At 69.8% G+C, this 57,001-nt stretch carries 49 protein-coding genes, 1 pseudogene and 1 riboswitch (2 of these 51 running past the window's edge); of the genes and pseudogenes, 20 read left to right on the forward strand and 30 right to left on the reverse strand.

From position 1 onward, the window contains the following. Positions 1-562, reverse strand: the 5' portion of a protein-coding gene (locus tag ACFUJY_RS02700; protein WP_383293382.1) for an MATE family efflux transporter. The gene continues 776 nt to the left of window position 1, outside the view; the window shows 562 of its 1,338 coding nt (coding positions 1-562); it begins with the start codon at positions 560-562; the stop codon falls past the left edge of the window. A 459-nt stretch (positions 563-1,021) separates the two neighbouring features. Between ACFUJY_RS02700 and dnaB the strand changes: the two genes are divergently transcribed. Both dnaB and ACFUJY_RS02710 read left to right on the forward strand, forming a co-directional pair. Then, positions 1,022-2,500: a replicative DNA helicase gene (gene dnaB / locus ACFUJY_RS02705; protein WP_383293386.1), complete on the forward strand. Its 1,479-nt coding sequence runs from the start codon at positions 1,022-1,024 to the stop codon at positions 2,498-2,500. Between the two features lie 57 nt (positions 2,501-2,557). Then, positions 2,558-3,940, forward strand: coding sequence for a serine hydrolase domain-containing protein (locus tag ACFUJY_RS02710; protein ID WP_383293389.1), 1,383 nt, complete (start codon positions 2,558-2,560; stop codon positions 3,938-3,940). 63 nt (positions 3,941-4,003) lie between these two features. On the opposite strand, the gene ACFUJY_RS02715 is transcribed toward ACFUJY_RS02710, so the two are convergent. The 8 genes from ACFUJY_RS02715 to ACFUJY_RS02750 all read right to left on the reverse strand — a co-directional run bounded on the left by ACFUJY_RS02715 (position 4,004) and on the right by ACFUJY_RS02750 (position 10,499). Then, positions 4,004-5,167 (reverse strand): winged helix DNA-binding domain-containing protein, encoded by a 1,164-nt coding sequence (locus ACFUJY_RS02715; RefSeq protein WP_383293392.1) that lies wholly within the window; start codon positions 5,165-5,167, stop codon positions 4,004-4,006. 38 nt (positions 5,168-5,205) lie between these two features. Then, positions 5,206-5,658 carry a GNAT family N-acetyltransferase gene (locus ACFUJY_RS02720; protein WP_383293395.1) on the reverse strand — a complete coding sequence of 151 codons (453 nt, stop codon included), beginning with the start codon at positions 5,656-5,658 and terminating at the stop codon, positions 5,206-5,208. 34 nt (positions 5,659-5,692) lie between these two features. Then, the gene (locus ACFUJY_RS02725; protein ID WP_383293398.1) at positions 5,693-6,154 is read right to left on the reverse strand and encodes a MarR family winged helix-turn-helix transcriptional regulator; all 462 of its coding nucleotides are present in this window, start codon (positions 6,152-6,154) and stop codon (positions 5,693-5,695) included. Positions 6,155-6,229: 75 nt separating this feature from the next. Beyond that, positions 6,230-7,114 carry a GNAT family N-acetyltransferase gene (locus ACFUJY_RS02730; RefSeq protein ID WP_383293400.1) on the reverse strand — a complete coding sequence of 295 codons (885 nt, stop codon included), beginning with the start codon at positions 7,112-7,114 and terminating at the stop codon, positions 6,230-6,232. 129 nt (positions 7,115-7,243) lie between these two features. Further along, entirely contained in the window at positions 7,244-7,723 is a 480-nt protein-coding gene (locus ACFUJY_RS02735) for an NUDIX domain-containing protein (RefSeq protein WP_383293402.1), read from the reverse strand. Positions 7,724-7,786: 63 nt separating this feature from the next. Further along, positions 7,787-8,683: a LysR family transcriptional regulator gene (locus ACFUJY_RS02740; RefSeq protein ID WP_383293405.1), complete on the reverse strand. Its 897-nt coding sequence runs from the start codon at positions 8,681-8,683 to the stop codon at positions 7,787-7,789. Between the two features lie 221 nt (positions 8,684-8,904). Continuing rightward, entirely contained in the window at positions 8,905-10,035 is a 1,131-nt protein-coding gene (locus ACFUJY_RS02745; protein ID WP_383293408.1) for a cystathionine gamma-lyase, read from the reverse strand. Positions 10,036-10,121: 86 nt separating this feature from the next. After that, complete coding sequence (locus tag ACFUJY_RS02750; protein WP_143617536.1) at positions 10,122-10,499, reverse strand: phage holin family protein; 378 nt, start codon at positions 10,497-10,499, stop codon at positions 10,122-10,124. A 68-nt stretch (positions 10,500-10,567) separates the two neighbouring features. Here ACFUJY_RS02750 and ACFUJY_RS02755 point away from each other — a divergent pair, with 68 nt between their 5' ends. From ACFUJY_RS02755 to ACFUJY_RS02770, 4 genes are all read left to right on the forward strand, one after another. Next, entirely contained in the window at positions 10,568-10,885 is a 318-nt protein-coding gene (locus tag ACFUJY_RS02755; RefSeq protein WP_143617534.1) for a cupin domain-containing protein, read from the forward strand. A gap of 129 nt (positions 10,886-11,014) precedes the next feature. Then, the gene (locus ACFUJY_RS02760; protein ID WP_026171356.1) at positions 11,015-11,230 is read left to right on the forward strand and encodes a DUF5326 family protein; all 216 of its coding nucleotides are present in this window, start codon (positions 11,015-11,017) and stop codon (positions 11,228-11,230) included. 243 nt (positions 11,231-11,473) lie between these two features. Next, positions 11,474-12,244 (forward strand): IclR family transcriptional regulator, encoded by a 771-nt coding sequence (locus ACFUJY_RS02765; protein WP_383293413.1) that lies wholly within the window; start codon positions 11,474-11,476, stop codon positions 12,242-12,244. Between the two features lie 101 nt (positions 12,245-12,345). Next, positions 12,346-12,783, forward strand: coding sequence for an SsgA family sporulation/cell division regulator (locus ACFUJY_RS02770; RefSeq protein ID WP_018101854.1), 438 nt, complete (start codon positions 12,346-12,348; stop codon positions 12,781-12,783). A 79-nt stretch (positions 12,784-12,862) separates the two neighbouring features. On the opposite strand, the gene ACFUJY_RS02775 is transcribed toward ACFUJY_RS02770, so the two are convergent. Then, complete coding sequence (locus ACFUJY_RS02775; RefSeq protein WP_383293417.1) at positions 12,863-14,191, reverse strand: YibE/F family protein; 1,329 nt, start codon at positions 14,189-14,191, stop codon at positions 12,863-12,865. A gap of 71 nt (positions 14,192-14,262) precedes the next feature. Further along, positions 14,263-14,396, forward strand: a riboswitch (TPP riboswitch). On the opposite strand from ACFUJY_RS02775, the gene thiC reads away from it, so the two are divergent. Further along, entirely contained in the window at positions 14,389-16,182 is a 1,794-nt protein-coding gene (thiC, locus tag ACFUJY_RS02780) for a phosphomethylpyrimidine synthase ThiC (protein WP_383293420.1), read from the forward strand. Its footprint overlaps the riboswitch before it by 8 nt. Before the next feature lie 54 nt (positions 16,183-16,236). Here thiC and ACFUJY_RS02785 read toward each other — a convergent pair whose 3' ends face one another. From ACFUJY_RS02785 to ACFUJY_RS02795, 3 genes are all read right to left on the reverse strand, one after another. After that, the gene (locus ACFUJY_RS02785) at positions 16,237-17,049 is read right to left on the reverse strand and encodes a hypothetical protein (RefSeq protein ID WP_383293423.1); all 813 of its coding nucleotides are present in this window, start codon (positions 17,047-17,049) and stop codon (positions 16,237-16,239) included. 182 nt (positions 17,050-17,231) lie between these two features. After that, positions 17,232-18,290 carry a metallophosphoesterase gene (locus ACFUJY_RS02790; RefSeq protein WP_383293426.1) on the reverse strand — a complete coding sequence of 353 codons (1,059 nt, stop codon included), beginning with the start codon at positions 18,288-18,290 and terminating at the stop codon, positions 17,232-17,234. A gap of 175 nt (positions 18,291-18,465) precedes the next feature. Then, entirely contained in the window at positions 18,466-19,578 is a 1,113-nt protein-coding gene (locus ACFUJY_RS02795) for a LacI family DNA-binding transcriptional regulator (protein ID WP_164399310.1), read from the reverse strand. A gap of 371 nt (positions 19,579-19,949) precedes the next feature. On the opposite strand from ACFUJY_RS02795, the gene hisC reads away from it, so the two are divergent. The 5 genes from hisC (at position 19,950) to ACFUJY_RS02820 (ending at position 29,136) form a co-directional block, all read left to right on the forward strand. After that, positions 19,950-21,029 (forward strand): histidinol-phosphate transaminase, encoded by a 1,080-nt coding sequence (gene hisC / locus ACFUJY_RS02800; RefSeq protein ID WP_383293430.1) that lies wholly within the window; start codon positions 19,950-19,952, stop codon positions 21,027-21,029. Between the two features lie 239 nt (positions 21,030-21,268). Next, positions 21,269-22,777, forward strand: a complete 1,509-nt coding sequence (locus ACFUJY_RS02805; protein WP_383293433.1) for a cytochrome ubiquinol oxidase subunit I — start codon at positions 21,269-21,271, stop codon at positions 22,775-22,777. Between the two features lie 16 nt (positions 22,778-22,793). Then, positions 22,794-23,795, forward strand: a complete 1,002-nt coding sequence (gene cydB, locus ACFUJY_RS02810; RefSeq protein ID WP_383293435.1) for a cytochrome d ubiquinol oxidase subunit II — start codon at positions 22,794-22,796, stop codon at positions 23,793-23,795. Positions 23,796-23,840: 45 nt separating this feature from the next. Continuing rightward, positions 23,841-27,368: a thiol reductant ABC exporter subunit CydD gene (gene cydD / locus ACFUJY_RS02815; protein WP_383293438.1), complete on the forward strand. Its 3,528-nt coding sequence runs from the start codon at positions 23,841-23,843 to the stop codon at positions 27,366-27,368. A gap of 91 nt (positions 27,369-27,459) precedes the next feature. Further along, positions 27,460-29,136, forward strand: coding sequence for a GAF domain-containing sensor histidine kinase (locus tag ACFUJY_RS02820; RefSeq protein WP_383293441.1), 1,677 nt, complete (start codon positions 27,460-27,462; stop codon positions 29,134-29,136). Positions 29,137-29,265: 129 nt separating this feature from the next. Here the strand turns inward: ACFUJY_RS02820 and ACFUJY_RS02825 are convergent, their stop codons facing one another. Beyond that, positions 29,266-30,132: a Cof-type HAD-IIB family hydrolase gene (locus ACFUJY_RS02825; protein ID WP_383293443.1), complete on the reverse strand. Its 867-nt coding sequence runs from the start codon at positions 30,130-30,132 to the stop codon at positions 29,266-29,268. A gap of 142 nt (positions 30,133-30,274) precedes the next feature. Between ACFUJY_RS02825 and ACFUJY_RS02830 the strand changes: the two genes are divergently transcribed. The 3 genes and pseudogenes from ACFUJY_RS02830 to ACFUJY_RS02840 all read left to right on the forward strand — a co-directional run bounded on the left by ACFUJY_RS02830 (position 30,275) and on the right by ACFUJY_RS02840 (position 34,718). Next, a complete protein-coding gene (locus ACFUJY_RS02830) occupies positions 30,275-31,141 on the forward strand; it encodes a DUF72 domain-containing protein (RefSeq protein WP_383293446.1) in 867 nt (288 codons plus the stop codon). Between the two features lie 9 nt (positions 31,142-31,150). Further along, positions 31,151-31,393, forward strand: a pseudogene (locus tag ACFUJY_RS02835) (LLM class flavin-dependent oxidoreductase); the annotation flags it as partial. A 334-nt stretch (positions 31,394-31,727) separates the two neighbouring features. Next, positions 31,728-34,718: a hypothetical protein gene (locus ACFUJY_RS02840; protein ID WP_383293449.1), complete on the forward strand. Its 2,991-nt coding sequence runs from the start codon at positions 31,728-31,730 to the stop codon at positions 34,716-34,718. Positions 34,719-35,076: 358 nt separating this feature from the next. On the opposite strand, the gene ACFUJY_RS02845 is transcribed toward ACFUJY_RS02840, so the two are convergent. The 3 genes from ACFUJY_RS02845 to ACFUJY_RS02855 form a co-directional block, all read right to left on the reverse strand. Next, positions 35,077-35,979, reverse strand: a complete 903-nt coding sequence (locus tag ACFUJY_RS02845) for an LLM class flavin-dependent oxidoreductase (protein ID WP_383293452.1) — start codon at positions 35,977-35,979, stop codon at positions 35,077-35,079. Positions 35,980-36,091: 112 nt separating this feature from the next. Then, the gene (locus tag ACFUJY_RS02850; protein ID WP_383293455.1) at positions 36,092-36,553 is read right to left on the reverse strand and encodes an NUDIX domain-containing protein; all 462 of its coding nucleotides are present in this window, start codon (positions 36,551-36,553) and stop codon (positions 36,092-36,094) included. A 111-nt stretch (positions 36,554-36,664) separates the two neighbouring features. Next, positions 36,665-37,582, reverse strand: coding sequence for an FkbM family methyltransferase (locus tag ACFUJY_RS02855; protein ID WP_383293458.1), 918 nt, complete (start codon positions 37,580-37,582; stop codon positions 36,665-36,667). A gap of 101 nt (positions 37,583-37,683) precedes the next feature. Between ACFUJY_RS02855 and ACFUJY_RS02860 the strand changes: the two genes are divergently transcribed. Then, entirely contained in the window at positions 37,684-38,184 is a 501-nt protein-coding gene (locus tag ACFUJY_RS02860; protein WP_383293461.1) for an AAA family ATPase, read from the forward strand. On the opposite strand, the gene ACFUJY_RS02865 is transcribed toward ACFUJY_RS02860, so the two are convergent. Genes ACFUJY_RS02865 through ACFUJY_RS02880 form a run of 4 tightly spaced genes read right to left on the reverse strand, consistent with a single transcriptional unit; the run spans position 38,142 to position 42,122 of the window. Beyond that, positions 38,142-39,038 (reverse strand): glycosyltransferase family 2 protein, encoded by an 897-nt coding sequence (locus ACFUJY_RS02865; RefSeq protein ID WP_383293463.1) that lies wholly within the window; start codon positions 39,036-39,038, stop codon positions 38,142-38,144. The two genes, ACFUJY_RS02860 and ACFUJY_RS02865, sit on opposite strands and share 43 nt — an antisense overlap. Continuing rightward, a complete protein-coding gene (locus tag ACFUJY_RS02870) occupies positions 39,035-40,270 on the reverse strand; it encodes a glycosyltransferase (protein ID WP_383293465.1) in 1,236 nt (411 codons plus the stop codon). Before ACFUJY_RS02870 ends, ACFUJY_RS02865 begins: the two co-directional genes overlap by 4 nt. Next, a complete protein-coding gene (locus tag ACFUJY_RS02875) occupies positions 40,267-40,971 on the reverse strand; it encodes a hypothetical protein (protein WP_383293468.1) in 705 nt (234 codons plus the stop codon). The genes ACFUJY_RS02870 and ACFUJY_RS02875 overlap by 4 nt, the downstream gene beginning before the upstream one ends. Continuing rightward, positions 40,968-42,122, reverse strand: a complete 1,155-nt coding sequence (locus ACFUJY_RS02880; protein ID WP_383293471.1) for a glycosyltransferase family 1 protein — start codon at positions 42,120-42,122, stop codon at positions 40,968-40,970. The genes ACFUJY_RS02875 and ACFUJY_RS02880 overlap by 4 nt, the downstream gene beginning before the upstream one ends. 143 nt (positions 42,123-42,265) lie before the next feature. Between ACFUJY_RS02880 and ACFUJY_RS02885 the strand changes: the two genes are divergently transcribed. After that, positions 42,266-43,237, forward strand: a complete 972-nt coding sequence (locus ACFUJY_RS02885; protein ID WP_383293473.1) for a multiprotein-bridging factor 1 family protein — start codon at positions 42,266-42,268, stop codon at positions 43,235-43,237. 5 nt (positions 43,238-43,242) lie between these two features. Further along, positions 43,243-43,803 carry a peptide deformylase gene (locus ACFUJY_RS02890; RefSeq protein ID WP_383293476.1) on the forward strand — a complete coding sequence of 187 codons (561 nt, stop codon included), beginning with the start codon at positions 43,243-43,245 and terminating at the stop codon, positions 43,801-43,803. Between the two features lie 238 nt (positions 43,804-44,041). Here the strand turns inward: ACFUJY_RS02890 and ACFUJY_RS02895 are convergent, their stop codons facing one another. The 6 genes from ACFUJY_RS02895 to ACFUJY_RS02920 all read right to left on the reverse strand — a co-directional run bounded on the left by ACFUJY_RS02895 (position 44,042) and on the right by ACFUJY_RS02920 (position 51,597). Then, a complete protein-coding gene (locus tag ACFUJY_RS02895) occupies positions 44,042-44,425 on the reverse strand; it encodes a hypothetical protein (protein ID WP_383293479.1) in 384 nt (127 codons plus the stop codon). 86 nt (positions 44,426-44,511) lie between these two features. After that, the gene (locus ACFUJY_RS02900) at positions 44,512-46,224 is read right to left on the reverse strand and encodes a relaxase/mobilization nuclease domain-containing protein (protein WP_383293482.1); all 1,713 of its coding nucleotides are present in this window, start codon (positions 46,222-46,224) and stop codon (positions 44,512-44,514) included. Then, positions 46,221-46,781 carry a MobC family plasmid mobilization relaxosome protein gene (locus ACFUJY_RS02905; protein WP_383293488.1) on the reverse strand — a complete coding sequence of 187 codons (561 nt, stop codon included), beginning with the start codon at positions 46,779-46,781 and terminating at the stop codon, positions 46,221-46,223. Before ACFUJY_RS02905 ends, ACFUJY_RS02900 begins: the two co-directional genes overlap by 4 nt. Positions 46,782-47,048: 267 nt before the next feature. Continuing rightward, positions 47,049-47,786, reverse strand: a complete 738-nt coding sequence (locus tag ACFUJY_RS02910) for a DUF2637 domain-containing protein (RefSeq protein ID WP_383293490.1) — start codon at positions 47,784-47,786, stop codon at positions 47,049-47,051. Between the two features lie 280 nt (positions 47,787-48,066). Continuing rightward, positions 48,067-49,608, reverse strand: coding sequence for a DnaB-like helicase N-terminal domain-containing protein (locus ACFUJY_RS02915; protein ID WP_383293493.1), 1,542 nt, complete (start codon positions 49,606-49,608; stop codon positions 48,067-48,069). Between the two features lie 555 nt (positions 49,609-50,163). Next, on the reverse strand, positions 50,164-51,597 hold the full coding sequence (locus ACFUJY_RS02920; RefSeq protein ID WP_383293495.1) for a recombinase family protein: 1,434 nt from the start codon (positions 51,595-51,597) through the stop codon (positions 50,164-50,166). 23 nt (positions 51,598-51,620) lie between these two features. Between ACFUJY_RS02920 and ACFUJY_RS02925 the strand changes: the two genes are divergently transcribed. Further along, positions 51,621-52,361, forward strand: coding sequence for an LLM class flavin-dependent oxidoreductase (locus tag ACFUJY_RS02925; protein ID WP_383293498.1), 741 nt, complete (start codon positions 51,621-51,623; stop codon positions 52,359-52,361). Positions 52,362-52,398: 37 nt separating this feature from the next. Here the strand turns inward: ACFUJY_RS02925 and ACFUJY_RS02930 are convergent, their stop codons facing one another. The 3 genes from ACFUJY_RS02930 to ACFUJY_RS02940 form a co-directional block, all read right to left on the reverse strand. After that, positions 52,399-52,941 carry an RNA 2'-phosphotransferase gene (locus ACFUJY_RS02930; RefSeq protein ID WP_383293500.1) on the reverse strand — a complete coding sequence of 181 codons (543 nt, stop codon included), beginning with the start codon at positions 52,939-52,941 and terminating at the stop codon, positions 52,399-52,401. Positions 52,942-53,110: 169 nt separating this feature from the next. After that, a complete protein-coding gene (locus tag ACFUJY_RS02935; RefSeq protein WP_383293897.1) occupies positions 53,111-54,040 on the reverse strand; it encodes a MerR family transcriptional regulator in 930 nt (309 codons plus the stop codon). A 44-nt stretch (positions 54,041-54,084) separates the two neighbouring features. After that, positions 54,085-55,857 (reverse strand): SDR family oxidoreductase, encoded by a 1,773-nt coding sequence (locus tag ACFUJY_RS02940; protein ID WP_383293900.1) that lies wholly within the window; start codon positions 55,855-55,857, stop codon positions 54,085-54,087. Positions 55,858-56,226: 369 nt separating this feature from the next. Here ACFUJY_RS02940 and ACFUJY_RS02945 point away from each other — a divergent pair, with 369 nt between their 5' ends. Beyond that, a protein-coding gene (locus tag ACFUJY_RS02945; RefSeq protein ID WP_383293503.1) for an ABC transporter ATP-binding protein crosses the window boundary here: on the forward strand, positions 56,227-57,001 show its 5' portion. The gene runs 194 nt beyond the window's last position; 775 of the gene's 969 nt are visible here — the first part of the coding sequence; its start codon is at positions 56,227-56,229; its stop codon lies beyond the right edge, outside the window.

Consider the following 57,001-nt stretch of genomic DNA (forward strand, 5'->3'; position numbering starts at 1 on the left):
AGACGAGGCCGGCGTTGAGGGCCGCGTTGGCGGCGAAACCACCGATGGCGACGTAGAGCGGGGTGCGGGTGTCCTGGAGGCCCCGGAGCACGCCGGTCGCGGCCAGCACCACCAGCATCGCGGGGATGCCGAGGCTGGAGATCCGGAGATAGGTGATGGCGTGGGGCGCCGCTGTGGAGGAGGCGCCGAACACCTCGGTGAGCCAGGGGGCAAGGGGGAGTGTCAGGGCGATGACGGCGACTCCGAGCAGGAGGGCCAGCCAGATGCCGTCCATGCCCTGCCGGATCGCGGAGGCGAGGTCGCCGGCGCCCACCCGGCGGGCGACCGCTGCGGTGGTGGCGTACGCGAGGAAGACGAAGATGCTCACCGCGGTCGTCAGAAGGGCGGCGGCGACGGCCAGTCCGGCCAGATGGGGGGTGCCGAGATGGCCGACGATCGCGCTGTCGACCATCACGAACAGCGGCTCGGCCACGAGCGCGCCGAAGGCCGGGACGGCGAGCGCGATGATCTCGCGGTCGTGCCGTCGGCGGCGGGAAGACGGGGTTCCCGGTGGCTGGATCATGGCAGCCAATCTAATCTTCCACAGGTAACAGATGCAATCCGTGAGAGGTCCTTACATTTGCTTGCCTGTGGGTAACTCTTGTGTCGGACACGCGGTGATCTCGCTCCCGCCGTCCAACTTTTTCTCCCCCACAGCCGGTGGACGGGAAAAGGGCAGGTCAGGGCGGTATTTGCAGGGGTCCTATGAGTTTGTCCACAGTGCTGTCCCCCGGTCCGTGCACAGGTTCCGGGGGGTTCTCCACAGCATCTGGTCGCTCGTCCACAGGGCCTGTGGATAACCAGATTGGCTGACGGTGCGGAGCCGCCTACCGTAGTCCGGCGCCCCCACTCTGTTTCGGCTCTGCGACACCGCAGAACTCGACACACCGGAACCGGAGTCGGGGGTCTTGTTTGTCGGTGCCGTGCCGTAAGAAAGAGGAGCACGGCTAGGTCCGCGGAGCGGACGGGAGGAGGTGGCCGGATGAGCATTCCCGAACCCTTGGACGACCCCTGGGCGGACACCGGCCCCGGTGACCGGCTGCCCGTATCCCGTCAGCGCAGGGGTGAGGACCGGGACCGGGGCGACCGCCACGACCGCGGGCGCGAGTCGCACGACTGGGAAGGCGGTTCCGCGGGTTTCGAGCGGGTCCCGCCCCAGGATCTGGACGCGGAGCAGTCCGTGCTCGGTGGCATGCTCCTGTCCAAGGACGCCATCGCCGACGTCGTGGAGATCATCAAGGGCCACGACTTCTACCGCCCCGCGCACGAGACCGTCTACCAGGCGATCCTCGACCTCTACGCCAAGGGCGAGCCCGCCGACCCGATCACGGTGGCCGCCGAGCTGGTCAAGCGCGGCGAGATCACCAAGGTGGGCGGCGCCCCGTATCTGCACACCCTGGTCCAGTCGGTCCCGACGGCTGCCAACGCCTCGTACTACGCGGAGATCGTCCACGAACGCGCGGTTCTGCGACGGCTCGTGGAAGCCGGTACGAAGATCACGCAGATGGGATACGCCGCCGACGGTGATGTCGACGACATCGTGAACTCGGCGCAGGCGGAGATCTACGCGGTCACCGAGCAGCGGACCAGTGAGGACTACCTGCCGCTGGGCGACATCATGGAAGGCGCCCTGGACGAGATCGAGGCGATCGGCTCCCGCAGTGGCGAGATGACGGGTGTGCCCACCGGATTCACCGACCTCGACGCCCTGACCAACGGTCTGCACCCGGGTCAGATGGTCGTCATCGCCGCCCGTCCCGCCATGGGTAAGTCGACCCTCGCGCTGGACTTCGCCCGCGCCTGCTCGATCAAGAGCAACATGCCCAGCGTGATCTTCTCCCTGGAAATGGGACGGAACGAGATCGCGATGCGTCTGCTGTCCGCCGAAGCACGGGTGGCCCTGCACCACATGCGTTCCGGCACGATGACCGACGAGGACTGGACGCGGCTGGCCCGGCGGATGCCGGACGTCTCCGCCGCCCCGCTCTACATCGACGACTCCCCCAACCTCTCCATGATGGAGATCCGGGCGAAGTGCCGTCGCCTCAAGCAGCGCAACGACCTCAAACTGGTGGTCATCGACTATCTCCAGCTGATGCAGTCCGGCGGTTCGAAGCGCGCCGAGAGTCGCCAGCAGGAGGTCTCCGACATGTCGCGAAACCTCAAGCTGCTGGCCAAGGAGCTGCAGCTGCCGGTCATCGCGCTCTCCCAGCTGAACCGTGGCCCCGAGCAGCGCACGGACAAGAAGCCGATGGTCTCGGACCTCCGTGAGTCCGGCTCCATCGAGCAGGACGCCGACATGGTGATCCTGCTGCACCGGGAGGACGCATACGAGAAGGAGTCGCCGCGCGCTGGCGAGGCGGACCTGATCGTGGCCAAGCACCGAAACGGCCCCACGGCGACGATCACCGTCGCCTTCCAGGGCCACTACTCCCGCTTCGTGGACATGGCGCAGACCTGACCGGCACCGGGCGGAAATCGAGTCGCCGTACGCCGGATCGGGCGGTAGTTGTTGACGATGACTTCTCCAGCTGAACAGTTGCTTCCCGGCACCCGACGGGCCTTGCTGCACCGCGTCGCCACGGCTCAGGCCGAAGGACGTACCCCCTCTCTGGTCGCCGCCGTGCAACGGCAGGGGCAGATGGCCTGGGAGGGCGCACGCAGCTGCGTCGACGGCCATGCCCCTGACTCCGACACGCAGTTCAGGATCGGTTCGCTCACCAAGACCTTCACCGCCGTCCTCGTGATGAGGCTGCGTGACGAAGGGCTGCTCGACCTGGCGGATCCGCTGGAGAAGCACCTGCCCGGCACCGGCGCGGGTGACGTGACCCTTCATCAGCTGCTCGGCCACAGCGCGGGGCTCGGCGCCGAGACGACCGCGCCCTGGTGGGAGCGGACCCCCGGCAGCCTGCGGCCCACGCTCGCGGACGTGCTCGATGAGCAGGTCGCGATGCACCCGCCCGGCACCCGGCACCACTATTCCAACCCGGGCTACACGCTGCTGGGTTCGCTGGTCGAGGCTGTGCGCGGGGCGTCCTGGGAGGAGGTGCTGCGCCGAGAGGTACTGGAACCCCTCGGTATGCACCGGACCGGCTCGCTGCCACAGGCTCCGCACGCCGGTGGCTGGGCGGTGCATACCTGGGCGGACGCCCTGCTTCCCGAACCGGCGGAGGACCTGGGCCTCATGGCGCCCGCCGGACAGCTCTGGTCCACGACAGCGGATCTGCTCCGCTTCGCGGCGTTCCTCGCCGGGGGCGACGACCGGGTGCTCCGCGCAGCGTCGGTGGAGGAGATGAAGCAGCCGTCGGCCGCTCCGGCGCCCGGTGAGTGGGTCGATCACTACGGCCTGGGACTGCAGCTGGTCCGGCGCAAGGGCCGTACCTTCATCGGCCACACGGGCTCGCTCCCTGGTTTCCTGGCTGCCCTCTGGGTCAGTACCGAGGACGACGTGGCTGCCGTGGTGCTCGTCAACGCGACGTCCGGGGTCGCCATCGGTGAGGTCGCCGCCGATCTCGTGGACATCGTTGCCGAGGCCGAGCCGCGCATCCCTGAACCATGGCGTCCGCTGCCCGAGGTGGACGCGGAACTCCTCGCCCTGACCGGGCCGTGGTACTGGGCCACGCGCCCCAACATCCTGACGCTGACCGCCGATCGCGGGCTGGAGCTGCGGCCGGTGAACGGCCAGGGCCGGGGCGCCCGCTTCGCCGCGCGCCCCGACGGCACCTGGGTCGGCCTGGACGGTTACTACGCGGGGGAGACGCTGAGGATCGTGCGGAACGCGGACGGTGGTGTGAGCCACCTCGATCTGGGGTCCTTCGTCTTCACGCGTGAGCCGTACGCCCCCGCGGCACCGGTGCCGGGTGGCGTGGACGAGGAGGGATGGCGCGGCCTGGGGGCATGAACGCAGCCGGACCCGCCCGGAACAGGTACTGCCCGTTTCACGTGAAACGGGCAGCACAGCCGCTCAGGCCGTCAACTCCCTCTCCAGCGGGGTCCGGAAGCGCGGGGTGATCCGGGCTTCCCCCACCCAGCCCGCCAGCCGGGCTGCCTCGGCCTCGATCGCCGCGGTGGCCTCCCGGCCCGGATCGGTCAGCAGCCGCCAGACGATCTCACCGTCGCCCCGTTGGGCCCAGCCCCCCACGATCCGGCCGCCCCACCAGACCGTGGGGCCGATGTTGCCCGAGCGGTCGAAGAGGGCGGCCCGGTGTTCGGCGGGCAGATGGAAGCCGCGGTCCGCCCAGCCCATGCCGCTCGGGTCGAGCGCGGGCAGCAGGGCCGCCCAGGGGTCCTCGCCGGGCTCGGGCTCCGTGTCTCCGGGGGCTACCCAGGCGGGAGCCCCGTTGTCGAGCCGCACCTCCACGGCTTCGACCGCTGCGAGAGCGGTACGCACCTCGCGGGCGCCCCAGCCGGTCCACCACTTCAGGTCGGCCTCGGTGCCCGGACCGTACGCCCGGAGCCAGCGCAGGGCCAGTTCCGCCTGGGCCGGAGCGGTCTCCTCCACCGGCCGCGGGCGGGCCGGGGCCCAGCGGAACTGGCTGGAGGTCCAGGAGCCCCGTGGCCGGTCCCTGCGGATCTTCCCCTCGGCGGCCAGCACCCGGATCACCCGGGTCGCGACGCCCTGGACCGTTTCCTGCTTCTTACCGGGGAACACGGTGATCTTGGTGCGAAGAGCGGCCACGCCGGCGGCGAGTTCGCTGCCCGAGACCGGGCCGCTGCCGTCCAGGAAGGCGAGGGCGCTCCCTTCGGCTTCGTCGAGCCAGCGCTCGTCCAGGCCGTTGCCGTCCTCGCGGAGATGCTTGAGCAGCGTGCGGCGTTCCTTGGCCGCCACAGCGCGCGCGTTCGCCGCCTCGACGTGCGGAGCCATCTCGTCGGACACGACGAAGAGGGTGTTGCGCATGGAGAGCATCCGCACCAGGGAGACGTCTTCGTAGAGGGACCGCTCCACCTCGGCGACGGCGGGCTCGGCGAGCCTGGCGCAGGCGGAGAGGAAGACGGTGGCCGCGTCGGTCGCGTGGAGCGCGACGAGGGCATCGGTCACCGCGACGGGCGACGACACCCGCTCACCGGGGGCCAGCAGATGGCGGCGGGCGATGCGGATGCGCCGTTGTTCGTCACTGATGCGTTGCACGTCGGCTCCTCAGGAATGCGGCGGGTGCGGCAGGCAGGTCAGAGGGCGAGCTTGAAGCCCACATGGCTGGCGACGAACCCCAGCCGTTCGTAGAAGCGGTGCGCGTCGGTGCGGGACACGTCGGAGGTGAGCTGCACCAGCTGGCAGCCCTGGCGGCGTGACTCGTCCACCGCCCACTGGATCAGCCGGGTGCCGAGGCCGCTTCCCCGCTCGTCCGCGTGGATGCGGACACCCTCGATCACGGACCGGGTCGCACCGCGCCGGGACAGCCCGGGAATCACTGTCAGCTGCAGGGTGCCGACGACGTGCTCCTCGCGCACGGCGACCATCACGTGCTGATGCGGGTCGTCGGCCAGACGCCGGAGCGCCGCCCGATAGGGCACGAGGTCGTCCGGCGACTCGCGCTGGGCGCCCAGCGGGTCGTCGGCGAGCAGGGCCACGATCTCGGTCAGATCGTCGGCAGTCGCGCGGCGTATTTCCAGATCGCTCATGATCCGCAGCCTACGCAGTCGGCAGGGACAGCCCTTAGGCGGAAACCGCCTTCAGTTCCTCGACGGCCCGGACGAGCGGGGTCAGCTCGGGATTCTCGGCGGCCTCGTCGAGCGCGATGCGCAGGGCGCGGTCGTTGGTCGGCCGGGCCTCGGAGAGCAGGGTGAGTCCGTCGGGGGTGACATCGGTGTAGATGCCCCGGCGGTCGGTGTCGCAGAGGTACCGGGTCAGGAGCCCCCGGTCTTCGAGGCGGGTGACCAGGCGCGTGGTGGCGCTCTGGCTCAGCCCTACGGCGTCCGCCACCTGCTTCATCTGCAGGTGCCCGCCCGGGCCGCTGTGCTGCCGGCTGAGCACGTCCAGCAGTGAGTACTCGCGCACGCTCAGGTCGTGGCCGCTCTGCAAGGCCCGTTCGATGCGGGTCTCGATCTTGCCGTGGAGCAGGGAGAGCGCGATCCAGCCCTGGGAGAGGGCGGTCAGGGCCGGGTCCGTGGCTGTCATGGTCTCTCCTCCGTGCCGGAGCTGCTTACGTCCAGAGTAGCCGACGGCCGCAATAGCCAGCGTTTGCAATTATAGTCAGCCCGTGGCCAGGCTGAAGGGTGCGAAGTACCTGGGCCAGTCCGCGTACTGTCGCCCGCCGAGCGACATCACCGTGGTCTCCGAGTTCGCCCGCAGCCCGCAGCGGGCGAGCCAGTCCAGCAGGTCCTCGTGACGGGCATCGACGTCCACGCGCAGCGGCCGGTCCGTCGCCTCGGCCAGCGAGGCCACGAGCAGTTTCGCGGTGGGGGTGTCCTTGGCGATCAACGGGCCGACGGCATGGTTCGTCCCGCTCGGCGAGAGCGCGGCGAACCCGGTCAGCTCCCCGTCCTCCTCCGCGACCCGTAGGTGATCGGCGAACGTCGGGAGCCGGGTCAGCAGATGCGTGCGGTCGAGTCCGAAGACGAGCGAGTCCAGCCGCACCACGGCCCGCAGATCGTGGGCCGAAGCGGACCGGATGAGGGTGCCGGGGGCGCCGAGAGGCTCCGGGGCCGCTGCCACGGGCAGCTGGAAGGCACCACTCAGGCGGACGGTGCGCCCCAACGGCGCGAATCCGAGTGCTTCGTACAGGGGGCGCCCCGAGGCTGTCGCGTGGAGGCTGAGCGGGGTGTCCCCGGCGGCCTCGATCACCCGTTGCATCAGATACCGGCCGACTCCGCGCCGGGCATGGCGCCCGGCGACCAGCAGCATGCCGACGGCGGCCATCTCGGGGCCGTACGAGAGCACCATGCAGCTCGCCATCAGGCCCTTGCTGTCGGGGTCATCGATGCCGTAACCCGTCCCGGCGGCGAGCAGCAGCGTCCAGCGCTCCTCGTCGCGCGGCCAGCCCCGGTCCTCGCTGAGATCGGCGCAGGCGACCAGGTCGTCCCGGGTGAGGCGCCGGATGGGGAGATCGGACAGCGGGCGGGGCAATGAGCTGGGCATACGGGCCAGGCTCTCCGACCGTTGATCGCCCGTCCACCGCTTTACCGGAACTGGTCGTGCCCCGCAGCGAAAAATCGAGCCCGGACCCTGGCAGCGAAGGGTTTCACGTGAAACACGAGCCCGTCGGCGTCAGCCCAGGTCGGCGGCGTGCAACGCCCGGACCCCCTCGATATTGCCGTCCAGATAGTGGCGCAACGACAGCGGCACAAGGTGCACCGCGGCGATGCCGACCCGGCTGAAGGGCACGCGTACGACGTCGTACGCGCCGCAGGGGGCGTCGACCTCGGGGCCGTGGCGCAGGGACAGGTCCATGGAGTCGAGGCGGCAGACGAAGAAGTGCTGGACTTTGACACCCTTCACCCCGCCCTCCTCGATGTGTTCCACGGTGTCGACGAAGCAGGGCACCACATCCGTGATCTTGGCGCCCAGCTCCTCGTCCACCTCGCGGTGCAGGGCGTCGACAACGGTGGCGTCCTCGGGTTCGACCCCGCCACCCGGCGTGACCCAGTACGGGTCCACCCCGGGCTTGGTGCGCTTGATGAGGACGAGGTCGTCGCCGTCGAGCAGGATGGCGCGTGCGGTGCGCTTGACCACAGGACGTTCGGTCATGGCAGAAGCGTGGCCCACGGGACCCGTTCTGAAACACCGGGGCGCTGTCGGGCGCTTCCGCGGTCACCAGTCGGCCGCTGCACGCAGCAGCCATTCGTGCGCCCGGGCGAGATGCGGAAGCGCGAGCGTGCCGGTCCGTGCGGTCAGAAAGTAGGTGCGCAGGGGCGGGACCGGAGGGTCGAGAAGCGCCACCACCTCGCCGCGTTCCAGCGCGCCCTCGCACAGATAGCGCGGCAGTACCGCGAGTCCGGCACCGGCGGCCGCGCACTCCAGGACCGCCCGCAGATCCGGGGCGATGACGGCGCCGGCCGCCGCGGGCGCACTGTCGAAGACTGCGGCCCAGTAGCGGGAGACGAGCGGCAGGCTCTCGTGCACCTCCACCACGGGCAGCTGCTCCAGGACCACGGGACCGTTGCGCCGCAGCGTTCCCGGCCCCAGCCGGCCGGCCCAGCGAGGGGCGGCGACCAGGACGTGCTCCTCGTCGCAGAGCGGGGTGGCGGTGAGCAGTTCCCCGCGTGGCCTGGCCGTCACGACGGCCAGGTCGTGGTGACCGGCGGCCAGGCCCTCCAGGGTCTCGTCCGTGTCCGCGGAGAACGAACCGCGCAGCGCGAGGCCCTGGGAGATCAGCGGGGTGAGCGCGGGCAGGACGCGCAGGGAGAGGAACTCGGGTGGTCCCGCCAGATGCAGGGTCCGTACGCCCGACTCCGGATCGAGGTCGGTCTCGGCGATCTCGACCAGCGCGTCCAGATGCGGAGCGGCCCGGTGCGCGAGTTCGTCGCCGATCGTCGTCGGGGTCACTCCCCGGGCCCTGCGCAGGAACAGCGGACGGCCCAGTTGTCGTTCGAGGGTGCGTATCTGGGAGGTCACGGCGGGCTGTGAGAGGCCCAGCAGCGCGGCGGCGCGGGTGAACGAACCGGCTCGGTGCACGGTGACGAAGGTGCGCAGCAGGGCCAGATCCACGTCTCGCCCCTTCCGCCCTCACGCAGTGACGCATCCGTTTGGACCCCGGACAACCATAAATATGTCGATAGGTCGCAGACACTACTGGGATTGGACACTGACGCAGAGTCAACTAGCCTTGTGATGACGGCCCTTCACGTGGAGAAGGCGGAGGGCCGGGGCGGTCCGAGCCACGAGGGGGGAGGCTCGGACCGCCGTACCGTGTGACGGGAGGCGGTGGGTCAGCTCCCGGCGGAAGCCACGGCCAGCGCCTGTTCGACATCGGCGATGAGGTCGGCGGCGTTCTCGGCGCCGACGGAGAAGCGGATGAAGCCCTCCGGGACCGCGTCGCCGCCCCAGCGGCCCCGGCGCTCGGCGGTGGAGCGGACGCCTCCGAAGCTCGTGGCGTCCTCGACCAGCCGCAGGGCCGCCAGGAAGCGCTCCGCGGTCCCCCGGTCGCTGAGCACGAACGACACCACGGAGCCGAAGCGCCGCATCTGGCGTACCGCGTTCGCGTACGAGGGGTCGGTGGGCAGGCCGGGATAGCGCAGCCCGGACACGGCCTGGTGCGCGGAGAGCACCTCGGCGAGTGCGAGGGCGTTGGCGCACTGCCGCTCGATCCGCAGCTCCAGCGTGGCCAGCGAGCGGTGCGCGAGCCATGCCTCCATCGGGCCGGGGATCGCGCCGGCGATCTTGCGCCAGCGCCGCACCCCTGCCGTGAGCTCGGGGTCGCGGCAGGTCACATGGCCGAGCAGCAGGTCGCCGTGGCCCGTCATGCCCTTGGTGTCACTGGCCACCGAGAAGTCCGCGCCCAGTTCCAGCGGACGCTGGCCGAGCGGGGTGGCGAGGGTGTTGTCGACGGCGACCAGCGTGCCGCCGGCGTGTGCGGCCTCGACGAGGCGCCGCACGTCGCAGACGTCGAGGCCCGGGTTGGACGGCGTTTCCAGCCACAGGAGCTTCGCGCCCTTCAGCACGGCGAGCTGGGCGTCGCCGCCGGTCGGCGCGGTCCGCACCTCGACTCCGTACGCCTCCAGCTGCCCGCGCAGCAGGGGAAGTGCCTGGTAGCCGTCGTCGGGGAGGACGACGACGTCGCCGCTGCGCGCCTGGGAGAGCAGAACGGCAGAGATCGCCGCCATTCCGGAGGCGAAGACGGTGGTCTCCACGTCCTCGCCCGGTGCTTCGAGTTCCCCGATGGCCTGTTCCAGCCGGGTCCACGTGGGGTTGCCGTCCCGGCCGTAGGTGTAGGGGCCGGTCGGCTCGCCGGACAGGTGGTAGTGCGCGGCGAAGACCGGCCCGGGGAGGGTGGGCTCAAACTGCTGCGGCTCCGGCAGTCCCGCGCGTACCGCACGCGTTCCGTCGCCCTTGGTGCTCATGGTTCGTCCTCGCTTCTCTCCCCGGCCGGTCACCGGTCCTGGTCGCACTGTCTCAGGTGGACGCGGGTCGCTTCCCGCCGGGCGGATCAGTCCTCGTCCGGGAGGACGACGTTCAGCGCCCAGGACACGATCGAGACGATCAGGCCGCCGAGGACGGCGGTCCAGAAGCCGTCGACGTGGAAGCTCAGGTCGAGCACTCCGGCCAGCCAGGAGGTGAGCAGCAGCATCAGGGCGTTCACCACGAGGGTGATCAGGCCCAGTGTGAGGATGAAGAGGGGCAGCGTGAGCAGTTTCACGATCGGCTTGACCACGACGTTGACCAGGCCGAAGACCAGCGCCACGAGGATCAGCGTCAGGGCCTTGCGGCCGGTGCTGCCGCCGGTCAGCGTGATGTCCTGGACCAGCCAGATGGCCACGGCGAGCGCACCCGCGTTGGCGATCGTCTTGACTACGAAATTCTTCATGTGTCTGATCGTGGCAGACATGATCGGTGGCGGACACCGGCTGGGCAGAGGCAAGGGGCGGACGGTCCATGAAGGCATTCAGGCTGGATGAACTGGAGGCGGAACGAGCCGCCAACGACGGCGCGTACCTGCAGTTCATCCGTGAGCGGAACATGTCGGTCGGTCTGTACGCCCTGGATGCCGGCGACCTCGATCCGCAGCAGCCGCACAGCCAGGACGAGGTCTACTTCGTGGTCAGTGGCCGCGCTTCGATCACCGTCGGTATGGAAACGACACAGGTGGGGAGAGGGAGCGTCGTGTACGTACCCGCCGGAACGGCCCACAAGTTCCACCACATCACCGAGGACCTGCGCGTGATGGTGGTCTTCTCGCCGCCCGAGGGGTGAGTCCGCGGCCGGGGCGTCCCAGGGTTCCCTAAGGGATCGATCAGGGGAGGACAAGGGCTTCCCGGGGTCCGGCGGCCGTCCTTCGCCTCTAGCATCGAAGCAGGAACTCACAGAGACGAGGTAAGGACGATGGCCGTGCGGGAGATATTCGCTGGGATGCCCTGGTGGGTGAAGTGGATCGCGGTGCCCGTGCTCGCGATCGTCGTGTTCGGTGGTCTGATCGCCAGCCTGGTCGCGTTCGTGGTCGGTCTGCTCTTCAAGATCCTGATCTTCGTGATCCTGGTCGGCGGACTCGTCTTCGTCGTACGGAAGTTCATGTCGTCGTCCTCCGGAAACGGCTGGTGACCGCACGCCCGACGGGGGATTAGCCCAGCTGAGCTAAGGGAAACGGGAATCGGCACCCGGTCACAGGGCGGCCGATACAGTGACAGTCCTCTGCCACCACCTGGGAAAACACCGTAAGTCACCACCCCGACCAGTGGTTTGTACGGGATCATCCGGCCTCCGGACCCCCAGGTCCGCGGCAGACCTGTGGGGGCGGCCCCCACGGGCGGGCTGACCGCCCGTCACCACGCCTGGGGGTGACCGTTGACCACGGCATCGAGTACGGCTGTTCCGACGCTCATCGGGTCGGTGCAGCGGGCGCTGAGGCTGCTGGAGGCCGTGGGCACCCATCGCGACGGGGCTCCGGCCAAACAGCTCGCGAGGGAAGCGGGGCTTCCCCTCCCCACCGCCTACCACCTGTTGCGGACCCTGACCCACGAGGGGTATCTGCGCCGGGAGAACGGCGTCTTCCACTTCGGTGCAGCCGCCGAACGGCTGATGGGCGACCGCGCCGCCCAGAACCGTCGCAGCGTGATGGCCCGTTCGCTGGGCCGCTGGCGGGACATCGTGGGGGCCCCGGTGTACTGCGCCATCTACCGTGAGGGTGAGATCGAACTCCTCGCCGTGGCGGACACCCCCGAGCGGCCGGCGGTCGACGAGTGGGCGGCGTTCCGCGAGACCGGGCACGCGCACGCGATCGGCCAGTGCCTGCTGAGCCGGCTCGACGAGAAGGCCCGCGAGGACCACCTGGACCGGCATCCGGTGCGCCCGCTGACCCGGTACTCGGTGCGCGACCGTGCGGCGTTCCTGACCCGGCTGCGGTCGCTGGAGCGTACGGAACCGGTCATCGAGCGTCAGGAGTACGCGCTCGGGACCGTCTGCGCGGCCATCCCGATCACGGCCGGATTCACCGCTGCCGCGATGGCCATTTCGGTCCCCCTCCACGAGGAAGAACGGTTGCTGCCCGCAGTCGAACGACTACGCGGTGAAGTGTCGAGCCTCTTGCGTTCGTTCGTGTTCTCTATCAGTATCTGAAAAATCACTCCTTGTGATCTGCTATCGCGTGCACCACGATGGCGTCAATAGGGCCATGGGGGATCATTCCTGGCCAGATTCATCTACTGCGGGGTTGAACGATGCGCGAGTCGGTTCAAGCTGAGGTCATGATGAGCTTCCTCGTCTCCGAGGAGCTCTCATTCCGTATCCCGGTGGAGCTCCGGTACGAAGTGTGCGATCCGTACGCGATCCGGATGACCTTCCATCTGCCCGGCGACGCCCCCGTCACCTGGGCCTTCGGCCGCGAGCTGCTGCTCGACGGCCTCAACAGCCCCAGTGGTGACGGCGATGTACACATCGCGCCGACCGAGCCGGAGGGGCTGTGCGATGTCCACATCCGGCTGCAGGTGGGCGCCGACCGTGCGCTCTTCCGGGCAGGCACGGCACCTCTTGTCGCCTTCCTCGACCGAACGGACAAGCTGGTGCCCCTCGGACAGGAGTGCACGCTGGGTGACTTCGACGGCAATCTGGAGGAGGCGCTGGGGCGCATTCTGGCCGAAGAGCAGAACGCGGGCTGAAGCGGCCCGCGGCCCGGTGGGCGTCTTGCCACTCGAACACGGCGCCTGCCGATCGGGTGAATCACGCTGTGTGGTCCGGTCACGACCGCGCCCGCCTTCGCCGTCCCCGGCCGCTCCGCACGGGTGCCGAAGCCCCGGCTTCCGCGCCGACCCCCGTGCGGTCCGCGGAGACGACCAGCGCCGCGAGGGCTGTCGTCACCGGCACGGAGGCGATCAGCCCGATCGAGCCGACGAGGGTGCGCACGATCTCTTCCGCCACCAGCTCGCTGTTGGCGACCGTTCCCACACTGCTCTGCGCGACCGTGAACAGCAGCAGGAGGGGCAGCGCGGCGCCCGCATAGGCGAGCACCAAGGTGTTGACCACGGAAGCGATGTGGTCGCGGCCGATCCTGATCCCTGCCCGGTAGAGCTGCTTCGCACTCATGCCGGGGTTCGCCTGGCGCAGCTCCCAGACCGCCGAGGTCTGGGTGACCGTGACGTCGTCGAGCACTCCCAGGGAGCCGATGATGACGCCGGCCAGCAGCAGTCCGCTCATGTCGATGTGCGGATACAGGCCGTGGATGAGGCCGGTGCTGTCGTCGGTGTTCCCGCTCAGGCTCGCCCAGCCGATGAAGAGCGAGCCGAGCAGCCCGATCAGGAGCAGTGAGATCAGGGTGCCGATGACGGCGACGGAGGTGCGGGCGGTCGGCCCGTGGCAGAGGTAGAGCGCGATCAGCATGATCGCTCCGGCCCCGACGACCGCCACCAGCAGCGGATTCGAGCCCTGCAGTATGGCCGGAAGGATGAACAGGGTCAGCACGGCGAACGACAGGGCGAGCGCCATCAGGGCCATGACCCCGCGCATCCTGCCCACGAGGACCACCGCGAGGGCGAAGATCCCGGCCAGCAGATACAAGGGGAACTTCCGGTTCACGTCCGTCACGGAGTACTGGAGGTCATGGGGCGCGGCGGGGGCGTACGCCACCACCACCCCCTGGCCCTCCCTCAGCTGCCTCGGCGCGTCCGGCTGCACGACCTCGACGAACCGGCGTCCCGCGTCGGGACCGCTGGTGACCTCGACGGTGGCCTTCTTGCAGAGGGCACCGGACGCCGGCCGTCCCTCGGGGGGCCGGGTCTCGCCGTCGACGGGAAGCTGGGCGGCGTTCACGTCCTTGCAGTCGATCTTGACGACGCTCACCACCTTTCCCTGCTGGGTCTGCCGGTCGAAACCGACACCGGTCCGTTCGTGCGCCGGCGCGCCGCCCGGCCAGAGCGCCACGAGGCCGACGAGCACGGCGGTCGCGAAGGGGATCAGCACGGCGGCGATCACCTTGCGCAGATGGGTCGAGACGGGTGCGGCCGGGCCATGGCTGTGCGTGTGCGCGTGCTGATGGCCCTGCGGTTCCGGTTCGCGATGAGGGGACGTCACCGGCCGATCATCGCAAGAAGGGAGGGGGCCCTCTGTTCAGCTCGCCCGTCCGGGGGCTAGCGTGGTGGCACCTTTGCACACGCGGGAGCTCGGAGCACCGGGCTGAGAGGGCGCTGACCGCCGTACGACCGTACGGGAGACGCTGCGCCGACCGCCGAACCTGTTACCGGGTAATGCCGGCGTAGGGAGTAGGTCTCATGACCACATCGGACACACGCACGCCTGCCTCCCATCAGGGCGACGAGGCCGGGAAGTCCATCGGCTGGCACAAGGGATACGTCCAGGGGCCGCGCCCCGACATCCGGGTGCCGGTCCGTCAGGTGCACCTGACCAACGGCAAGGACGTGACCCTGTACGACACGTCCGGGCCGTACACCGACCCCGCGGCCGAGACCGACGTCCGGCGCGGTCTCGCACCGCTCCGGGAGAACTGGATCATTGCCCGCAGCGACACCGAGGAGTACGCGGGCCGCCCCGCCCGCCCCGAGGACGACGGGCTCAAGCACACCTCGCCGCGGGGTGGGCTGCGCAATCTGGACGCGGTGTTCCCCGGCCGGCCGCGCCGCCCGCGGCGGAGCCGGGACGGCCGGCCCGTCACCCAGCTCGCGTACGCCCGCAGGGGCGAGATCACCCCGGAGATGGAGTACGTCGCCGTCCGCGAGAACGTCGCGGCGGAAGTGGTGCGCGAGGAGATCGCGGCCGGGCGTGCCGTGCTGCCCGCCAACGTCAACCACCCGGAGACCGAGCCGATGATCATCGGCAAGCGGTTCCTGGTGAAGGTCAATGCCAACATCGGCAACTCCGCGGTGACGTCCTCCATCGAGGAGGAGGTGGACAAGATGACGTGGGCGACCCGGTGGGGCGCGGACACGGTCATGGACCTTTCCACCGGCCGCAACATCCACACCACCCGTGAGTGGGTTCTTCGCAATTCACCCGTACCGATCGGAACCGTCCCGCTCTACCAGGCCCTTGAGAAGGTCGACGGGCGGGCCGAGGAACTGACGTGGGAGATCTACAAGGACACCGTCGTCGAGCAGGCCGAGCAGGGCGTGGACTACATGACGGTGCACGCCGGCGTACGCCTGCCGTATGTGCCGCTGACCGCCCGGCGCAAGACCGGCATTGTCTCCCGGGGCGGTTCGATCATGGCGGCGTGGTGCCTGGCCCACCACAAGGAGTCGTTCCTGTACGAGCACTTCGAGGAGCTCTGCGAGATCCTCGCCGCGTACGACGTCACGTACTCATTGGGCGACGGGCTGCGCCCCGGGTCGATCGCGGACGCCAACGACGAGGCGCAGTTCGCCGAACTGCGCACGCTCGGCGAACTGAACGCGGTCGCCAAGCGGTTCGGCGTGCAGACCATGATCGAAGGGCCGGGACACGTCCCGATGCACAAGATCAAGGAGAACATCGACCTTCAGCAGGAGATCTGCGAGGAGGCGCCGTTCTACACGCTCGGCCCGCTGACCACCGACATCGCGCCGGCGTACGACCACATCACCTCGGGGATCGGCGCCGCGATGATCGCCTGGTGGGGAACGGCGATGCTCTGCTACGTGACGCCCAAGGAGCATCTGGGGCTGCCGAACCGGGACGATGTGAAAACCGGGGTCATCACGTACAAGATCGCGGCCCATGCCGCCGACCTGGCCAAGGGGCACCCGGGGGCGCAGGAGTGGGACGACGCGCTGTCCGACGCCCGGTTCGAGTTCCGCTGGGAGGACCAGTTCAATCTGGCGCTCGACCCGGACACGGCGCGGGAGTTCCACGACGAGACCCTGCCGGCGGAGCCCGCGAAGACGGCGCACTTCTGCTCGATGTGCGGTCCGAAGTTCTGTTCGATGAAGATCAGTCACAGCATCACCGAGCAGTTCGGTGGCGCGGACGGTACGGAGGCGACGGCCGAGGAGGTCGCCGAAGGGATGCTCCGCAAGTCGCGTGAGTTCGCGGCGGGCGGGAACCGCGTCTATCTGCCGCTGGCCGACTGACCCGGTACGGACCGGTCGCGCACGGCTCCGGCGCCTTCCGCCGGGGCCGTGGCGTCAGTCCGGTTCGTGCTCCGGGCCGCCGAAGTCGGGGCTGCTGAAGTCCGGGCTGCTGTACGTGGGCCGAGACGCTGCCGGCGGGCCCTCGCCCGGGCCGGCGAAGTCGGGCCTGCTGTAGCCGATCTTGGGGAGGCGGCCCGTCGGGCGGTGCGGGGCGGGGACCACGGGGCCGGTGGCGGGCTCGGCGAGGGCGTCGCGCAGGAAGGGCACGATGCCCCGCTCCAGCAGCGCCTGCCGCCAGGCGTCCTTGGCGAGGGCCACCTCGTCGGGCAGGCGTTCGCGGGCTTCCCGGGCCGACAGGGAGGTCGAGCCGTTGCGCAGGGCGGCGACGAGCAGACCGATGGCGGCGACGAGGATGGCGGCGGCCGTGGCGGCGGCGAAGAACCAGCCCGCGTCCACCATGGGGCCGGCGAACGCCGGTGGTGGGTCCAGCATCTTCAGGAGGTAGCCGACCAGCAGGAATATGACCGCCGCGGTGCCCGCCAGCATCGGCGCCAGGACGGTGACGACCGCTCCTATCCCGGCACCCGACTGGTCGAGGCCGTCCGGCGACGGGCCGGCAGCCGTGTCCCGCGAGGGGGCGCGTGCTTCGTCACGGGCCTTCACGTACTGCTCGTACTCTGCGGCGGCCGTGGCGGTGATCAGGGCGACGGCCGCCATCGCCATGGTGCGCAGCTGGGCGGCGTTGAGGCGTTCGCCGACGGCGGCCAGTTCCGGTCGTTCGTGTGCGTGACGCAGTGCGTCGTCGAGGAGCCGTTCGTACTCGGGCCGGTCCTCGGTCAGCAGGTGCGGAGCGCTGTTCATCTGCATCCCCCGATGCTCCGTCGGGCCTGTGTGCCCGCTGGGTCCGGGCAGTTCGGGCGGAGACGGAGGAGAGCCTGCTACTGATACGCCGATGGTAGAGCGCGCACGGCACGCGGTGACAGAGGGTTTCCGGAAATAGCCCCCGTCCTCGGCGTGGTCAGGCCGGGACGGGTCTTCCCCGCAGGGCGTCAGTCATGCAGGGGGAGTTGGACGACCAGTAGCTTTCCGGCCATGGTCACTCCGCCGTCCATGGCGATGGCGAGCCCGTCCGCGTACACGTGCGGGCCGTCGACCTGCGGTCCGGCACCGTCCTCGCCGTCCTCGGAGCCGACCTCGCCGGTCAGGTACGGGATGGGGCTGTGGCCATGGACGACGCGCCGGCCGCCGTAGGCCGCCATCAGCTCCTGCACGGCCTGGGCGCCCGACTCGTCGCGGAAGGCGAACCGCTTGGTGAGCTTGCGGAACAGGTCCCAGCACTCGTCGGCGTCGTTACGGGTGAGGATGGCGTGCACCGTGTCGTTGACGTCCTCGATGGTGGAGCCGTAGTCGAGGTACGCCGTCGTGTCCGAGTGCATCAGGAGGTGCCCGTCCTCCTCGACGACGGCGTCGAGCCGGGACATCCACTGGAGGTGGACGTCCTGAAGGCGCTCCATGTCCGTCTTCTGTCCGCCGTTGAGCAGCCAGGCGGCCTGGAAGGTGGCCGTTCCCGCGCCGGAGTTCACCGGGGTGTCGCTGAACCGCTTGGCGCCGATGAGCAGCAGCTCGTGGTTGCCCATCAGGGCTTTGCAGTAGCCGCCGGCGGCAGCCGCCTCGGCGGAGAGCCGCATGACGAGGTCGATGACGCCGATGCCGTCGGGGCCCCGGTCGGTGAAGTCGCCGAGGAACCAGAGGCGCGCGTTGCCCGCCGCCCAGTGGCCTTCGGAGTCGATCAGGCCCTGCTCGGCGAGGGCGGCGAGCAGCTCGTCCAGGTAGCCGTGGACGTCACCGACGACGTAGAGGGGGCCGAGGCCCGGGCCGGCCGCGGGGCGCGGTTCGGGCGCGGGCTGCGCCTGGGCGGGTTCGTCGACGCTGATGACGGGAAGATCCCGCGCCGTCGGGGTGTACCCGTCCGGCGTCCCGCCCTCGGGGAAGGCGTTCCCCGGATGCGGAGACGCGGGCGGCGCGGGGGACTGCGCATAGGGCGGCACGCGGAAGTCGCGCAACGTCGCCGTCCGCACCACGGGTTCCTGACCGGCCCCCTGTGTCATCGACCCCTCCACACCACCGTCGCGCCGCCGTACACCTGACGGGCCCTGCTGGTCGGGTTGGTCCGCGGTGTCGTGCGCCCATCATAGGAATGCAGATCGTGCTCTGGGACGCACCAGGGGTGGTGAATCCTTCCGCATGCCAGGTTCGTCGGTCGATTGGTCCCAATTGGGATGATCAGTCCCCTGCCGGAGAACGCGGCGCACTGACCGTGGTGCGGGGCGGGCGGCGTTGTGAGGACGTCCGGACGATGAGCTCCGTCGGCACCACCCGTTCCACCGGACCGTCCTGGTCGATGCCCTCGATGGCGTCGATGAGCAGCTGGACGACCGCTGTGCCGATGCGCCGCGGCTTCAGCGAGAGCGTCGTGATCGGAGGCTCGGTCGTCGCGTACACCGTGGATTCGCTGCAGCAGACGAGGAGCAGGTCCTCCGGGACGCGCAGGCCGTAGCGGCGGGCGGCCGCCAGCAGGTCGGTGCCGTTGGGGTCGAAGAGCCCGTAGACGGCGTCGGGGCGGTCCGGACGGGCCAGCAGCCGGTCGGCGGCCACCGCTCCCGCGCACGGGTCGTGGGCGGGGTAGGACTCGTAGACCGGGTCCTGGCCCACCCGCTCGCACCAGTGCAGGTAGGCGGTGGTGGAGAGCCGGGTGTACGTGTCCGTGGTGGTGCCGGTGAGCAGTCCGATACGGCGGGCTCCGGCTGCGGCGAGATGGTCGAGGAGGTCGAGCACGGCGGCCCGGTGGTCGTTGTCCACCCAGGCGGTGACGGGCAGCGACCCGGCGGGGCGGCCGTCGGAGACGACGGGCAGCCCCTGGCGGACCAGTTCGGAGACGACCGGGTCCTGGTCGGACGGATCGATGACGACGGTGCCGTCGAGCGCCACGTTGGACCAGACGTCGTGGCGCGATGTGGCCGGCAGGATGACCAGGGCGTAGCCGCGGGCCAGTGCCGCCGAGGTGGCGGCTCTCGCCATTTCCGCGAAGTACGCGAACTCGGTGAAGGTGAAAGGTTCATCCCCGTACGTCGTCACGGTCAGGCCGATGAGGCCGGACTTGCCGGTACGGAGCGTGCGGGCCGCCGCGGAAGGGCGATAGCCCAGGCGCTCTGCGACCTCGCGGACATGGCGGCGGGTGGCGTCCGGGAGCCTGCCCTTGCCGTTGAGCGCGTCGGAGACGGTCGTGATGGAGACGCCGGCCGCGGCGGCCACATCCCGGATTCCGGCACGTCCCTGCCTGCCGCCGCGCCGGGGGGTCTCCGTCCGGCTCACCTGGTGCTTCCCTGCTGCTGTCATGGCGAGCCGATATTAGGGGTCGGGCGGGGAATTGGTCCGGTCGCATATGCACGCGTTGACAGGCACGTTTCTGCAAGGTCATCGGGCCGCAAACGCCTTATGAAGCAAGGCTGTTGGTGGGGTGCACCGTCATGTGTCATGCGTCCGGCCGGATGCACCTGCCGAGGGGGCGAGGTCTCGGGGAGGTCTCAACTCACCTTTTCGAGGGACGCGCGCCACGGAGTGAGCCACCAGCGCGCGCCACTCACGGTCACGCTCCCCCTCATTCCGGGTCTCACCGGACGAATCCGCTGTCCACCCGTTCGCAGCGGCGCCCAATCCTCATATGGTGAGCAGTATTGATGTGTACGGATGGCCGAGGAGGACCTGCGGTGAGCGAGACGAGCCCCAAGCTGCGTGCCGAGCTGGACGGTGTTCCCGCCTATGTGCCGGGCAAACCGGCATCGGCGGACGGACCGGCCGCTTTCAAGCTGTCCTCCAACGAGAACCCGTATCCGCCGCTGCCGGGAGTGATGGAGAGTGCGCTCGCAGCCGCTGAGCACTTCAACCGCTACCCGGACATGGCCTGCACGGGCCTGATGAACGAGCTGGCCGACCGCTTCGGTGTGCCCGTGTCGCATCTGGCCACCGGCACCGGTTCGGTCGGCGTGGCGCAGCAGCTGCTGCAGGCCACCTCGGGCCCGGGCGACGAGGTGATCTACGCCTGGCGCTCCTTCGAGGCGTACCCGATCATCACGCAGGTCAGCGGTGCGACCTCGGTCAAGGTGCCGCTGACCGACGGTGACGTGCACGACCTGGACGCGATGGCGGACGCGATCACCGACCGGACCCGGCTGATCTTCGTCTGCAACCCGAACAACCCGACCGGCACCGTCGTGCGCAGGGCCGAGCTGGAACGATTCCTCGACCGGGTTCCCAGTGATGTGCTCGTGGTGCTGGACGAGGCGTACAAGGAGTTCATCCGGGACACCGAGGTCCCCGACGGCATCGAGATCTACCGGGACCGCCCCAATGTGGCGGTGCTGCGGACGTTCTCCAAGGCGTACGGGCTCGCCGGGCTGCGGGTCGGCTTCGCGGTGGCCCATGAGCCGGTGGCCGCCGCCCTGCGCAAGACGGCGGTGCCGTTCGGCGTCAGCCAGCTCGCCCAGGACGCGGCGGTTGCCTCGCTGCGCGCCGAGGACGAGCTGCTCGGCCGGGTCGGCTCGCTGGTGTGCGAGCGGGACCGGGTCTCCGAGGCCCTGGCGCGGCAGGGCTGGACGGTGCCCGGGTCCCAGGCGAATTTCGTCTGGCTGCGGCTCGGTGAGCGCACCCTGGACTTCGCGGCGGCCTGCGAGAAGGCCGGGGTGGTGGTCCGGCCGTTCGCGGGTGAGGGCGTGCGCGTGACGATCGGCGAGAGTGAGGCGAACGACCTGTTCCTGAAGGTGACGGAGTCGTTCCGCCAGGAGCTGTGACCGGGCACCGTCCGGCAGCCGGGCCCCGTATCTCGTGAGAGGTGCGGGGCCCTTTCGTATGCCCGGCGCGGGGCCGGCGGGCGAAGGGGACCCCCCGGGCGAAAGCCTCGAAAGCGTGTGCGCCATAATTGCTTGTGAATGTGAACGCGTTCACAAGCGTGTCCTGCTTCCTCCCGTGATCCCTCGGATTTCACGGACAAATCGCCGTTGCGGCGGCGGTGACGTAAGGAGAAGACGACGTGGAGCTAGCTCTGGCGCCGGAGACCCTGGCGCGATGGCAGTTCGGTACGACGACCGTGTACCACTTCCTCTTCGTTCCTCTGACGATCTCTCTCGCGGCGCTCACCGCCGGTCTGCAGACCGCCTGGGTGCGGACGAACAAGGAGAAGTACCTCAGGGCCACCAAGTTCTGGGGAAAGCTCTTCCTGATCAACATCGCCATGGGTGTCGTCACTGGCATCGTCCAGGAGTTCCAGTTCGGGATGAACTGGTCCGACTACTCGCGGTTCGTCGGTGACATCTTCGGGGCTCCGCTCGCGTTCGAGGCCCTGATCGCGTTCTTCTTCGAGTCGACCTTCATCGGCCTGTGGATCTTCGGCTGGGACAAGCTTCCGAAGAAGATCCACCTCGCCTGCATCTGGATGGTGTCCCTCGGCACCGTCCTCTCCGCCTACTTCATCCTGGCGGCCAACTCCTGGATGCAGCACCCGGTCGGCTACCGCATCAACAAGGAACGCGGACGCGCCGAGCTCACCGACTTCTGGCACGTGCTCACGCAGAACACCGCGCTGACCCAGTTCTTCCACACCATCACGGCCGCCTTCCTGGTGGGTGGCGCGTTCATGGTCGGCATCGCGGCCTTCCACCTGGCCCGCAAGAAGCACATCCCGGTGATGCGGACCTCGCTGCGGCTGGGCCTGATCACCGTGGTGATCTCCGGCCTGCTGACCGCCGTCAGCGGTGACCAGCTCGGCAAGGTGATGTTCAAGCAGCAGCCGATGAAGATGGCGGCGGCCGAGGCACTGTGGGACGGCGAGAACGCCGCGCCCTTCTCGATCTTCGCCTACGGAGACGTCAGCAAGGGCCACAACTCCGTCGAGATCTCCGTACCCGGGGTGCTGTCCTTCCTCGCCGACGACGACTTCCACTCGTACGTGCCGGGCATCAACGACATCAACAAGGCGGAGCAGGAGCGCTTCGGCCCTGGTGACTACCGTCCCAACATCCCCGTCGCCTTCTGGAGCTTCCGGTGGATGATCGGGTTCGGCATGGCCTCGTTCGGCCTCGGCATCCTCGGCCTGTGGCTCACCCGGAAGAAGTTCATGCTGCCCGAGGCGATGCGTACGGGTGAGGACGAGGTGCCGCATCTGGTCCTCTTCAAGACCAAGGCCCTCAGCCCGCGCCTCGCCCGGTGCTACTGGATCGTCGCCCTGTGGACCCTGCTGTTCCCGCTGATCGCCAACTCCTGGGGCTGGATCTTCACCGAGATGGGCCGGCAGCCCTGGGTGGTGTACGGCGTGCTCCGGACCCGTGACGCGGTCTCCCCCGGTGTGTCCCAGGGCGAGGTGCTGACCTCGCTGATCGTCTTCACCGTGCTGTACGCGGTGCTCGCCGTCATCGAGGTGCGGCTCCTCCTGAAGTACATCAAGGCCGGCCCGCCGGAGCTCACCGCCGACGACCTCAACCCGCCCACCCGGATCGGCGGCGACCACGAAGACGCCGACCGGCCCATGGCCTTCTCCTACTGAGAGCGGGAGCCGAGAAATGGAACTCCACGACGTCTGGTTCGTGCTCATCGCCGTCCTGTGGACCGGCTACTTCTTCCTGGAGGGCTTCGACTTCGGGATCGGCGTCCTCACCAAGCTGCTCGCCCGGGACCGCAAGGAACGGCGGGTGCTGATCAACACCATCGGCCCGGTCTGGGACGGCAACGAGGTCTGGCTGCTCAGCGCCGGCGGAGCGACCTTCGCCGCGTTCCCCGAGTGGTACGCCACGTTGTTCTCCGGCTTCTACCTGCCGCTGCTGCTCATCCTGCTCTGCCTGATCGTGCGCGGCGTCGCCTTCGAGTACCGGGCGAAGCGCCCCGAGGAGAAGTGGCAGACGAACTGGGAGCACGCGATCTTCTGGGCGTCGCTGATCCCCGCCGTGCTGTGGGGTGTGGCTTTCGGCAACATCGTGCGCGGCGTGAAGATCGACGCGCACATGGAGTACGCGGGCGGCGTCCTGGACCTGCTGAACCCCTACGCGCTTCTGGGCGGCCTGGTCACCCTCACCCTCTTCACCTTCCACGGCGCGGTGTTCGCCGGGCTGAAGACGGCCGGTGACATCCGGGCCCGGGCGCGCGGGCTGGCTCTGAAGCTGGGTGCCGGCACGGCTGTGCTCGCGCTCGCCTTCCTCGTCTGGACCCAGATCGAGAACGGGGACGGGCGGAGCCTGATCGCGATGGTCGTCGCCGCGGCGGCGCTGGTCGGTGCGATCGCGATGACCGCGGCCGGCCGTGAGGGCTGGTCCTTCGCGCTCTCCGGTGTGGCCATCGCGGCGACGGTCGCCATGTTGTTCCTGACGCTCTTCCCGAACGTCATGCCGTCCTCGCTGAACGACGCGTGGAGCCTCACGGTCACCAACGCCTCGTCCAGCCCGTACACGCTGAAGATCATGACGTGGTGCGCCGGTGTCGCCACCCCGGTCGTCCTGCTCTACCAGGGGTGGACGTACTGGGTGTTCCGCAAGCGGATCGGTACCCAGCACATCGCCGAAGCGCACTGACGCAGAGAGTCCCCTGACCGTGCCGAGCCGCAAGGGATGTTTCACGTGAAACCGATCGACCCGCGCCTGCTCCGCCACGCCCGCGCCACACGCCTGTTCATGGCGGCCGTGGTGGTTCTCGGCCTGGCCGGGGCGGCGCTGGTCATCGCCCAGGCCATGCTCATCGCCGAGATCGTGGTGGGCGGCTTCGAGGACGGGCTCACAGCGGGTGGGCTGCGTACCCCGCTGCTGCTGCTCGCGGTGGTCGCGCTCGGGCGGGCCCTGGTCGCCTGGCTCACCGAGCTGGCCGCCCATCGGGCCGGTGCGGCCGTCAAGTCCGAGCTGCGCCGACGGCTGCTCGACCGGGCCGCGGAGCTGGGGCCGGACTGGCTGAGCGGGCAGCGCACCGGCTCGCTGGTGACGCTGGCCACCCGGGGGATCGATGCGCTGGACGACTACTTCGCGCGGTATCTGCCGCAGTTGGGTCTCGCCGTCGTCGTGCCGGCGGCCGTGCTGGCCAGGGTGGTGACCGAGGACTGGGTGTCCGCGGCGATCATCGTGGTCACGTTGCCGCTCATCCCGCTCTTCATGATCCTGATCGGCTGGGCGACCCAGTCGCGCATGGACCGTCAGTGGCGGCTGCTCTCGCGGCTTTCCGGCCACTTCCTCGACGTGGTGGCCGGACTGCCGACGCTGAAGGTGTTCGGCCGGGCGAAGGCCCAGGCCGAATCCATCCGCCGGATCACTTCGCAGTACCGCCAGGCCACTCTGCGCACCCTGCGGATCGCCTTCCTGTCCTCCTTCGCCCTCGAACTCCTCGCCACCCTGTCGGTGGCTCTCGTCGCGGTCACCATCGGCATGCGGCTCGTGCACGGGGAACTCGACCTCTACACCGGTCTGCTGGTCCTGATCCTCGCGCCCGAGGCGTACCTGCCCATCCGGCAGGTGGGCGCGCAGTTCCACGCGGCCGCCGAGGGCCTTTCCGCGGCCGAGGAGGTCTTCGCGGTCCTGGAGACGGAACCCCGCCCGAGTGGCACGGGGGAGGTCCCCGGATCGCTGCGACTGGAGATCGAGGGGGTGACGGTACGGCACGAGGGGAGGTCCGATCCCTCACTCGCCGCGACCTGGCTCACCGTCGAGCAGGGGGAGACGGTCGCCCTGGTCGGCCCGAGCGGTGTCGGCAAGTCCACGCTGCTGAACGTGGTCCTGGGCTTCACCGCCCCCGACGAGGGCCGGGTAAGGGTCGGCTCCACCGATCTGGCGGACATCTCTCCCGAACGCTGGCGGGAGCGCATCGCCTGGGTACCGCAGCGCCCCCATCTCTTCGCGGGCACCATCGCGGAGAACGTGCGGCTCGCCCGGCCCGCCGCCGATGACAGCGCGGTGACGGCGGCGCTGCGTGACGCGGGGGCGTACGAGTTCGTACAGGGGCTCCCGGACGGCGACCGCACCGTTCTCGGTGAGGACGGGGCGGGACTCTCCGCGGGCCAGCGGCAGCGGATCGCGCTCGCCCGGGCCTTCCTCGCCGACCGGCCGGTGCTGCTGCTCGACGAGCCGACCGCGAGTCTGGACGGCGGGACGGAGGCGGGGATCGTCGAGGCCGTACGGAGGCTGGCCGCGGGCCGGACCGTGCTGCTGGTGGTGCACCGGCCTGCGCTGCTGCCCGTCGCGGACCGGGTGGTGACGCTGACGGCGGCCGAGGCCGCCGGGGCGCCGGAGGCCCCTGCCACGCTGCCCGGGGCGACCGGTTCCGCCCGGGTTCCCGGCGACATGCTGCCGACCGAGCCTCCGCCCGCGGGCGGAGCGCCCGAGCAGGCCGGGTCGGCGCGTGGGCATGTGCTGACCCGGGTCCGGGACGCCGCCGGCGCCCAACGTGTCCGGTTCGGGCTCGCCCTGCTGCTGGGGAGCCTCGCCCTGGGGTGCGCCGTCGGGCTCATGGCGGTCTCCGGCTGGCTGATCTCCCGGGCGTCCGAGCAGCCGCCCGTCCTTTATCTGATGGTCGCCGTGACGGCCACCCGTGCCTTCGGTATCGGCCGGGCGGTCTTCCGTTACGCCGAGCGTCTCGTCTCACACGACGCGGTCCTGCGGATGCTCGCCGAACTGCGCGTCGCCGTGTACCGCAGCCTGGAGCGCATCGCACCGGGCGGACTGCGCGGCGCCCGGCGCGGGGATCTGCTCTCGCGGCTGGTCGCGGATGTGGACGCGCTCCAGGACTACTGGCTGCGGTGGCTGCTGCCGGTCGGGACCGCCGTCCTCGTGGGTGCCACCACCGTCGGCTTCACCGGCTGGCTGCTCCCCCAGGCGGGCCTGGTCCTGGCCGTGGGGCTGCTGCTGGCGGGCGTCGGGGTCCCGCTCGTCAGCGGTGCCTGCGCCCGCCGCGCGGAGCGCCGGCTGGCCCCCGCCCGCGCCGAGCTGGCCACCCGGATCACCGATCTGCTGGGCGGGACGGCCGAGCTGACCGTGGCGGGCGCCCTGCCGGGCCGCGCGGCCCGCACCCGCGAGGCTGATGCCGTCCTGACCCGGATCGCGTCGCGTGCGGCGACCGCGACCGCGCTCGGGGGCGGCCTCACCGCTCTGATCGCCGGCCTCACCGTGGTGGCCGCCGCGCTGGTGGCCCTTCCGGCGGTGGCGGACGGGCGGCTCGCCGGCGTGGAACTCGCCGTCGTCGTCCTCACCCCCCTGGCCGCCTTCGAAGCCGTGACCGGCCTGCCGCTCGCCGCCCAGTACCGGCAGCGGGTCAGCCGGAGCGCGGAGCGCGTGTACGAGGTGCTGGACGCCCCCGTGCCCGTACGGGAGCCCGAAGCACCGGCAGCGACGCCGGCGAGCCCGTTCCCGCTGGAGGTGCGCGGGCTGTCGGCCCGGTACCCGGACACGGCCCGCGACGCGCTCGCCTCCGTGGACCTCACGCTGGAGGCGGGCCGCCGGATCGCCGTCGTTGGGCCCTCGGGGTCCGGCAAGACCACGCTGGCCCAGGTGCTGCTGCGCTTCCTGGACGCCCGGACGGGCACCTACCGGGTCGGCGGCGTGGACGCCTCGACGCTGGACGGGGACACCGTGCGGAGGTTCGTCGGGCTGTGCGCCCAGGACGCCCACATCTTCGACAGCTCGCTGCGGGAGAACCTGCGGCTGGCCCGGCCCGCCGCGACCGAGCCCGAACTGCGCGACGCCCTGGCCCGGGCCCGCCTGCTCGACTGGGCCGATGCGCTGCCGGACGGGCTGGACACCCTCGTCGGGGAGCACGGCGCCCGCCTCTCCGGGGGCCAGCGCCAACGGCTCGCCCTGGCCCGGGCCCTGCTCGCCGACTTCCCCGTCCTCGTGCTGGACGAGCCCGCCGAGCACCTGGACCTGCCGACCGCGGACGCCCTGACGGCGGATCTGCTGGCTGCGACCCGGGGGCGTACGACGGTTCTGATCACGCACCGGCTCGCCGGTCTCGACGCGGTGGACGAGGTGGTGGTCCTGGAGGCGGGCTCGATCGTGCAGCGGGGCCCGTACGACGTGCTGGCCTCGGTGGACGGGCCGCTCCGCCGGATGCTGGCGCGGGAACGGCAGAGCATGGGCCAGCCTGAAGCAGCCGTGGGAACGCGCTCGTAGGTGGTGTCCGGCCGCCGCTGGGCCTCCCTTCCGGGCGGAGCACGATCGATTCCGACTTTCCAGGGCAAATGTGACTAATTAGGCTCGCAGTATGTCTGAGGAGGATCCGGCCAGGAGCCTGCAGGGCCTGTCCACCGAGCTCACCGCCCGGGTGCCGCGCCTGCTGGAAGCCATGCGCTCCGTGGGGACCGGCCTCGAACTGCATTCCACCCTCGACCGGATCTGTGAAACGGCGGCGGAGCTGGCCCACGCCCGCTACGCCGCGATCGGGGTCGTGGACGAGGAGGGCGAAGGGCTCTCCGACTTCGTCACCTACGGGGTGCCCGATCCCGTGGCGCATGAGATCGGCCGGCGGCCCGACGGGCACCGGGGGCTGCTGGGAGCCCTCATCCACGACCCCCGCCCGCTGCGCCTCGCGGACCTGACCACCGACCCGAGGTTCGCCGGATTTCCGCCCGGCCATCCGCTGATGCGCACGTTCCTCGGCGTTCCGATCAGGGTCCAGGGCGAGATCTTCGGCAATCTGTATCTCGCCGAGAAGGACGGGGGCGGCGAGTTCAGCGACTACGACCTGCACCTGGTGCGGGTACTGGCGACGGAGGCCGGGATCGCCATCGGCAACGCCCGGTTGTACGAAGCGGCCCGGCAGCGCGAGCGGTGGATCGACGGCTCGGTCGCCGTGACGACCGCGCTGCTCTCCGGAAGCGACGCCGACGACGCGCTCACGGTCGTCGCGGAGCAGGCCCGCCGTCTCGCGGGTGCCGCCGCCGGCATCGTGCTGCTGCCGGCCGAGGGCGGCGGCCTGGAGATCGTCGCCGTCTCGGCGGACGATCCGGCCGACTCGCTCGGGGTGATCGTTCCGGCCCAGAGCCCTGTGGTGGCCATGCTCCTGAGCGGCGAGGCGGTCTTCGTGGACGACTCGGCCACCGACACCCGCCTGATCACCAGGCTGGCGCATCCGTTCGGTCCGAGCATGCTGCTGCCCCTGCACAGCGGGGGCCGGGTACTGGGCGCGCTGGCCATGCCCCGCGCCAGGGGCGACCGGCCCTTCACGGAGACGGAACGAACGCTGGCCACCCAGTTCGCCTCGCAGGCCGCGCTGGCCCTGATGATGGCCGACGCACAGCGAGACCGGGAACGCCTCGCGGTCTACGAGGACCGCGACCGGATCGCCCGCGACCTGCACGATCTGGTCATCCAGCGGCTGTTCGCGACCGGGATGATGCTGGAGAGCGCGCAGCGGCGGTCGGACGTGCCGGAGGTGCGGACCGGGGTCGGCCGGGCGGTGGACGAGCTGGACGTGACCATCCAGGAGATCCGGACCGCGATCTTCGCGCTCCAGCAGGAACCGGCGGAGGCGCCGTCCGGGCTGCGCACCCGGGTCCTGCGCGAGATCAACATGGCCGCCGTGCCTCTGGGCTTCAAGCCGTCCCACCGCTTCCTCGGGGCGGTCGACTCCCTGGTCGGCGAGCTGACGGCCAAGAACCTGATCGCGGCGCTGCGGGAGGCGCTGTCCAATGCCTTCCGGCACGCCGACGCGGCGCGCATCGAGGTGGTCGTGGACGCGACCGTCACGCTGGACGACGGGCGGAACGCGGTGCGGCTCTCGGTCGCCGACGACGGGGTGGGCATGCCCGAGGGCGGGCGCCGCAGCGGACTGCGGAACCTGGCCCGGCGGGCGGAGTCGCTGGGCGGGGCCAGCTGGTTCGAGCGGGGGATCGGGGAGGGTGGCGGCGGTACGGCGGTGGTGTGGCAGGCACCGCTGTGAGCGCTGCCGCACGGCCTCGGAGGCAGTCCGGGCCCGCCGCGTCGGCCCCGGCGCCCGGCCTCCGAGCCCGGCTCCTGAGCCCGGCTCCTGAGCCTGGCTTCCGAGCACGGCCCCCGAGCCCCGCACCGCTCAGCGTCCCGCGAGGCTCCCCGCTCGTTCGGCGAGGATGCGCTCGATGACCACGGCCACCCCGTCCTCGTTGTTGGTGACCGTACGGCCGGACGCGGCGGCGAGGGCGGCCGGGTGGGCGTTGCCCATGGCGTACGAGGTGCCGGCCCAGCTCAGCATCTCCACGTCGTTGGGCATGTCACCGAACGCGACGACCTCGGCGGCCGCGATGCCGCGCTCGGCGCAGCACAGCTCCAGGGTGCTGGCCTTGGAGACGCCCGGTCCGCTGATCTCGATGAGCGCGGTGGGGCTGGACCGGGTGAAGGTGGCCCGCTCCCCGGCGGCCGCCCGGGCCAGCGCCAGGAACTCGTCCGGGTCCAGCTCGCCGTGCTTGGCGAGCAGCTTCAGCACGGGCACGCCCCCGCCCGGGGTCTCCTCGTGCAGCAGTTTCTCCGCGACCGCGATGGTGGCGCCCGGGTCGAGGTGGAAGGGCGGATAGGCGGGCTCGTAGTGGATGCCGGTGGTCAGCTCGACGGCGAACGACGTGCCGGGCGCGGCGGTGCGCAGCGTGCGGACGACGTCCAGGGCCGTCGCGCGCTCAAGGCCCCGGACCTTCAGCAGCCGTCCACCGGCGTGCAGATCGGCGACGGCCGCGCCGTTGGCGCAGATCGCCAGGCCGTGTCCGTGGACGTGGTCGCTGACGACGCCCATCCAGCGGGCGGGGCGGCCGGTGACGAAGAAGACCTCGACCCCCGCTTCCTCGGCGGCGGCGAGCGCCCGGACCGTGCGGTCCGAGACGGTCTTGTCGTCGCGCAGAAGGGTGCCGTCCAGATCCGTGGCGATCAGCCGGGGAGCGACAGGCGCGGACTGCTCGATAACGGTGGTCACCCGTACATTCTCGCGTATGGAAGCGCACGGGCGTGCGCAGGGTCGCACATTTGAGAGCCCGCGCCTCTGACCTTCGAACATTCCTCCGGCATATGTCGGCGTCGCCCGGAATCGCGTGGAGAAGACGGGGAAGACGGGCGGGATGGGAGAGATCCGGATCGGCACCTGCTCATGGACGGACAAGGCCCTGGTGACCAGCGGCTGGTATCCCCGGGGCAGCCGCGACGCGGAGAGCCGGCTCAGGCACTACGCCACGCGGTTCCCGGTGGCCGAGGTGGACTCCACGTACTACGGGCTGCCCAGCCTCCGCAACAGCAAGCTGTGGGTGGACCGCACCCCGGACGGCTTCCGGTTCGACGTGAAGGCGTTCTCCCTGTTCACCGGTCACCCCACTCATCCGGAGGCACTTCCGGCCGACCTGCGCCCGGCCTTCGCGCGCGGGCGGGCCGGCGCCGATCCGGGTCTGCTGGACGAGGTGTGGCAGCGGTACGGCGCCGCACTCGAACCGCTGCGGGCCGCCGGCCGGCTGGGCACGCTGGTCTTCCAGTTCCCCGCCCGGCTCGTACCGGGGAGGCCGGCGGAGGAGTTCCTGCGGCGGTGCCGCGAGCGTGCCGCGGGATGGCCGGTGGCGGTGGAGTTCCGGCATCCGGGCTGGTGGCAGGGGGACCGCGCCGACGCGACGGCCGCCCTGCTGACGGAGCTGGACGCGGCCGCCGTGGCCGTGGACATGGTCCAGACGCTGCCGAGTTCCGTGCCTCCCGTCGTACGGGTCACCCACCCGCGGCTCGCCCTCGTGCGGCTGCACGGCCGCAGCAGTGCCTGGGGAACGGGAACCAAGGAGGAGAGGTTCCGTCACGCCTACACGACCGAAGAGCTCTCCGAGTGGGTGCCGCGCGTCCGCGAGATGGCCGTGCGGGCGCACGAGGTCCATGTGCTCTTCAATAACTGCTGTGGCGACGCCGCCGTCCGCGCCGCGGAGGCGATGCGGCACCTCCTCGACCTCTCGTAGGGTCGCCCCATGCGACTGAGCACTGTGATTCTGCCGATCCACCGCTGGCACCAGGGCGGACGGGAGCGCTGGCGGCGCGCCGAGGAGCTGGGCTTCCACGCCGCCTACACGTACGACCACCTGTCCTGGAGGGCCTTCCGGGACGGTCCGTGGTTCGGTGCGCTGCCGACGCTCACGGCAGCCGCGGCGGCCACCGACCGGCTCCGGCTCGGCACGCTCGTCACCTCAGTCAAGCCTTTTTCGCCTATCACGACTTGACCTGCGGAAGTAACCGAAGCAGAGCTGGTCAGAGGTGTAGTGCAACGTTCACATCTCGGGACAGCTGTAGCGGAGGGAGATCAACCCCAACTACCCATACACCGAGGTCGGCCATCTTGGTGAAGAGCGAACTGGTTGGTGACGGGGCGGAGGTGTACCGGCTCGTCCCGGCGTCACAGTTCCTCCGATGCAGCCTTGGAGCTTCAACTCCGAACGGCCTGGGGCCAAGTCCGCTAATCTGCCCAGTCAGTGATCTCCGAGATCGTGCTGGAAGGTGCCTCAAGTGACTGGGCAGTCGCACGGAACGGCCATTGATGTTCTCCGCCGCATGGAGCGTGCATACTCCTGTGGAGAGCCGGGACAACTGCGTGGCGTCCGTGACAGCGTTGCCGCATTCGAGTTCGTCCTCCGGTTCGCCTCCCTCCTGTCTGTCGCTGCGCTCCGCTCTGCGGGAGTCACAGCTCCGAAGATCGCTCGATCACCTGGCCTTGCGGGCTGGGTAACCTCTCTATCCGAGCTGGGTTCGCTTCTGGATGTCGCGAGGGCGGGAGAGGCGGTCGTCCGGGTGCGGGTCGCTGTCCAGCGCGTTCGTAAGCTGTATCGGGACGGGCCTGGAGGAGAGCTTCCCTTCAACTCCTACAAGATGCTGCGGGACCACCTCAGCCATGGTGGCCCGGTACCGGACGGAGTTGCTGGCCCCGTCGACACGTTGACTGGCAGGTTCTGGGACGTGATGGCCGACTGCCTAGAGGGCGCGGAGGTCCGGAGTGTCGGGGGCGGCTTTGAGAGGCATCCTGTCTTCGTCTGGGGAACCGACTCGGTGGACCTGTTCCCGTTCTTCTACGTGTCCGAGGACGGGAGTTGGCAGATCTTCTCTGCCTTCAATCATAAGAAGCCGTCGTACATAAGTTTTGGCGACCCCCAGCGGACGCTTGTCCAACCAAAGAGTGACGAGGCTTTGACAGCTCTGACTCAGCTGCTCAAGAATCGCCGATCTCCAGACGATCAGAGCGATTATTTTCGGGACGCCATCCTGCGGGACCTCGCTGGGTTTCAGGAAGCGAGCGGAACTCCAGCGCACCCATACGACGAGGCGGACGTTGGCTTTGTAATTGAATGGCACCGCGCTACGAGCGACGGAACAGAACTCCGAATGGACCACTTCCGTGTTGGGAAAAACGGTCTGCGCGAGTGGCGGGACGATGGGGCGGGTTGGCTTCCGTACAGCGCATTTCTGCGCAGGATCGCCAACCTTGGGGTTGTTGCGCGTCGGCTCTGGCATGAGATGGATCAGCTGGAGAAGCGGCTGATCGAGGAGGAAGTCGAAGGTCTCGGCTGGAGTAGCGAAAAGACGGTGCTGCCAGCGACTGTCACGGTACGGGACGACGGAAACAGGGCGGAGCCGCAGCGCAAGACCTTCAACGGTCTGATCGATGACCTCGACGAGGAAGTAGGGGTCGAGCACGGTCAGACGCTGATCTACTTCGTCAATGGTGAAGCTGGCATCGGGAAAACTCGGGCCATGCTGTCGGCTGCGCTGCATCGGGCCGCGGAGGTGGCCAGCGGAGACCAGGTAGACGGTGTCCCGCTCTTCCTGTACATCCGGTCGAATGGTCACGTCCTGGAGAACCTGGTCGAGGTAGTCAACAGTGCTGTCGCCACCACCCGCAATCTGACCGACCTGGCGGTGAAAGCACTGTGCCGGAATGGAGTGATGGCGCTTCTCATCGACGGCTTCGACGAGCTCCTCGGTGGTGCTGGGTTCAATGACGCGGTGACGGCGTTGCGGCCTTGGCTCGAAGAGCTAGACGGACGCGGCGTGCTGGTCGTTTCCGCCCGCTCGTCCTACTACGCGAACCAGTTCCAAGAGAGCTTGAAGCATGCCCAGGAAGAGGGCGTCAGCGTCCACCACAAGATTGCTGAAATGAATAGGTGGTCCGACGGTGAGGTGGAGTCTTTCATGGGCGCCCATGAGATCCCCTCGGCACGGCTCAAGGAGCTTTCCCGCGATGATATGGAACTTCTGCGCCTTCCATTTTTCGCCCGCGCCTTCGCGGAAATGGCGCGGATGCCCGGCGAGGTTTCGAATGTCGCTGGACGGCTTATAAGCGAGTATCTCCGGCGCGAGGAGAAGAAGCTGAGCTACTCCCTTGACGACACCACTCCCCTGTTGTCGAGTGAGGAGCTTCGCTGCGTCTTCGAGTTCGCGGCTGAGTGCATGGTCGACAATAGCGAGCGCGAGATCAGCGCTGCCGATCTTGAGATCGGCGCCGCGACGGTGCTCGGGCTTGATGACGTCGAGGATTTGAACGAGGCACGACCGCATCTACGCGACCGGCTCCAGGTCCTGTGTGGCATGACGGCCGGCGCGTCCAGGGTAGGGAGCAGTAAAAGATTCCGCTTTCAGCACGAGTTGTTCTTCGACTACTTCCTAGCCGGGCTGGCTCTCGAGTACGCGAACGGCAGTAATGTACGACGTTTCTACCGTCTCCTGAACGCGTCGGAATGGCGTCCGGCGATGGTCAAACGCGTGGTCTCCGAGTCGCCGGGCATGAAACTTCAGAGCCTCCTTGCCGGGTTCGATCTGAAAGCCGAATCGCTGTCTGCCTCCCGAGGGTTCGCCTCGCTCAATCTGGGATCCCTGTGGGCCGCGATAATCCGAATGACGAAGGAGGTACCGTCGGTCACCATTCGTGATGCTACGTTCATCGATCCACTCGATCTCGCGGGGGTGCTCGTCGCCGACAGTAGATTCGTCCGGTGTACCCTCTCGGGCTTGACTCTGCCCGCAGGATCCAACTGGACCCTCACGCTTGACCGTTCTGTGTTGCGCTCCCTGACAACCGCTCATAACCCGGACCTGTCTGGAATGCGCGGGATCATCCACAAGTCCCTCGTGGAGTTGGTCGTCCCAGGACGCGAGGTCTGTTTCCGTCGCCCGGAAATCCTGTCAACACTGAGTCTGTTGGGGGCCAGCATTGCTGATGAAGAAGCGGCCAGCCAGGAGCCCCCAATTGCAGTGGAAGCCGCCCGCCATTTTCTCAAGAACCTGGAGGTCAGCGGGAAAATGTCAATGGTCCTTCCGTCTGGCTACCTGCCAGAAGACCACAGGCTCAAGTGGGTAAGGGACTACGAGGATGAATGGAAGCCGTTTGTGGATGCGCTCGTAGACGCGCATCTGGCATCGCGGACATTCGTGTCCGCGAGCGGCAGCCGGAAGCTCCGCGTACGCCTCCGGATCGGCCCCAGCAAGATCCTTTTGGAGGACTCGGATGATCCGCGGGTCCAGACGTTCTGGACGACGCGCGGCAACGGATAGCTGCAGCGAGACCGTCGGTTTGTCGCTATGCGACTGGGTGCGATAACCCTCCCCATTCAGCCAACACTGAGAGACAAGGCGGTGACCAAATCCGGGACTCCACGGCGTGCCGACGAACCCCCGAAGTGGGCCTCCCGGTCACCTAGCACGGCGAACCGAACGGCCCGTGCGCGTGGGTGCTCGCACGCAGGTACCTCTCGACACGCTATTTGCCACGACGGTTCGTATGCGTCTTCGCTCTTGTACGACGAGGTCGAGCAGATTACGGACTTGCTGGGGGGGCAGGGGCCGCCGCCCGATCAGCCCTGGATTCAGCCGAAATTCGACAATATCCAGGTCAACGGGCAAAATCACCTCCTCAGCTGAGGAGCCCGATGGCCTCAGTGGCGATGGCCTCGAAGGTGCTCAGGTCGGCGGCAAAGTCGGAGCCCGCGATCGGCCAGTGGATCACGATCTCGGTGAAGCCGAGCTCCTGGTGGCGGCCGGCGAAGTCGACGAAGGCGTCCACGGATTCCAGCGGCCTGTTCCGGTCGGGGGTGAAGCCGTGGAGCAGGATCTTGTCGAGGTCGGCGACGTCCCGGTCGGTCTGGGCGCACGCCTTGCCGAGTCTTTCGATCTGCCCGCGGAGTGCCGTCACCGACTGCTCCCGGGTCCCCTCCTCGTACAGCTTCGGGTCACCGGTCGTCACCCACGCCTGCCCGTGCTTAGCAGCGAGCTTCAGGCCGCGTGGGCCGGTCGCAGCCACCGCGAACGGCAGCCGAGGCCGCTGTACGCAGCCGGGGAGGTTGCGGGCCTCCTCGGCCGTGTAGAAATCGCCCTTCTGTGAGACGGCGCCCTCGGTGAGCAGGCGGTCGAGCAGTGGCACGAACTCGCCGAACCGGTCCGCCCGCTCCTTGGGCGTCCACGGCTCCTGGCCGAGTGCGGTGGCGTCGAAGCCGTTGCCGCCGGCGCCGATGCCGAGGGTGACGCGTCCGCCGGAGATGTCGTCGAGCGAGATCAGTTCCTTGGCGAGCGTCACTGGGTGCCTGAAGTTTGGCGACGCAACCAAGGTGCCCAGGCGCAAGCGGTCCGTAGCCGTGGCGGCGGCGGTGAGGGTGGGCAGGGCGCCGAACCACGGGCCGTCGCGGAAGCTGCGCCAGGAGAGGTGGTCGTAGGTGTACGCGGCGTGGAAGCCGAGTTCCTCGGCGCGCTGCCACTTGGCGCGGCCTCCCTCGTGCCAGCGGTCGACAGGAAGGATCACGGTGCTCAGGCGCAGGCTCATGCCGGTGAGCCTACGTCGAGCGCGTTCCTGGTCGCGGCTCGACGTAGGCGAGTCCCCACTGATCAGGCGCGGTGCCGTGCGGCCGCCGGGCCGTCCAGAACAGCGTGGCGATTCAGTTCGTGATGGTGGCCGGCCATCCGTAGCGGGAGAAGGACGGACCGCCATCCCTGTACGCGACCAGGGCCTGTGCGGCTGTCGGAAACGCAGGCTCGGGGAGGCGTTCGGCCGCGAGCCACTGGACTGCGAGGTGCTTGTCCGGTTCGGCGTTGGTCAGTTCACCGGTCCAGGTGTCGGTGGCGAAGGCGAAGAGCACGAACTGCCCGGACCGGTCCCAGCCCTGCTCGACGTGAACGACGTGGACGAGTGAGAGGTTGGCGGGGTCGACGAGAAGGCCCGTCTCTTCCTCGAGTTCGCGGGCAGCGGCTTCGTCGAGGGGTTCGCCGGGTTCGGCCTTGCCGCCGGGAAGGGTCCAGACCGGTTGCGGGGACCAGCTACGGGCCCCGTAGAGCAGGGATGCGACCGTGTCGGTGTTCTTGTCGTGGACGATCACGCAGACCGCATTGCGACTGTTCATCACACTCTTGCTGCTCACCGTGTCCGCTCCATTTTTGTCGACGTGCTTCGGATTCTTCGGGGTCGTGCGGGCATCCGGGGATGCCGGCTCCCTTTTGGAGCGCGGGCGGCTTCAACGCCCGGATGCGAGGTGGTCCGCATCAGTGCGCGAGAACACCAGGTCGGTCATCTCCTCGGGGACCGTGGTGCATCGAACGGGCGGCTGCGGGTGCCGCATGGTCCTGGGATAGGTGGTTGGGGCGTAGTCATTGGTGAGCGTGTACGCATGGAAGCCGTTCTCGCTCAGGATGTCGATGATCCCGGTGGCGCTCTCGCCCTGCTTGGCCAAGAGCCGAGGTGTGACCTCCACGACAAGCTCCGCGTCGTCCGGCAAGTGCGCGAGCGCCGGTAGGAGTCCGCGGACGGCTGCGGCTTCGGCGCCTTCGACGTCGATCTTGATGATCCGAGTGGTAGCGAACTGGGCGCTGCTGATGAGGCTGGCCAGGGGCGCGGTCTGTACGTCGAAGGTCATGTGGGCGTGGCGGGGCCGCACGGCGGTGGTGTGGCCGAGGTTGGTGGGGTCCTCCAGGTACAGGGTCTGCCTGCCATGAGTGTCGGAGACTGCCGATCGGATCGACTGGATGTTGGTGCGGCGGTTGGCAGAGATCGCGGCGGTCAGGTCGTCGTGGAACTGCGGGGAGGGCTCTACGGCGATGACGTGGCCGTAGGGGCCGACTGCGTGGGAGGCGAGGAGGCTGAAAGCGCCTCGGTGGGCTCCGACGTCGATGAAGGTGTCTCCAGGGCGAAGCCGGTCACGGAGGAAGGCGCTCAAGTTGGGCTCCCACTCGCCGAACAGGTACTGGTAGCGCTGGATGACGTCGCTGGTGGTCACGCCGATCTTGTCGCCGGACCGCAGCCCTACGGTGGCGTGGACGGGGTGGGTTCGCAGGTGCGCGTCGAGGAAGCGACCGACGAGCCGGGCCTTGCCCAACGTTCCGGGGGCGTAGCGGACGTAGGCCCGCAGCACGCGGGCGAGTGCGGAGGCGGACACGGGCGGTTCCTTCGGGTGGTGGTGAGGCGGAACGGGGCTCTGGGCCGGCCGACGGTGACAGACTGGCCAGGGGACGTTGGTGGTGTTGAAGGGAGTTGGCGGTGGCCGAGCGCACTCCGGTGGTGTTCCTGCTGGTGGGGCTCACCGGCTCGGGGAAGACCACTTATGCCCAGCGGCAGTTGGAGCCGGAGGGTGCAGTGCGGCTGTCGGTGGACGAGGTCGTCCATGAGCGGCACGGTCGGTACGGCGTCGACTACCCGGAGAACACCTACTTCGAGAAGGAGGCTCCGGTCGTCTCCGAGCTGCACGAGCGGCTCGCCGAGCTGGTCGCCGAGGGCCGGGACGTGGTGTGGGACCACGGGCTGTGGCCGCGTAAGGATCGCGACGCGATGAAGGAGCTGGTGGAGGCGGCCGGCGGCCGGTGGCGGCTGCTGTACTTCCCGGTGGAGCGCGAGGAGCTGCTGCGCAGGCTGGCGGAGCGCAATGAGCGGGAAGACGCCAACGCTCTGGTCGTGACCCCGGAGGCGCTGGACGACTTCTTCGCTCGCTTCGAGAAGCCTCAGGACGAGGGCGAGGAGATCGTGGAGCCGGGCTGGCTCTGAGCCGTGTGTGGGCGCCAGATGGCTGTGATCTTGGCGGCTTCGGCGGCCCAGCCGCTCGGCAGTCGATCGAGCGTGACGTGACGGAAGGCCAGACGCGGGTCGGCGACATCGATCCGGCCGTTGTGGCGGTCGATGTGCTGCAACAGGCGGGACGCCTCGCTGCGGACGGCCGGGGTGTGCTCGACCCAGTCACCGGACGTGAACCGGTCGACCCGTCGTCGCAGGTCGTCCAGGACGCCCGAGCGCCACTTGAAGTGGTGGACGCATGCGAGCGTGTCTGGGTCGGGCTTGTGGCCCGGTGCCCGGTGGTTGCCGGATGCAACGGCTACCGAGGAGTGGGCAAGGACGATCTTGCGGGGATCGCCCTTCAGCAGCCGGTGGGTGAGGTGCCCGCCGAGCGGGAAGGACCGGTCCAGTCCGATTTGCGGCCGCCACAGTGCCAGCCGCCCGTCGTTCGTGGCGCGGTCGAGCATCAGCCCACCGATCACCTTGTGCTTGGCGGTCTCGGCCCAGGCGATCATCTCGTTGAGCGGGGCGGGGTAGGTCTGGAACTCGTCTGAGTCGGTGATCAGGTGCCAGCCGGGGCCCGCATGCTCGCGCAGGAAGTCGCGGAGCTGGGTGTTGGTGTGCTCGTGCCAGGGGCCGGTGCTGATCCGGGCAGGGACGATGCCGAGGTCGTGGCTAGCCGCGATGAGCTGGTGCCGCCAGGCGGCGTGGATGTGGTCGGGGAAGTGGAAGGCGAGGTGGAACCGCTCGACGCCGAGTCGGCGGTAGTGGGCGGTCCAGGCGGCCAGCAGGGCCGGTTCGACCGGGCCGACCACCGCGACCAGGGCGGGAGAGACGGGTGTCTTCATCGGGATTCCTTGGTCAGGCGGGTGTAGGTGTCGGTGAGGAAGGCGGCCTGGTCGGCCGCCGAGTTCATGTTCAGCGCCCCGCACGCTGACGGGCCCGGGCGGGCGGGAGCATCTGCCGCGAGCTGGTCCAGCGCCTTGGCGAGGGCGTCCGGATCACCGGAGGGAAAGAGCCTGGTCCACGGCTCCCCGGCGAGGCGGGCGGTCAGCTCGGGGTCGTGCGCGGAGACGATCAGCGGTACGCCGAGGCGGACGGCGTCCATGACCAGCCCGGATTCCTTGCCCACGCCGGACTTCCGGGCGACGAGAGCCGCGTCGGCGGAGGCATAGACGAGCCGCAGGACCTGGTCACCGACCGGGCCGGGCACGGTGTGCAGGTGGACGTTGGGGAGCTGGTGCCAGCGTGTGAGGACGGCGTCGTCCAGTGGCGTGCCGCACACCAGGACGTGAAGCGGGGCGGTGAGGCGGGCGAGGGCGGCATCGATGGTGGGGATGTCCTTGTAGGGCCACCAGCCGCCGATCACACATACGGCCGTTGCGTCGGCGGGGATCGTGAAGGCGCTACGAGCCCCGTCGCGTTCGGAGTTGGTCAGCGGGCGTCCGTCATCAACCGCGAACGCCCTCACCACGCCGGGAAGGTGAGAGAAGTGCGGTCCGACCTGGTCACGGACGGCGGCGGTCGGGTACAGCGCGATCACCCGCTTCTCGCCCTTGCGGGCGAGCCGGCCCAGCCACCGGACGGGACGGTCTTCGGTGGTGACCGCCTCGTGGACGAACCGCAGGTGCGGGGTGCCGCCGAGCAGGGCGGCGGCACCGTGCAGGGCCTCGCTCGCGCTGAGGATCACCACGGACGAGGCTCGCGGGGTGAGACGGCGTGCGGTGCGAAGGCAGGCGGCCTCGGTCAGGCACCGGGCGAGAAGGGTGACCTGGTGCGGGGACCTGCGGACCGTCTGCGGCCAGCTCCGGGAGGCGAAGACCCGCTGACCAGCGGCAGCGACGCGGGCTGCCGCCCGTGCGACGGCGAGAAGGATCCTCGCTGCCGGTCCGGCCGGACCGGCAGCGACTCGGGCTCCCGATCGAACCAGCGGGGCCAGGTCCTCGCTCAGGCCGCCGGGGGCGATGACGAGGCTGCCCGGCCGTTCGGCGGCGAGCGCCGCCAGCGTGCGCTGGTGATGCCCGCCGGCCCGGTGGGCGTATGGCTCGATCAGCACCAGCGGCCCGGGAACGGTGCTCATCCGGTCACCGCCTGCTCGCCGTGCAGCGTGGTGAAGTGCTGGTGCAGCCAGGGCGGGTCGTTGAGCGCCTCGAAGCGCTGCGGGTCGCGGGCGGCAGCCTGGGCGAAGGCGATTCCGTCGCGGGCTCCGGCCGCCGCGTAGGGGGCGAATTCGCCGTCGCGGCTGGCCGTCCAGGCGGCGATGCGTTCCTGGGTGGAGGCGTCGGTCATTCCGTACTCGCTGCCGCGCGCGAGCATCGCGCACTCGCGGAAGCCCGCCTTCCACGCGTGGAACGGGCTCTGGTTGAACCGCGTGACCCCGGCGGTCCGGCGGCAGAACTCGACGCGTCCGGGTAGTGCGGCCAGCACGTCGACGGCTTGGCCCATCTCCCTCAGCGCCGCGCGTCGGATCAGCTTGAGCCCGCCGTAGCCGTAGGTCAGACCGTTGACCGGGTTGACCGCCTGCCAGACCCGCATCGCCACACCGTCGGCCAGAGGCTGGACCGCTGCGGTGGGGAACTCGGGGTCGATGGCGAAGTCACCGTCGGCGAGGAAGAACTGCTCGGTGTCGACCAGCTCGGCGGTGAGCCGGTAGGCGCGTCGCATCCCGCGGACTCCGTGCAGGCGCTTGACGCTGCCGCCCAGAACCCGGGCGAGGCGGGTGTGCAGGGAGCCGGCCAGCGGCTCGTCGTACGAGAGCTGCACTGCCTCGAAGCCGGTCACTTGATCGCCTCCAGGTAACGGGCTGCCACCACGGCGGGCGTGAGGTCGCCGGTGGAGGCGTGCGCGCGCTTGGCGTGCACCAGGTAGAACTCGGTATCCGTGGCGAGGCGCTCGGCGATCTGGACGGCCTGCTCGTCGGTGTCGAACAGCAGCTCCTGGTCGATGTGCTCGGCCAGCCAGCCGGTGCGTGGGCCGATCACCGGCAGGCCCATCGCCTGGCAGTCGATCACCGACATGGACCAGGGGCAGCCCGGGCGGAAGGGGGCGATGCCGAAGTGGGCGCTGGCCAGCAGGTTGCGGTAGCGGATGCGGTCGCCACGGTCGGAGGCGATGGCGACGCCGTCCGTGGTCGCCAGCTCCTCCAGGTGCCGTTCGGGGCTGGGGTCGAGGCGGATTCGCTCGGGGCTGCGGGTGCCGAACAGGTCCATCACCGTGAGCCGCACCGGGGCGTCGGCGACGAGGCGGCGGGCGAGCTGGGTGAAGCGAGCGGTGCCGTAGTGCTTGTACAGGCGGTGGTTGTAGATGCCCGAGGCCCTGCCTGCGGGCGGGGTGATGTCGGCCGGGTCGCGTACCAGCCGTACGTCCCTGGGTGCGGGGACGACGTGCAGCTTGTCGCCGAGTTCGACGCCGGTACGGGCGGCGGCCGCGGTGGTCCAGGAGGCAGCGGTGGAGGAGTGGACGAGGACGCGGTCGCAGGCCCCGAGGCCGGCGGCGAAGGCCAGCAGCACGCTACGGCCCAGGCCCCGGTCGTCCAGCGCGGGGTCCAGCTCCAGGACGCCGGTGTCGGTGAAGGAGAACGGCAGGTAGTGGCAGTAGCCCGCGATCAGCGCGTCGACCCCTGCTTCCAGGAGTGCGGCCCGGATCGCGGGAGCGGCCTCGATCTGGTTGGCCACCACGACCTCGGGCCGTCGGTCGCGGATCAGGGCGACCAAGGCGTCCATGCCGGGATCGAAGCGGGCCCGGTACTTGGTGGACGGCGAAGCGGTGAGCGCGAAGTGCACGCGGGCGTCGCCGACCGGCACGGGCGAGGCCACGGTCACCTCTGCCCCGGCGTCGGTCAGGGCCGGGGCGAGCATGTCGGCGAAGGTGTAGCCGGAATCAGCGGACAGCTGACTGGCGTTGGAAACGTTGAGCAGATACAGCACGCGCATCGCTGAGGCCCTCCTCGTTGGGGCCCGGGGGTCGACCTGGGCCGGTAGAGGAAGCAAACTGGCGGACGGGGCCGTGACAGAATGGTGAATCGAGATCACTCACGGTTCATTCATCTCATCCGATGGCCGGGGCGGGGGCTTTGATGGATGCGCGGAACGATGCCTTGACGGTTGAGCAAACCGCCGAGGCGTTCGCGGCGGAGGTCGCCTACTGGCGTGAGGTGCGGGGCCTGGCCAAACGGGAGTTGGCGAGAAGGATGGGCTTCGACCCGTCTTACGTAAGCCACGTCGAGTCGGGCCGGCACAAGCCGACCGAGGACTTCGCCCGTCGTGCGGAGGAGGCCCTGAACGCGGGCAAGGCCATCTGGAAGCGCTGGCTGGAATACGAGACGGCCAAGGCTCCCGTGGCCCCGGCGACGGTCGTACCCGTCCCCCGCCGGACCGAGCAGCCATACGCGACCGGGTCGGCGATCGTCGTCGAGCACGACGCGGCCCGCCTCGACTACGACGGGCGCCTGTACCGGCTCACGATGCGTCGGTTGTTGCGGAACACCGGCAGTGAGCCCATCACCCGCTATCTGATCCGCATCAGCGTCGACCGTTACCCGGGCGAGCCGGAACAGTCCAACGCCCACTATCGCGCGCATCCGCTGACCTGGGACGAGCTCTCGCTGACCGCGACCTGTCGAGGGGAGGCGATGCGCTGGCAGGCCAAGCACGACCGCGATGCCTTCAAGGAGGTGTGGCTGCTGTTCGAGAACGAGCAGGGCCGCTTCCCTCTCTACCCGGGTGAGTCGGTGTGGATCGAATACGCCTACTCGGTGGGCGAGGAGAAATGGGGCCGCTGGTTCCAGCGCGCCGTCCGCCTGCCTACCGAGCATCTGGTGGTTGAACTCGCCTTTCCTGTTGAACTCGACCCCGTTGTGTGGGGCACCGAGACGTCCATGACCGCCGAAGCGGTTCCGCTGCGAACGGCACCGGTCCAGCGCCAGGAGGGAGGGGTGCGCGTCTTCGCCTGGAGCACTTCCGCACCCGCGCTCCACGCCCGATACCGTTTGGAGTGGCGGTTCCGGGCCGGTCCCGAACATGATGCGGATAACGGGGAGTTCAGGTGATCCAGATGCGTCCCAGTGAACAGATGCGGGACCTCGGCGTCGTGCAGCGCGGGGCCCCCGTTCTTGCTGAGCAGGCACGCGTCTTCGACCTGCCGACTGAGCGCGAGGCGGCCGAGCAGGCCATCGAGCGGCTGTTCTCCTCGATGGAGCGGATCGGGCAAGTCCACCCCTTCGCCAAGGGCATGGGCATCGCGGCGCCCCAGATCGGCATCGGCCGTGCCGCCGCCGTCGTCCAGCCCCACGCCGCCGAGGCTCCGGCGATCGTCCTGCTGAATCCCCGAATCACCGACCGTTCCAGCGAAGAAGACGAGCAGTACGAGGGCTGTCTGTCGTTCTTCGACGTTCGCGGCATGGTCCCTCGGCCGCTGTGGATCACCGTGGAGACAACCACGCTGGAGGGCCGTCTGGTGACCACCACCTACGAACGAGGGCTCGCCCGGCTGGTTCACCACGAGATCGACCACCTCGACGGCCTGCTCTACACCGCACAGATGCGGACGGGCGTCGTTCCCATCCCTGTGGAGGAGTACCGCCAGACCGGGCGGGCGTGGGACTACGAGAAGTAGCAGCCGAGGCCGGCCCGTGCTTCGTGGTGGTCGCTCAGCGGCCCGTCCCGGATCTTTGGTCCGCTGCCCGGCAGGCTGCTCCCAGATCGTGATCGTGGAGGGTGTCTTCGGCGAGTCATCCTGGTGCGCTCAACGGCACCGACTACCGCAGCCACGCCGAGCGGAACGCCGTCATCGCCGTACTACATGCGATGGCCCAACGCCTGAGCCGAACCGAAAGGGGCGTGTAGCCCCCGAGTCACCCATCCGTGTTTGGAACGCGGCGAAGCCGGACTGAGAAGTCCTCCATGGGCCCCTCCGGGACCGGCACCCACATCTCCATAGCCGTCACGATCTCCGTCAGCCGTGACTCGAAGCCCACCACACCGACCTCGTCGGCTCCGTATTCGTGCCACAGTGCGACGAGCTGATCCTCACGTTCACCGAGGTCGATCAACTTGTCGGCGAGTACGAAGCCGTCGAGAGAAGGCTTCCCGGCCTCAAGCACCCAACGGCTCGCGGCCGCATCCGCGGCGATACCGCGGCCCGCCAGCTCGACGATCCTGAACGGCACCCCGGGATCAGCGGCTACAGCCAGAAACACAGCCAGCGACACTGACTTCCGCACGGTCTTTTCAGCCACTCGTCAGACCCCTCCCCACAACAGCAAGCCGCCTGGTGGCCACGAGAAGTCAACCTACAGAAATGCCTACCCGGGGTCACTAGCCGTCAGCGGCGCCGGTGGTGTTGGTCGGTGGGGCGCGCCGATGCCGTGGTGAGGGTATTCGGTTGGGTCTGGTGTGTGCTGCGCGCAGACACGAGGGTCGAGCGGAGGCGGGCGGCTTCGGCTCGGAGGTTGGGGGCGGGGTCGCGGCTGGTGTGCTGGATTCGCGTGATCAGGACGCGGGCGGGCTGGCGGGCGGTCGTGAGTTCGCGCTGAGCGGCGGCTTCCTTGAGGAGCTGGTGGGGTTTGTGGCCGCCAGCTTCGGCGTCGGCGAGGACGGTGGCGAGGGCCGGCCAGGCGGGGTCGGTGAGGATGCGGTCGGCGTGGTCGGGGACGGCGGCCCGGACGTCGTGGGCCAGGATTCGGCTGGCCTGGTCGCTCGGCTGACGAGCGGCGAGGGTGTCGATGACCGGGGCGAGGGCGTGGTCGGCGGCGGTGTGTAGGTGGTGGAGGGCCTGACGGGCGGCTTCGGCCTGGTGGGCGTGATTCTGTGCCTCGTGCCAGCGGGCGGCGACGATCGTGGCCCAGGCGAGGGCGGCGAGCAGGGCGGCGAAGGCACTGCCGTCGGGGCCGGTGGCGGTGTGGACGATGTCGCGGGCCGCGCGGCGCAGGGTGTGGGCGGCCTGGTGCTCGGCTCGGATCTGGGAGCGCTGGGCGCGGGCGAATGTCCGTGCTGCGGTTCGCAGTTCGGCTCGGGAGTGGTCAGGTGCTTTCTGTGCGGTGGCCTCGATGAGTTCGCCGAGCGCTGAGATGTGGGCCTGGGCGTGGGTGTCGTCGGTCCTGCCCTGGTGGAGGGTGTCGAGGGCGTCGGTGGCCTGGTGCCAGGGGGTGGTGGGGCGCTGTCGGCGTGCGGTGGGGTGTTCTTCGGGTGCGGTGGTTTCCAGGCGGGCTTTGAGCTTGGGGAGGGTGAGGTCGGGGGCGATCTTTCCGCCGGGGTGGAAGATCTGTTCGCCGTCCTTGTTGAGGTCGCCGGGGCGGCTGGCGGCGTAGCCGAGGAGGTCTCCGGACGGTCCGCGGCGGGGTTTGATCGCGATGCCGTCGGCTTCGAGGTAGGCGAGGAGTTCTTCCGTGTTGCTGGCGTGGGGGATGGCGGCGCGGATGCGGTCCTGGAGCCAGTCGGCGCTGGTCTGTTCCCAGCCGAGGCGTTGGGCCTTGTGCATCTCTGCCTGGGTGGGGCGCTTTCCGGCGGTGCGGTCGCCCTTCTTCAGTTGGCGCAGGCCGTACTCGGTCTCGATCTGGCGGCAGGCGTCGCCGACGCGGATGCCGCTGCCGTGGATTTTGGGGCGGCGGCCGTCTTCGCGGACGGTGGTGGCGAGGATGTGGATGTGGTCGTCCGCGTGGCGTACGGCAATCCACCGGCAGCCGAGGTCGTCGCCGGGCGGGGCGATGCCCGCGGCTTCGACGATGCGCTGGGCGATGTCGGCCCACTCGGCATCGGAGAGGTGCCGGTCCTCAGGGGCTGCGCGGACTGGGCAGTGCCAGACGTGGTCGCTGATCTTCTTCCCGAACTCGCTGTTCCGGAGATGCACGGGTTCGTCGAGGTGGTGGGCGAGCTGGGTGAGGGTGGTGTCCGGGTTCCGGCCGGGGTCGGGCATGCCGAGCATCGCGAAGCCCGCGACGACGTGCGGGTCGAGGTGCTCGTCGTGGCGGCCGGGGCCGTAGAGGTAGGCGAGCAGGCCACGGGTGTTGGACCCGGCCGGTTTGATCGCGGCGATCACGCGGCCTGCTCCTTCTCAGCCTCGGCGGGTCCACACAGGGCCTGGGCGATCAGGTCCAGCAGCTGGCGCAGCTCGTCGAGACGGTGACGTACGTCGGGCGGGGTGAGGTCGCTGTTGAGGGCGCGGGCGATCTGGTTGACGTTGACGCCGATCCGGTTGAGCTCACGCAGTACCTGGGCGCGGAACATGTGGGTGCGGCGGCGGTCCTCGGACAGCGGCAGGTTCGCGGTGAACCGGCCGGTGATGAAGGCGAGGGCGATGTCCGCGGTGAAGCCGGATTCCCCTTTGTAGCCATGCTCGGCTGCGGCCTCCTGGAGCGCAGCGTGCTCGTCACCGGTGAAGCGCAGCGGTCCGACACGGACGGTCCGCTTGGTGCCGGTGAAGCGGCGGATCGTCGGCTGCACGCTCTGCGATGCTCGTTCGCCGGCCGTCGGGTCGGTGGCATGTGCGGGGCTGAGGATCTGCTGCTGGACGGCGTGGAGCTTGTCCTGGTCGGGGCCGCCCTCGGCCCCGACCTCCCGGCCAAGCGCCCCCTGGCGCTGGGCCGACTCCGCCACCCCCGGGGCGGAGATCCCCGAAGTCCGGCCTTGAGTCGGACTCGGGGTACTACTGGCTCCGCCCGGGGCAGCCCGTCCGAACGCCTGCCGCAAACGGTCCAAGATCCTGGACGACTTCGCCGGCGACGGACGCGCGCCGAGGGTGTCGATGGGGTGGCGGTCGTGCATCACGATCGGTTTCTCCGTGAGGGGGGTGAGGAGCTGGCCGGGGCTCGGACTGCGGGCCTTCGGGACGGGGCTTGAGGCTCCGGTCGGCCACGAGGATCGTCAGCTGCCGGTCGGGATGGAGCCGGCCTTGGTGTCGAACTCGGGCCGAAGGGTGTTCATCACTTCGGTCAGTCGTTTGCCGCTGACCGAAAGGCCCTTGTCCCGTATGGCCTGCTGGACGATCGCCCGTGTGAGGCTCTTCTTCTCGGCGACGGCGATGCGGCCTATCTCAACCAGTTCGTCGAGAGTGGCGCCGGGCGGTCGACCACCGCGTGCCTTGTTCTGCGGAACTGTTCGTTGGGGTTCCGGTCGCTGAACGGAACTACCGGCCACCGGATCAGGGACCTGATCGGGAACAGGAACCGGACGGTCGGCGGGCTCGGCGACGAGCTGGTGGAGTTGCCGCATCAGGACGCCGAAGGCGAGGAGGGCGGCGCTTGGCGGGACCGCGGCGACGACGTAGTCGAGCCAGTGCGCAGTGCGGGAAGCGTCGGCTCCGCTCACGCCCGCCACGTTGAGCGCTATGGAACTGACCGACCCGACGGTGGTGATGGCGATGGCCCATCGGTCGGTCACCTGGCGCAGACCCGCACGGAGCATGAGCAGCTCGCCCGCGATGATGAAGGCGTCCAGGGTGGCAGGCCACGTCCATCGTCGCGCGGGGAAGCCGCCGAGCCCATGCTGCCCTGCGACATCGGCGAGGTGCGCGTAGGAGAGCCAGAAGGCGCCGATGGTAAGGGCGACGATGACCCCTCCGGCCGCCGCGAGCGCGTATCGCTCGGTGCTCTGCTTGGTCATGCCCGCGCTCCCCTCGCAGTGGCGACAAGCGCTGCGGTGGTGTCGGCCGGGGATGCGGTGACGAGCAAGGGTGTTCTCCACGGGTTGTGAGGGCGGAGGCGTCTACGCTGCCCCCTCTCCAAGGAGGGGGCAGCGCGTACGCGCCCAGGGTGTGAATGCGCCGTTCGATGGCGCGTAAGCGTCTGATCTGCGGTTTCCCGAGACTCGTACGCGGCGGAGGCGGTGCGTACACGCCCTCGGCGGGTCGGGGCGCGTACGGCACCGCGTACGGGTCCGCCGGTCAGGAAACGGCGGTCATGTGGCGGGTGGCGGCCTTCCATCGGGTTGCTTGGCCGCCCCCGGTGCCGCCGCCGGCGCCGGTCTCCTGGGCGGCGAGCCCGCTCTTGGTGAGGTTCTCCAGGCGACGCCGCGCCCTGGCGATGTCCGCCGCGACGGGTTTGTCCTCACCGGTGATCTGCGTGGCGAGCTGACGAGCGGTGAGCCCCTTCGCGCCCGCCTGCCGCAGGAGGGTCAGCGGGTCGAGGCTCGTGTCGACGCGCGACGTGCCACGGGGGTGGTCGTGGATGACCGGTAGCGGGCCGATCTCGTCGTTGATGGTCTTGAGATGATGGAGGTGGACCACCGGGTCCCCGGCCGCGCCGCTGAGGAACAGAACGCTTCCCGCGCCCGCGGTGAACCAGGCTGAACCGTAGACCTGGTCGAGGACAGGGCGCTGGGTGCGCGAGGCGTCGGGGCCCTGCTTGCGCTGGTGGTGCAGTTCGAGAAGCTCGACGCCGTCGCGCAGGAGCTGCTGGCGGGCGTTGTTGTACGCGAGGCCGGCCTCGTCGTCGGTGAGCTTGCCGACCACGTCCTTGAGGCTGTCGATCACCACGGTGTCCGCCCCGTGCTCGGCGGCCAGCTCGGCGAGGAGCTGAGGCTCGGTGTTGAGCGAGGCGGGCAGTGGTCCCGACCAGAAGACCAGGCGCCGACCCAGGATGTCCCGGTCGGCCTGGTGCACGACCCGGGTGAAGGCGCGGGCGAGCTGGCTGGGCCGGTCCGCTGCGATGTAGAGGACCTTCTCGCCCTCCCGTACGGGCATGTCCAGGACCTGGGCGAGCAGGCCGAGGCGGGCGAGGACGATCTGCTGCGCGATCGTCGATTTTCCGACGCCGGGTGGCCCGACGAGCATCAGGCTTTCACCCGATGCCCAGGCCGCTTTTCCCGGCGTCCCCCACACGGGTTCGGTGGTGGTGGGGGTGTCGGTGACGAAGGACCAGCCGTCCACGGCGTACCGCTGGAGTCGCCCGCCCGAGCTGTGGCGGGCTCGGTCGGCGGCCTCGCTCAGCGATGCCGCCAGCAGGCTCCGTACCTCCGCCGGGTCGGCTCCCGGCGCGGTGGCGCCTTGGAGCACGCGCAGCGCCGTGGACTGCAGGGCACGCAGGTCGGCGTGGCTGCGGATGATGTCCGCGTAGTACGTGGCACCTGAACCCACGGTCGCCGAGGCTGCAAGGGAATGCAGGTATGGGGAGCCGCCCACGCGCGTGAGGTCGCCGGTGGTCTTCAGCTGGTGCGACAGCGCGACCGCGTCGGTCGGCGCTTCCCGCCTGCGCAGCTCCAGCAAGGCGTGCCAGATCGTGGTGTGCGCGGGCCGGAAGAAGTCGCCCGGTTCCAGCGCCTGCCGGACCTCGTCGATGGCCGAGCTGTGGAACATGCAGGCCCCGAGCACGGCGGCCTCGGCGTCGGTGTCGTGGGGCTGGGGGGCCGTGACGCCGATCGCGTCCTGCGGGCCGGTGCGGGAGTGAGCGGATGGTGCTTGCCACTGCGGGGTCGTACCCTGGGGCACTGAGCTTCCTTGTCTCGGGCCGATACGGACTGGCAGGTCCCGGCACCGTGTAGATCGTTTTGGGCGGTCGTCTTGGGAGTAGCAGCGGCCTTGGTGCTCCAACACCGGGGCCGCTTCTCTGCGTGGTGGCTCAGGCAGCCTTCTCGTATCGCGACGCGGTCATCAGGTCGGCCAGCCGTGCCGCGCTGTGAGGGCTGATCGTCGTGGTGAAGCCGGCGCAGACACGCCGCAGGGCCTGGGCTCGGGCTTCCTCGTGTCGTGCGGTTCGGGTCGTGGTGGCGGTCGTCGGTGCTGGGGTCGCCTGGGGTGGCGGGCGCATGGGCAGCTCCTTGCGGCCGGTGCGGGGATGGCAGTCCCCGCACCGCATGAGGTCGTCGGGCGGTCGCTTGCATCGCGCTGCGTCCAGGTGCTCCAACACCTGGGGCCGCGCGTGCCGCGCTCATGACCGACTGGCAGGCCGTCCGAACGCGACGCCCATAAGTTTCCGGAGGATCGCCGGTTGGGTGAACCGGCGATCTCGTGGATAATCCGCCCCCGCCCGAGCCTGGCCGGCCCTCAGAGCTGGTTCTGTTCGATGTCGATGCGGTCCCAGTCGAAGACCCCGCTCGGCTTGCCGGAGGCGTCGATGACCACGCCGGAGAAGAGGAAGCGGAGCACCGCGTTGCGCCGCTCGTCCGTCATCTCGTCGGCCTCCCAGGCCGCCCTGGCCCCCGGACCCGTAAGTCCGTCGAGCAGCTTCACCGGACGTACGACCATCCGCTTCTGGGCCTTGGCGATCCGGTCGGTGATGCCCTTGCGCATCGCCCGGTACTCCGCCGTGGAGATCTCCTTGGCGGTCCACATCTGGTTGAGTTCGGCGAGCTGCCGCTGGTCCGCCTCCACCGCCTCGGTCAGGGCGTTCGTGGGTGTGGCGGAGGAGAGCCGGCCGGAGACGGTGAGGCGGCCGAGCAGGTCGATCGCGGCCTCGGTGACGAACTCCTCCAGCTTCACGGCGGCGATGCGGCGGACGCACTTCTTCTCGTCGTTACGGCTCTTGCGCGTGCACAGGTACGAGGGCACCGCCCCGACCTTGGTGCCGGACATGAGGGTGCCGCAGCGCTTGCACATGACCAGGCCGCGCAGCAGGTAGAAGCGGCGCAGTTCCAGGTTGGTCTGGTGGATCGCGGACCGGTACTCGCGGCGGGCGCGGACCTCGGCCCAGGTGCCGGCGTCGATGATGGCGGGCCACTTCCCAGCGCCGACCTCCTCGCCCTGGTGCATGCGGATGCCGGCGACGTGGCGGGAGTCGAGCAGCGCCCGGACGGTGCCCTGGGTCCACTCCTTGCCATACACGGTCCGGATGCCGCGTTTGTGGAGGACCAAGGCGATGGCGACCGGGCTCTGGCCCTTGAGGTAGCGGTCGAAGACCTCGCGGACGATCTCGGCCTCGTCCTCCCTGACGGTCATGCCGTCGGGCTCGTACCCGAACCGCCGCTTGCCCGAGTGCGGCATGCCGGTCTCGGCGCGCTCCGCGAGTGCGGACTTCAGGCGGCGGGAGGTGTCGTCGGAGGAGCGGCAGGCGTGGGCGACCTCGATGCGGAGGATGAAGCGGTCGTCGGGGTCGGAGAGGTTCCGGCGGTTCGCCTCGCCGTGCAGCACGATCTCCTGCTCGTCGGAGACCTGGAGCAGTTCCTCCAGGTCGCGCGGCTGCCGCATGAGCCGGTCGGGGTGGTACGCGATGATGTGCCGGAACTCGCGACGCCGGGCGTGTTCGAGGAGCTGGTCCCAGCCGGGTCGCTTGCGGTCGCGGCGCCAGGCGGAGCGGCTGTTGTCGACGAAGACGTGGGCGGGGTCGATGGCCAGGCCACGGCGTTCGGCGATCTCCCGGCAGATACGTTCCTGCCGGTCGACGCCGGTCTGGTCGTCATCGTCGGCCTGGGATATTCGGCAGTACAGGGCGGCCGGTTCACCTGGGGTGATGGTCGGCTCTCGGTGCTTGGGGCGGGGCATGGCACCGATGGTATGAGCAAGGCTTGGGCTCGCCGAACTTCCGCCACCCGGTCACCCTGGCCAAGGAACTGATCTCGCTCGACGACATCTCGGCGGGCCGGATCACGCTGGGCATCGGCGCGGGCGGCAACGGCTTCGACGCGACGACCCTGCTGCGGAGCGGCGAGGCCCCGTGGACGCCGCGGCAGCGCGCCGACCGCTTCGGGGAGTTCGTCACGCTGCTGGACGCCCTGTTGCGCGAGCCGTCCGACACGTCGTACGAGGGGGAGTTCTACGCGGCCACCGAGGCGCGGAACCTGCCCGGCTGTGTGCAGCGGCCCCGCGTGCCCTTCGCCGTGGCCGCCACGGGCCCGCGCGGCCTGGCGCTGGCCGCACGCCACGGGCAGGCGTGGGTGACCACGGGCGACCCGAAGCTGTACGAGGCGGGCAGCGGTGCGCAGTCGGTCGAGGCTCTGGGGCGGCAGGTGGACGGGCTGGGGCGCGCATGCGCGGAGGCCGGGAGGGATGTGGCCGAGCTGGAGAAGGTCCTGCTCACCGGATTCACGCCGGAGTTCAACCGGGGCCTCGCCGCGGGCGGGGGCCGGCCCTTCGACTCCGTCGACGCGTTCGTGGACTTCGCGGGCAGGCATGCGGAGCTGGGGTTCACGGAGATCGTCATCCACGCGCCGGTGCCCGCCGACGGGCCGGGGTTCGACGCGGCGGTGCCGGACGAGAAGTTGTTCGAGGAGATCGCGACGCGGGGCGCGGCCCAGCTGGCCGGCTGACGGCGGGCCCGGGGTCCGTACGCTCTCGGGCCCCGGCTCAGCCCGGCAGGCGCAGGAACTCGGCGGGCACGGCATCCGTGAGCCACACCCCGTTGGCGCTGACCCAGAACGTGTGGCCCGCGCGGTGCATGGCGCCCGCGTCCACGGACAGCACGACGGGGCGCCCCCGCCGGGCCCCCACGCGGGTAGCGGTCTCGCGGTCGGGTGAGAGATGGACGTGGGTCCGGTTCATGGGGCGCAGCCCTTCGGCACGGATCGCGTCCAGAGACCGGCCGACCGTACCGTGGTAGAGGTACGCCGGCGGTTCGGCCGGCGGCAGCCCCAGGTCCACGGCCACGGTATGGCCCTGGCTCGCCCGGATGCGACCGGCGACCACGGCGAAGCGTTGCTTGTCGTTCGAGGCGACCACATGGTCGAGCTCCGCCCTGCTGATCGGAAAATGGTGGCGGGCCGCCGCGCTCAGCAGCTCCTCGATCGGCACCCAGCCGTGGGCGTCGAGCGTGAGCCCGATCCGTTCGGGCTGGTGCCGCAGATGTTTGGAGAGGTACTTGGACACCTTGACGGTGCGTCTTTCGTCCATCCCTTCAGCGTGCCGCTGACACCTCCTCGGTGCATCCGCATTTTGCCCGCGCTTCACCGGAACGAATGCGGATCCCGAGGTTTGATCCACAGTCAGTTCGACTTATCCACAGGTAAATTGACGACTCTGTGGACAATGGCCGTCCCGAATGGGCGCTTTGAGTAACTTGTCAGGTTCCGCGGCTCGGTGAGGCCAGTGAGTCCAACGTCCTCTTGTTCACCTCCCGTTCGGCCGCAGCAGCGATGAAGGCGCCCACATCACCGGCTCCAACCAGCCTTTCCACCGCGCCGATCGTCGAGGCCGGCAGCCTTACGGGGGCCTCGTCGCGGGCGGCGGCTGCGGCTTCGCCGGCCACGTCGGCGGCCAGGTGGAATTCCAAGTGCCGCGTCGCGAACATCCGCATCGCCCGAGCGAGTTCCACGTCCACGGTCTGCTGGGCGAGCGGCCTCAGGCGCCGCACCATCGACGCCGCGTCGTCCGCGTCCGCGTCGGTCGGGGGCCGATGGCCCAGATAGCGGGCGAAGACGTGCTCGGTCGTGAACTCCAGGAAGCGGCAGGCTATTCGCTCGACCTGGCCGCGAAGTTCTCGCAGCTGCGCCGCGATAGCGGACAGCGGCACGCCGGCGCCGTGCAACTCGGCTGCCACGGCGAGTTCCTGAGGGCTGGGGACGCCGAACTCGTCGTTCGTCCCCGGAAGTCGTTCGAGCACACCGAGCTCGACCGCCTCGTCGATGGCCCGGTCATCGGTCTCTCCCCCGAACTTCGCCGCCAGTTGGGCGCGGGTGATGCGGCCCGCTCGCTCGTCGGTCCACGGGCCGTGCACCTCGGCGACGAGCCCCAGCACACCCCCCAGCCCACGGCCCGTGTCCCAGGCATCGAGCAACTCCTTGATGCTGGCCAGCGTGTAGCCCCGGTCCAGCAGATCGGCGATCTGCCGGAGGCGGGCGAGATGGGCGGGTCCGTACACATTGGCCCGGCCTCGCCGCTCCGGGGCGGGCAGCAGGCCGCGGTCCTGATAGCTCCTGATCGTCCGGACCGTGGCGCCGCTGACGTGTGCCAGGTCCTCGATCCGGTACTCGCGCGCCAACGGCCCGGCCACCGGCCCGCGTTCGCCCTCGGCGCTTCCCGCCCGCCCCGCCCGGCTCACAGCGGCGGCTTCAGCCGGGCGATGCCCCGCAGTACGCCGGGGCCGACGCGGGACAGGAAGCGTACGGCGTGGGACTCCGGCGTCACCGGGACGACGGCCTGATTGCGCACGACGGCACGGAGAACCGCCTCCGCCACCTTCTCCGGCGGATAGTTGCGCGCGCCGTAGAGCTTGCCGGCACGCTTCCGCAGTCGCTGTTCCTCCGCCGGGTCCGTCCCGACGAACCGCGCGGTGTCGGTGATACCGGTGTTGACGATCCCGGGGCAGATCGCGCTGACCCCGATCGACTTCTCGGCGAGCTCGGCCCGCAGACACTCACTGAGCATCAGCACGGCGGCCTTGGACGTGCTGTACGCGGGGAGGGCGCGGGACGGCTGGAAGGCCGCCGCTGACGCGGTGTTGACGATGTGGCCGCCCTGGCCGCGCTCCGCCATCTGCCGCCCGAAGAGCCGGCAGCCGTGGATGACCCCCCACAGGTTCACGTCCAGGACGTTCCGCCAGTCCTCGGACGTCGTCTCCAGGAACGGCCCCGACAGCCCGATGCCCGCGTTGTTGACCAGGACATCGACCACGCCGTACGCATCGGCCACCCGCGCGGCAAGTTTCTCCATGGCCTGCTCGTCGCTGACGTCCACCGCCTCGGCCCAGGCTTCCGGAGCTCCTGCCGCCCGGGCTGACTCCGCAGTCCGCTCGGCGCCTTCGGCGTCGCGGTCGACGGCCACCACCCTGGCCCCCGCCTCCGCGAAGGCCAGCGCCGTGGCGCGCCCTATGCCGCCCGCAGCACCCGTCACCAGCACGAGCCGGCCGCCGAACCACTCCGCGTACGGTCCACTCGCGGGGGACTCCACCGGAGCGCCGCCCGCCCGGGCCGACTCGACGGCCGTCACGAACTCGCCGACCCACGAGGCCAGCTGGTCCGGGCGGGTGCGCGGCACCCAGTGCTTGGCCGGAAGCGAGCGGCGGGTCAGCCGCGGTACCCAGGACTCCAGGTCGTCGTAGAGCTGTTCCGACAGGAACACGTCCCCGGTCGGCGTGATCAGCTGCACCGGGACGTGCGCGTACGCGTCGGTACGCGGCCTGCGCAGCCGGGAGCGGACGTTGTCCCGGTAGAGCCAGGCCCCGTGCGCCGCGTCGTTCGGCAGCGACGGCGTCGGGTAGCCGCCCGGGGGCACCTTCTCCAGCCGCTCCAGGATGCCCGGCCACCGCTTGCCGAGCGGCCCGCGCCAGGCCAGCTCGGGCAGAACCGGGGTGTGCAGCATGTAGACGTACCAGGACTTGGCGCCCTGTCCGAGGAGCTGGCCCACCCGGCGTGGGGTGGGCCGGTTCACCCGGCGCTTGATCCAGTGCCCGAAGTGGTCCAGGGAAGGGCCGGACATCGAGGTGAAGGACGCGATCCGGCCCTCCGTACGGCGGACCGTCGCGAACTCCCAGGACTGGACCGAACCCCAGTCGTGTCCCACCACGTGCACGGGACGGTCCGGACTCACCGCATCGGCCACGGCCAGGAAGTCGTCGGTCAGCTTCTCCAGCGTGAAACCGCCGCGCAAGGGCTTCGGAGCCGTCGATTCGCCGTGCCCGCGCACGTCGTACAGCACGACGTGCCATGCGTCGGCGAGCCGGGCGGCGACCTGCGTCCAGACCTCCTTGCTGTCCGGGTAGCCGTGCACCAGCACGATCGTCGGCCGCTCCGGGTCCCCCAGTTCGACCACGCACAGCTCGATCCCACCCGTGGCCACCCGGCGCTCGCGCGCGCCCGGCAGATCACGCAGCCGTGGACCGCTGTTCCCCGCGGACCGCCCCTCGACCGCGGGCCGTTCGCTCTTCCCTCGTGACGCCATGCCACCGTCCGTTCGCTGCTGTGTGCGGTACGTGCTCGTAACGTGACATTGATGAATGTGACAATGACCGGCGGCTGCGTCAAGGGGTGTGCGCGGCCTGTGGACAACTCTCCGTGCAGGCCATGACGGGTTTCGGCCGGGGGTCGAGTGGTCCTCAGTGAGGGCCCCTTACGGGCTCCCTACAACTCGAGTCTGACGCCGATCCAGCCGTCAGGTCTGACGACTGCTGTGGTCCGCGCCACTACCGTCGTATCCGTGAATGTCATCGCTGCCGAAGGCCTGAGTAAACGGTTCCCCCGGGTGACCGCGCTTGACCGGCTCACCCTGGACATCGGCCCGGGTGTGACCGGGCTGGTGGGCGCCAACGGGGCCGGCAAGTCCACGCTGATCAAGATCCTGCTGGGGCTGTCCCCCGCGACCGAGGGCAGGGCCGCCGTGCTCGGGCTCGACGTCTCGACCAGCGGTCCCGCCATCCGCGAGCGGGTCGGCTACATGCCGGAGCACGACTGCCTGCCGCCCGACGTCTCGGCCACCGAGTTCGTCGTCCATATGGCGCGCATGTCCGGACTGCCACCGACCGCCGCCCGTGAACGCACGGCGGACACCCTGCGCCACGTCGGCCTGTACGAGGAGCGCTACCGACCCATCGGCGGCTACTCGACGGGCATGAAGCAGCGGGTGAAGCTGGCCCAGGCGCTGGTGCACGACCCTCAGCTGGTGCTGCTCGACGAGCCGACCAACGGGCTCGACCCGGTGGGCCGCGACGAGATGCTCGGCCTGATCCGCCGGATCTACAGCGACTTCGGCATCTCGGTCCTGGTCACCTCGCACCTGCTCGGCGAGCTGGAGCGGACCTGCGACCACGTCGTCGTCATCGACGGCGGAAAGCTGCTGCGTTCCAGCTCCACCAGTGACTTCACCCAGACGACCACGACCCTTGCGGTCGAGGTCACCGACAGCGACGCCCACCCGGACGGAACGGGCGCCCTGCGCCGTTCCCTCACCGAGGCGGGCGTCACACTCGTCGGTCTCGACGGGCTGGACACCCAGGGGCTGCCCGGTGCTGGTCACATCC

The organism is Streptomyces sp. NPDC057249, assembly GCF_042669245.1.
Lineage (GTDB): Bacteria > Actinomycetota > Actinomycetes > Streptomycetales > Streptomycetaceae > Streptomyces.

Excerpts from the sequence above, each read along its gene's own strand:
- dnaB (WP_383293386.1), top strand. The coding sequence starts at position 1,022 with ATGAGCATTCCCGAACCCTTGGACGACCCCTGGGCGGACACCGGCCCC.
- ACFUJY_RS02710 (WP_383293389.1), top strand. The coding sequence starts at position 2,558 with ATGACTTCTCCAGCTGAACAGTTGCTTCCCGGCACCCGACGGGCCTTG.
- ACFUJY_RS02720 (WP_383293395.1), bottom strand. The coding sequence starts at position 5,658 with ATGAGCGATCTGGAAATACGCCGCGCGACTGCCGACGATCTGACCGAG.
- ACFUJY_RS02725 (WP_383293398.1), bottom strand. The coding sequence starts at position 6,154 with ATGACAGCCACGGACCCGGCCCTGACCGCCCTCTCCCAGGGCTGGATC.
- ACFUJY_RS02730 (WP_383293400.1), bottom strand. The coding sequence starts at position 7,114 with ATGCCCAGCTCATTGCCCCGCCCGCTGTCCGATCTCCCCATCCGGCGC.
- ACFUJY_RS02735 (WP_383293402.1), bottom strand. The coding sequence starts at position 7,723 with ATGACCGAACGTCCTGTGGTCAAGCGCACCGCACGCGCCATCCTGCTC.
- ACFUJY_RS02745 (WP_383293408.1), bottom strand. The coding sequence starts at position 10,035 with ATGAGCACCAAGGGCGACGGAACGCGTGCGGTACGCGCGGGACTGCCG.
- ACFUJY_RS02750 (WP_143617536.1), bottom strand. The coding sequence starts at position 10,499 with ATGAAGAATTTCGTAGTCAAGACGATCGCCAACGCGGGTGCGCTCGCC.
- ACFUJY_RS02755 (WP_143617534.1), top strand. The coding sequence starts at position 10,568 with ATGAAGGCATTCAGGCTGGATGAACTGGAGGCGGAACGAGCCGCCAAC.
- ACFUJY_RS02760 (WP_026171356.1), top strand. The coding sequence starts at position 11,015 with ATGGCCGTGCGGGAGATATTCGCTGGGATGCCCTGGTGGGTGAAGTGG.
- ACFUJY_RS02770 (WP_018101854.1), top strand. The coding sequence starts at position 12,346 with ATGCGCGAGTCGGTTCAAGCTGAGGTCATGATGAGCTTCCTCGTCTCC.
- thiC (WP_383293420.1), top strand. The coding sequence starts at position 14,389 with ATGACCACATCGGACACACGCACGCCTGCCTCCCATCAGGGCGACGAG.
- ACFUJY_RS02785 (WP_383293423.1), bottom strand. The coding sequence starts at position 17,049 with ATGCAGATGAACAGCGCTCCGCACCTGCTGACCGAGGACCGGCCCGAG.
- ACFUJY_RS02790 (WP_383293426.1), bottom strand. The coding sequence starts at position 18,290 with ATGACACAGGGGGCCGGTCAGGAACCCGTGGTGCGGACGGCGACGTTG.
- ACFUJY_RS02795 (WP_164399310.1), bottom strand. The coding sequence starts at position 19,578 with ATGACAGCAGCAGGGAAGCACCAGGTGAGCCGGACGGAGACCCCCCGG.
- cydB (WP_383293435.1), top strand. The coding sequence starts at position 22,794 with ATGGAACTCCACGACGTCTGGTTCGTGCTCATCGCCGTCCTGTGGACC.
- ACFUJY_RS02820 (WP_383293441.1), top strand. The coding sequence starts at position 27,460 with ATGTCTGAGGAGGATCCGGCCAGGAGCCTGCAGGGCCTGTCCACCGAG.
- ACFUJY_RS02830 (WP_383293446.1), top strand. The coding sequence starts at position 30,275 with ATGGGAGAGATCCGGATCGGCACCTGCTCATGGACGGACAAGGCCCTG.
- ACFUJY_RS02840 (WP_383293449.1), top strand. The coding sequence starts at position 31,728 with ATGGAGCGTGCATACTCCTGTGGAGAGCCGGGACAACTGCGTGGCGTC.
- ACFUJY_RS02845 (WP_383293452.1), bottom strand. The coding sequence starts at position 35,979 with ATGAGCCTGCGCCTGAGCACCGTGATCCTTCCTGTCGACCGCTGGCAC.
- ACFUJY_RS02850 (WP_383293455.1), bottom strand. The coding sequence starts at position 36,553 with ATGAACAGTCGCAATGCGGTCTGCGTGATCGTCCACGACAAGAACACC.
- ACFUJY_RS02865 (WP_383293463.1), bottom strand. The coding sequence starts at position 39,038 with ATGAAGACACCCGTCTCTCCCGCCCTGGTCGCGGTGGTCGGCCCGGTC.
- ACFUJY_RS02870 (WP_383293465.1), bottom strand. The coding sequence starts at position 40,270 with ATGAGCACCGTTCCCGGGCCGCTGGTGCTGATCGAGCCATACGCCCAC.
- ACFUJY_RS02880 (WP_383293471.1), bottom strand. The coding sequence starts at position 42,122 with ATGCGCGTGCTGTATCTGCTCAACGTTTCCAACGCCAGTCAGCTGTCC.
- ACFUJY_RS02885 (WP_383293473.1), top strand. The coding sequence starts at position 42,266 with ATGGATGCGCGGAACGATGCCTTGACGGTTGAGCAAACCGCCGAGGCG.
- ACFUJY_RS02890 (WP_383293476.1), top strand. The coding sequence starts at position 43,243 with ATGCGTCCCAGTGAACAGATGCGGGACCTCGGCGTCGTGCAGCGCGGG.
- ACFUJY_RS02910 (WP_383293490.1), bottom strand. The coding sequence starts at position 47,786 with ATGACCAAGCAGAGCACCGAGCGATACGCGCTCGCGGCGGCCGGAGGG.
- ACFUJY_RS02920 (WP_383293495.1), bottom strand. The coding sequence starts at position 51,597 with ATGCCCCGCCCCAAGCACCGAGAGCCGACCATCACCCCAGGTGAACCG.
- ACFUJY_RS02930 (WP_383293500.1), bottom strand. The coding sequence starts at position 52,941 with ATGGACGAAAGACGCACCGTCAAGGTGTCCAAGTACCTCTCCAAACAT.